Here is a 57,671-nt window from a genome sequence, read left to right on the forward strand (position 1 = left end):
CGCGCACTGGCGCGCTTTATGGCCAAGGAGCAACTGTTCCAGCAGATCCTGCCGATCACCGGCGTCATCGTCGAATGCGGCGTCTACAACGGCGCCGGACTCTTCACCTGGGCACAGTTGTCGAATATCCACGAACCGGTCAACTACACGCGCAAGATCGTCGGCTTCGATACCTTCGAAGGCTTCCCGAGTGTCAACGCCGTGGACAACCAGGGCAGCCTGCACAGCCGGCCCGGCGACATCTGCGGCAGCCCACTGGAAGAGCTCGAACGCTCAGTCGAGAAGTACAACAGCGAGCGCCACCTGGCACACATCCCGAATGTCGAACTGGTCAAAGGCGACTTCACCCAGACCGCCGCGCAATACCTAGAAGCCAATCCGCACACCATCATCTCCCTGCTCTACCTCGACTTCGACCTGTACGAACCGACAAAGAAGGCACTGGAGCTGTTCCTGCCCCGGATGCCGAAAGGCGCCATCGTCGCCTTTGACGAGATCAACTGCGAGTCGTTTCCGGGCGAGACGCGGGCCCTGCAGGAGATCGTGGGGATCGGCACGCATGAGATCCGACGGTTTCCGTTCGAGCCGTGGGTGTCGTATATGGTGCTTTGAGGAAAGCAGCAGGCGAGGACAACAATAGCGGAAGCACGGCATAGCCCCCTACTGCACAGCCTCGGTGCTGTGCAGTAGGGGGCTGCCTTTTATTGGCATTTTTTCTTACGGCATCATCCAGAGGTTACAGACCACGGTTGTCTGGCATGGCCGGCACGTAAAGGCTGCTACTCGGCCGAAGCGGTCTTCCACCTTATCTGGCTTGAGCGTCCGTTCAGGGCCACATTCCAGCCATTTCCCTTGCGCCGTAGCCGAAGGGCAGCTTCCTGACTTGGGGAATGCTCACTTTCGACCCAAAGCAGAAGTTAGAGGCACGTCCGCCAACAGTCTCAAGTTCGGCCAATGCTGACGTTAACGTTCAGTTGAAGGAGTGGCAGCTATGAAGCAGTCAGCTGCCGTCCAGCCTACTTCAAGCCTGAACGGCAGCTTTCCCGGCCGATAACCGGCAGGAACCGACCCATTGTGGTCGTTGGCTCTGCCAAGGCCAGTAGTCAGAAAGCAGACGTTCGAAATTCAAAGCCGAACCGTATGGTAGCGCCATCGCCTTGCGTTTGGGAGGCCGAAGACCGACCCATCTGGAAAGATGCTGCACGACTCTTGCGGTGCGCTTAACTGTGCCGGTAGGTCGGCGAGCTGCTCGGCAAGAGCCAGCCCGGATGTTTTTATGGCGGATGCAATCGCCTTCAGCACCGCCAAGTCGATTCCCACAGCAGGGCGATCATAGAAATGAAATGGATACCAGTTGTACGGTTCAGCAACGACAGCGAATTCTCGGCCCCCATGTTCGTACACCAGAAATTCTGTTTTGACAGGTTGTGCATCAAACTCTTCTTCAACCGCTGTTCCGTACTGTCGCGTCAATCGCTCCGCAGCTTGGGATAGCCCCATTGCGCGTAACCACGCGCCATAGTTCTCACGTATCACTTGTTCACTGCGAAACGGCACATCGGCAGCCTTACCGTCGTCGCCATTGGGATCGACAATAGATAGTGCGGATGGGGCCCATGAGCCTTCGCGAAGACAGGAATAGACCACATACCCATTGTGGGGTGTCGGTTGTAGATAGCCCATCCACGGGTCAACTTGCTTAGTCAGCGCGTCTTTGAGAACAGATTTGATTTTAGTTGGACAGTTCTTCTCCAGAGTGAAACTGCCTTTCGACTCAATCAAAACCGTCTTGCTGCAATTTGAAAATAGAAAGTCGGCCATTTTTTCACCCTTATGCATGGCACCAGGACTTCCGGCTGAAAGCGATTGGACATGGGAACTCAAATGTGCATTGAAATTCAGACCGAGATGATGCCCATACAAGATGGCCAGACCTTGGCCAACTCGGCCTGCAAGGCTCGTCAAGGAGAAATCGTTTAGTGCTTTTGATGCACCGACCTTGAGTTGAATCGGCGACGTGCGGAAGTCAATCAGATTGTCAGCTTGAAGCAAGAAACCCAGGCCAGGCATCGTCAGATTGCGTCTGTTGAGATAATCAGCTTTGACAATCGCATGAGCCAACCCCCAGCCATTGAACGCCAAATCAGGCTGCTGTTTCGTTAGCTTGCCGAAATCCGGTGAATTGGGCAAGCGTTGTCTCCGAATGTCAGCCTCTTTCCACTCGTAGACTTCGATCGACGTTTTCCCTAGCGACCGGACAAAATTCAGAATGTCCCTCATCAACATTTGCGACTCCTTGACTATTGTTGTTTTGTATTACGGCTGTGTTGGTGCTACCTGAATGAGGCACTGTGCTAGTCACGTCGATCGAAGCCGCCGCGAAGTTGACCTTGGTGATCGTCAGCTACTGGCCGAAAACAGCCTGTCGTCGATGGCGGCAGTCGACTCAAGGCGGTTAGTCAGCGGCGAGCAAAGCAGTCACCAACGTTGGAACTAACGGGTGCGCTTCCGCGCGCCCCGTTGAATGAATTGTTAGCTGCGGCGGCTGCTCTAACCCACTGGCGTATATCTTCGAAGTCCTTTAGATCCATAGACCACTCCGTTGTGTTCTTCGCGGTCGCGAAGCTACGTGCATCTGGGGTAAAGCGAGACGTCGTGGCCAATACAGCCTGGTTTGCGCCCTCTTGCATTTGAACACCATAAAGTGCACGAACCAGCTCAACACTTACAGGATTATTAAGTGCGTAGCGTTTGCACTCAATTATGTATTTTGATTGAATTCCAAGGTCTGACCTGATTGCAATAATGTCTCTGCCACCGTCCCTTGTTTGTTTAGTCAATTGAACGCTAAACCCATGTAAGGAAAAGATATGCGCAATGAGCTCTTCGAATTTTCTTGGGTCAATGTCGTAAAGAATTTTCGGATTTTCTTTGGCGGCAAGGATTAAATCGGAAACTCTGGAGCATAAATTAGTGATGATCCTCTTTTCGCCAGGAAGATAGAGTCTGGACTCTTCCTCAAACGAATAAATCTCGCCCTGGAAGTGGACGTCAATATCTGCAAAGCCCCGGATTGTTTGAGCGCCATGGGCGTGTGTTTCACTGTGGTTGGGAACGCCAACTGGATACTCTGAGGCTTCGCAACTGACCTCTATTGTATTTCGACACTTTGGTCATTGCAGCTCAATTTCGCCTACATAAAATATTTCTGCCCCCATCTGTCGCTCATCCGCGCCAACCTGATCGATATCTAGGTCGGCGGCGTCGATGGAAAATGATTTTCCACATTTGTCACATCTACTCTCTGCGATTCTAGAGAGAGTTGTCATGGGAATCCTGATTCAGATAAACAGCTAATTTGGTATAGGGCGCAGATTTTCCAGATAACATTCCTGCGTACGCCCTAACATCCCGCAGAAACAAGGCGAGGATTGGCTTGCAAACTGGCTTTTCACGACTGTGCTGAATTTTTCTACATCATTAACAGAGTCCTGAAAAACCTCACCTTGCAGATTTCAGCTCCAGAGCATCGAATGACTGGTTTGAAGCGGCAAGCCTGACGGTTCTCTCCTGGCCGATAGTACCCCTTCAGCATCTCTTCCGGTAGCGGTCCTTCGCTGTGAGTTCAAGAATCTGACTCCGATCAACAGCAAGGAGCCAATCATGGAAACCCGCGAACATCCGCATCGGGAAGCCTGGAACAAAGGGAAGTTGGTTGGGCAGAAGGCCCCGCTCAAACCCAAAGACATCTGGGCGATTCGCATCCATCTCCAGAATGAGCACGCAGTACGAGGCCTCGCCATGTTTAACCTGGCGATCGATAGCAAGCTTCGGGGGTGCGACCTCGTCGGCCTGCGGGTGCGCGACGTGACGCACGGAAGCCAGTTGCTCTCACGCGTGATGGTCGTGCAGCGGAAAACGCAGCGACCTGTGCAGTTCAAACTGACTGAGCCTACACGCACGACCGTGGCAGCCTGGATCGCGAAAGAGGGATTGAAGTCGGAAGACTTCATCTTTCCGAGCAGGTTGCGCAACTCCCCGCACGTCTCCACGAGACAGTACGCGAGGATCGTCGAACACTGGATCGTGTCGGCCGGACTGGACCCGTCCGCCTACGGTACGCACTCGATGCGGCGGACGAAAGCGACCTTGATCTACAAGCGTACAAAGAACCTGCGGGCTGTCCAGCTCCTTCTGGGGCACTCGAAGCTTGAAAGCACTGTTCGATACCTTGGCATCGAGGTGGATGACGCACTGGAGATCTCAGAGCAGACGGAGATCTAGATCGTCATGTACGGCCACACGAGGATGCCCCGTGTGGCCGCTTTCTGGCATCATGTCGAATGCGTACTTTCGGCCAAGAGCAGTCGTAACAGATAGGCCGCACATGTGGCTTGAGTTCGGCCAGAGCTGCCATTCAAGAGGGCTGAGGTCAGCGGCAGCTTTGCAACATGACCGGACGAGCCAGCTCTTTGTGAAGTCATCCGCTGACAGTGCGAAACCAGCTAACGCTTCCGATTATTCACCGCGTCCGATCTTGGAAATCACCCCGCAATCATTAGGCTGATCAAACCCGGACGTCCCCTCAACATATGCCTTAACAAGCCGCCCGATGGACGAGACGACATCTTTTTCAGCACTGATGAATCCTAGGGGGAAGCTGACGGGATAGGAGTCACGCAGCGAGACATGATAGACGATAACCACGAACTCATCTTCAAAGTGCAGTACCTCCACACTTCCACCAAGGAAGCCCTCAATCAGCCCGCGAGCCTTATCAGTATTAGGTTCGAACTCCCTTTTCCATTGGCGTGCTGTCCTCTGATCTTCAGGGCCGGAGACGGGCAAAAAGATGGTCGGCGAATAGAGCCTTTTATCCTTCGTACTTGCCTTTTCGAGAAGCTCACTGACTCTTACTTGGAGACTGCTGCTCTTTCCCCAATACGGATCGCTAGGCGCAACCCAAAGGAAGGGAGTCTGCCCCACGTCCGCTCTGCTTTCGCGTCTCGCCTTGATGATCGGAGCCAGGTATTTTTGGACCAATTCCCAATTTGCGGACGAGTAGATTGGTCCAATAAAGGTGGATCTCTTCTTCTGACTGTTGGATTCCAGCTTCGCCAAGTCTTCAAAGAATTGCAGGCTAACCGAACTGCCCTTCGAGTCGAAGAGTTTCAACGTCTCGCCATCCCCAATCTCGATCATGGTTTTCGCAATCTCACCAAAATTGCTGGGTCTCGCCAAGCGGTCCAGTTCTAGAGAGATTTGCTCATGCACGTAGTCTGAACTTTTCAGCTTCTCGAAATCCTCTCGCTCGACGTTTCTTCCATCCTCGTCAATCTTGAACTGAACAGGCAGTCTGATGAGCGTCCGCTTAATCTTGTTCACCAAATTCACGGTGTAAACATTCGGCGAGTCTTTTTCGTCTTGGGTCAGCGATCTGGCAAGAAAACCCTTTTGCAAGATTTCATGGAACTGACGCTGGAAATGCTTTTCCACATGCGTCTGGCTACAAGATGCGTTCTCGTCGTCGACCTTGATTGAAAGACCAGATTTCCACTTTTCCGAAAAGTTGTCCTTCCCAAGGCATGAGAAAGTTGCGAGGTCAAAAGACAAGCAAGCTGTACTGTCGCGAAGCAGTGACAAACGCGGAACCTCGCCAAGTTCCGTGAAGTAACCGCTAGATTTCTCCGTAAGGGTCAGACGACCGTTTTCGGACAATGTCAGTTCGCCGCGTTCGACTAGGTCATCAATTGCCTCTTGAACTTCCTTGCGTGAAAAGCCGAAGAAGGTCGCGACCTGCGACATAGACATTGGTGCAAGGTGGATCAACCGAAGAACGAATTCCCGAACGAACGGCATCCCTTTTTGGGTGATGTACGAGAAACTGATGTTGAAGCGTTGCGCTGGCAACAGGAAGTCAATTTCGTGATAAATCGTAGTGTTTTCCAATGTCGTCACCTTAGCGGCTCTTCTTTGCGGACATGAACTTGTAGCCGGCGTCCTCGCCCATATCGCTCATGTAGGAAACAACCTGTCCGAGAGGCTTATCCTTGTTGTGGACCTTCCACATCTCCGCATTGCCAATGATCAACAGTCGATCCATGGCTCGGGACATCGCTACGTTAATTCGATTGGGAGTACGCAGGAAGCCAGGACTCTTTTGTTTGTCGGAACGCGTCAGGCTCAAGATGATAATTTGGTTTTCCTTGCCCTGGTAGCTATCGACAGTGTCGATTTTTACCAATGCCTTGAATCCATCGCTCCAAATCCCCTGGTTGAACTTCTGCCGAATCAACCGTTTTTGTTCGGCATACATGCAGATAACACCGATCAGCGCGTCATCCTTGTCCTTGAGGTTGGAAAGGTCAGCCAGGAATTGACCACTCTCTGAAATCTGCTTGAGCAGATCGATGACCTGTTCCGCCTCGCAACGGTTGTAAATACTGACGCCACGGTCACTCTGGTGATTGGCATGTTCGCCAAGCGATGATGTATCTAGCCATGTCACGGCAGAGCGAAGCGGACTCGGAGCACCCGCATAGATGTCGGGAATTGCCCGATCTCCATTGTTCAGTTTGCCGTCGTAGAAGGTATGGGAAACGAGATTACCGATGGGAGGAGCCATCCGATACTGAGTTAGCAGCGTAGCGCTCGCCTGCTTTCCATATTTCGAATTGAAAGCACGCGCAAAATCGCTTCGCAGCACTTCATCAAGCTCAGTGTGTTTGTCATTGATGCCGAGTCGGCGAGCCAGGGCAGACTTGTGAGCATCGGAGTACAAGGGGGGTAGTTGCAAATGGTCGCCAACCAGAAGAACGCGTTTTGCAGACTGCATTGCAATCGCCAGTTCGCTCGCGATTGAACGAGCCGCCTCATCGATGATTACGAAATCGTAGATGGTGTCGTGAACACCGATGTGTCCTTGCCCGATACCGACGCAGGTACCGGTTACCAGTTGTCTTGAGCGAGCGTAAAACTCGTCGATATTGACCCTCTCAGCCGACAGCGCATCCTGGATGTCACGGGATATACGAGCCAATGCCCGAACCCTTTTGGCTTCATTTGGACGGACGCCATACTCGGAACAGATATTTGAGAGTAGGATGGATTTCGCTTCTGAAACGGTGCTTTCCTTTGAGAGCGTAATTCCGTAGTCCGTGTGAAGTTTGGTTCGGATGCCTTCATCCAGTTCAACCGCGATCGATTTCAGGGCTTTGATATCACCCTCATCGTCAACGTTTTCGAAGCTCTTGAGGAGAAATTCGAGATGGTCAATTTGCTTGAACAACTTCAACTCAGCCTCGACGACCTTGGAGATGAATTCGGCGTCGAGACCTAGAGCATCCGATAGTGCTGCAACGCGGTAGCGGTATTCAGCATTGAACAACTCGCGCTTTTCTGCAGTGATGGCATGGGAGTAAACGTCCTTCAGGCCATGCGAAACCGCCCCTTCACGGTTGCTGAACCTGACGACTTCAAGCGAAGTCCCCAACCTCCGGCAGTGCTTTCGTATCCGCTCTGCAGCCGTGTTGACCGCTTCGTGAGACTGGCTGACTAGCAGGATTCTTCGCACACTCAGTTTTTCAACGAGAAAGTGGACAAATGCGGCGATGAATTCCGTCTTTCCTGTTCCAGGTGGTCCCTGCAAAAGCGACAGAGGACCGTAGTTCAGCAGCTTGGTGAAAGCCTCCCGCTGCTGCTCGTTGAGGCTAATCTTGTTCCCGTGCTGGTCTTCGCGGTCGTATCTGGCGAAGTCCTCGTCAGTAACGGAAATGTCGTACGGGGTCGCATCCTTATTGCAGGCTGGGTCGAACAAATCGAGGAGTTCAGGCAAGACCCCTTCCCGATCAAGCAGCCTTTCAAGAGCAGCTTTCCGCTTGCGGTATGAAGCCCTGTCTTGTTTGGTCCTGAAGAAGACGGTGTCGCCATCTTTAAGCCCATACGCTGAACTGCGTACCTTGTTCAGGCGGACTTCGTTCAACGCTGACTTCTTGAGGAAGACTTCCCCTATGAATTTTTCTGCACCATCCTGATCAATGAGGAGAGCCTCGACTTCGTCCGTGCTTGCGAAAGTTCCCAAGGGGTCGACATCCGCTTCATAAGGAAGCACCAGTTCGGATTCTGAGTCGGAAGGCTTGAATGAAGCACCATTCAGTTCGATATTCGGGCTTGACTCAATCTCCGTGGCGAGGATAGCCCGCCAAAGAGCCTGCGTCGAAATATCGACTGTAATTTCCGAATGTGCCTCCCCGATGGAGGCTTCCGCCCTCTGGAAAATATCTTTCAGTTGTTGGCTCAGTTCTGATTCATCGATTTTGGGCGGAACGATCTGGAGTATTTCGATAGAACGATGGAATGCATCATCATTGCGAAGATGCTCCGACAAGCTTGATAATTGAGTCGGTCGTCCAAGTTTGATGCGTATTGCCGTACTGATCTCGAATTGGCTTTCTTCCGTTACCCTGGAATGAACATCAGATCTGATTCGGGGGGGTAACGCTCCGACAAAACATCGCTGCTCCTTGTCGTAGAAAGCGACAAACGAGCCCCCAATGCCAGAAAAAGTCACCGAATAATCAGTCTTGCCTGTCTTCGGCGCCTCCACTTTGACATAAAGATGCCCGTTGTCCGGCAATATCGTCACCGGCTCATTAACATTGGTGAGTGTTATTTCGACGAATTGCTGTTGCTGCGCTTCGTCTGCGGTCGTCAGTGCCTTTTTAAACCGCCCCAAATCCTTGAAGCCAAATTCCAGGTCATTCAGTTCCGACTGAACTACTTCCGAAATTCTTGGATAGGATTTTGACTCCTCGCTCCACTCCAATCCAAGCAACTCGCAAGACATACGGAGTACCGCAAAGATGTCACGCTGTTCGGATGAGCTTCCGTCGATATTCTCGGGGCTATACCGATGATTTTTGGATTCTGCGGTGTTGTGGGAAAAGTCAGGAATATCTATCAGATACACATTCCCGCTTTCCCTCGCCAGCATCACATTGTCAGGGTGAAGGTCGCCATGCGAAATGCCGAGACCATGAAGATGCTCGACGGCATCTGTCAGCTTCTCGACTACCCCTAGTTTGTCCGCATCATCAAGTGCAGCGTCCGCCCACGTTGTTCCATCAACAACGTCGGTCACCAAATACATGCTGCCCGACCTTGCCGCGAGTCCGTAATCAAGAATTCGTGGCAGGTATGTGGGATTCACCGCTGCTAACTTTTCCAGCCGCCTCAAGAAGGTGAGAACGCGGAAATTACGTACTGAATCATCCCCTTTGCTACCTACATTGAACCAAGCTTTAACTAGCCTTCCTTCTGAGACATAGACTTCTTTGTCATCGGTCGAAACCAGAAATTCGCCTGGATCAGGAAACTGCCTCGTGTGGGAGATTTGGCGCCGATAAGCGTCCAGTTCTGAATCGTCGAATGTCGGTATGGGCTCTCCCTGCGGCTCTGCTCGCTTCAAGGCATCGAAGAATGCTGACGCATCCTTGAATTGCCCTATCACTGCGTCAAGAAGAACCCCTGCGTACCATTCACTGCTTGAAAGTATTTCGTTCTGAATATTCTCCAGACTCTTCGGAGACATTCTTTGCGCAGTCAGGAGATGCCATGAGACAAGTCCAAGCGCATGGACGTCTTTCTGGAACGGAGTCGTTGACGGGTCGTCCAACATCTCCTTGACCTCAATAGCTCCCACCGAAAGGTGGCCTCGATAGTCGCCAACCGTGCCTATTGGTTGGTGGTAAGCGGAGATAAAGTTTGAGAGCGCAATTTCTTTAGAAGGCGACAACCAAAGACAATGGTCTGCAATATCACGGTGAGCGATCTTGATCCCATGTAGGTCTGCGAACTTCGCAATAAGCAGCTTCGTGAGGTTCAGTCGGTCGTTATGGTTAAACGATTGGCCGTACTTGCCCACGAACTCGTTGAACCTCACATGTCCAGGTGGAAGCTCGTAGAGTTCGCTGTACTGCGAGGTAACCTCATCCTTTTCGAAACTCGTTAGCGAGCGGAGGCAGTGGTTGTACAGGTCACGATTCTGATGGTTGATGAACTGCAACACCTCCCTCTCGCGAGAGACGATTTCAGCCCTGCCCTGTGAAGTAATGGCCTTGTTCCCATCGAGCTTCTTGAAATTCCAGACCCGCAGCAGCGCCTCAGTACCCTTCGATATCTCCGAACTTGCCAGATACTCCTTGTAGACTGCGTTCGGATGTACAAAAATCTCCTCGACCGCTGTGTAACCACCAATCTTCAACGCCTTCGGCGCCGTATTGCCGCTCAGGAACAATTCGTCGAATAACGGAAAGTCCTGATTTAGCACCTTGGCAGCGGGATGGGGACGGAAGCGCCTCTCGAACACCCCTTTGTCTGAAAAAATGAGAAAGTCTTTCAGGGAAATCGTATGACTGAGTTCAACCTCTGGCAGCTGACTGAAATCAGCATTCCCGGTCATCACCACGAAATATTCAACAAAAGGAGTGTATCCCTTGTTTTTAAACCTCTGACTAAGCCTTTTTAGCTTGTTTGAGAGGGTGTATTGCTTGCTTCTCGTGACGCTAACAGGAGACCGCCCCATGTTCTTGTCGCCCTTGAACCAAACGTCACCGCTTGCCGTGATGGGCGCATGATTCCAATCTTTCAACTCTACAACGATGACATTGCAATGGGTCACGATCACCAGGTCGAATTCGCCCTCCTTACCCTTCGAGTCGATGAATCTAAAGCCGGCATAACCCTTCCAAGGGAACATGCTGTTGCGCCCTAGCTTGTTTTGAAGCTGATCTCGAAGTGAACCGCCTCTTGCCTGGGGCTTGCTATCAGGCTGATCATCAGAGAACGCCGCCCGGATTTTTTTGATTGCCTCAATCTCTTGTTCTTGAAGGCCGCCATCCCAAATTTCGATATCCAAAACTCTTCCTTTTGCTGCCTTAGCTCTACATCTGCCCAAAAATGACATTTTGCATAAAACAAAAGCAAGTTTACCTCAGGAGCATCTTCAGGGCTTCAAAGAAAGCCCCTGTTCGCTATCGGCAACATTGAAGACCTTGTGCAAACCACCTCCCCATGTCCGCTTCGGCCGAACAGCGGCCACAAGATGCCCCCCCCCCCCGTCGCACCACAGTGCCCAGCAGAACTCAGTTCACATGGTGCCAACATCGCCGGTGCGCAATCAGCCACTGCCCTCTCGAGAAACGGAAGCAAAGCTTTGTGAGAAGGAGGCCTTATCCAGCTATTTGTGCCAACACAGAGAAGGCTTCCAGACCGGCCCACTTCATCTAGTATCAGCTGCACAAGCCTTGGGCCAACGCCCACACCATTGATCGTTCCTGCTTACATAGTGCTTACACGAACCAGAAAAGCAAAAGGGGTTACAGCAACTTATTGCTATAACCCCTTGATTTTACTGGTGCCGACTACCGGAATCGAACTGGTGACCTACTGATTACAAGGCAGTTGCTCTACCAACTGAGCTAAGTCGGCGCGGGGCGGATTATGCCTGCGGAGTGCGTTGCGGGCAAGCTCTGGCGCTGGCGGACGGGTAGAATGTCCACAATGCTGCCCAATCGCGGCCTACAACAAATAATGACCGAAAACGCCCTGCCCTCATGATTGCTCTCTCTCGCGCGGTCAAGCCCGCCGCCATCACCGTTGCCGTCCTGGCTGCCCTCGGGGCCGTGACTTATGTGTCCGGTCCGCTGTTCGTCAAGGATCTGGTCGAGGAAAAGCTCGGCGAAGCCCTGCTCGGGCGCAAGGTCAATATCGGTGAACTGACGCTGAACCTGTATACGCTGACGGTTCAGGCCGACAATGTGCGCATCAGTGAAGCGGACGGCAGTACGCCGTTCGCCAAGTTCGATCATCTGCTGGTCAATCTCGGCGTTGCTTCGCTCGGAGGCGGTGTTCGCATTCAGGCGCTGGATCTGGCCGGGCCGGACGTTCATCTGATCCGGGTCGCGGACAACCGCTACAACATCAGCGATCTGGTAGAGAAGTACAGCAAACCCAGCGACTCCCCCACCCTGTTCGCACTGGCCAATCTTCGCGTCACTTCCGGTCGCATCGTGTTCGAAGACCGGCCGCTGACCAAGACGCAGACGGTCGACCGGCTGACGCTGTCGCTGCCGTATCTGTCCAATTTCCCTGCCGACCTCGATGTCGACACCAAGCCGGATTTCTCCGCCCGTCTGAACGGCAAGCCGGTCTCGCTGCTTGGCGACAGCAAGGTGTTCAAGTCGTCACACGACAGCAGCCTGACGGTCAAGCTCGACGGCGTCGATCTGATGCCGCTGCTGCCGTATCTGCCGGTCGCGTTGCCGGTGCATGTCAATTCGCTGAAGCTGGATACCGACCTCAAGGTCGATTTCAAGGATGCAAACAACGCGCCGCAACTGACGCTGAGCGGCGTGGTCGGCCTGCGCGATCTGGCGCTCAGCGACCGCCAGGGCGTCGCACTCGGAGAACTGGAACGGGCATCGATCCATATCAGTCATCTGAAGCCGTTCGCGCACGACATCGCCATCAAGGAGGTCTCGGTCACGGCGCCGAAGCTGGCGGTCACCCGCGCCCGGGATGGCCAGTTTAACTGGCTGCGGGCGCTGGTGCCGTCCCGGCCGGCCCCGGTTGTACCGGCAGCGGACAGCAAGGTCACCCCGTGGCGCTGGTCGCTGGACAATGCGCGCATCCGCCGCGGCGAGGTGCTGTATCGCGATGACATGCCGGCCGGCGGCTACCGCACCCGGGTCAATGACCTGTCATTCGACCTGGCCCGGCTGAACAGTGCTTCGACCACGCCGGCACCGGTCCGGCTGCATGTCAGCACCGACCGTAACGAGAAGCTGGCGATCGATGGCCGCCTGACGCTGCAGCAGATGAGCAGCGACGGGACCTTCACTCTGGAAAACCTCGATGCCGGTGCATTGCGCGACTATGTCGCCCCGGTGCTGAAGCCCTATTCCCGGCTGCGGCTGGACAGCCTGCACGCCAATGCCGACGGCGCCTTCACCTTTGCGCTGGAAAACGGCGCACCACGTTACTCGCTGCGCAATGGCAATGTCGGCCTTGCCGACCTGAAGCTGAGCGAAAGCGCGCGTGACCCGGCGATCGAGTTCAAGCAGCTCGCGGTCAGCGATATTGCGCTGGACAGCAGCAGCAAGCGGGTTGAAATCGGCCAGGCCGTACTCAAGTCGCCGGTTGTTCATCTGCTGCGCGATCGCCGTGGCGACAATGTCGAGCGCTGGTTCATCGCGCAGAAACCCGCGCCGGCGGTACGCGGTTCGCAATCATGGCGGGTGCTGACCAGTCAGGCGTCGGTCGAAGACGGGTCGCTGCTGCTGAAAAGCACCCAGCAGCGCCGCAATGTGGTCGTCAACCTGACCCGGCTGAATGTGCGCACCCGCAATGTCGACAGCGGCCGGCTGGCGCAGTTGCCTATCGAGGCCGATGCCGTCGTCAACCAGCGCGGCAAGCTGGCGCTGAAGGGCAGCGTCGACGTGGCACGCCAGAGCGGCACGCTGAATGTCGATGCGCGCTCGATCGACCTGTCGCCGCTGACCGTGCTGCCGACCCGTGACATCCGGGTCAACGTCAAGCGCGTCGATCTGAATGCACGCGGCCAGTTGCGCTTTGCCAATGCGCCGGCCGGCATGGAGGCCGGCTACCGTGGCACGCTGGCGCTGAACAATGTTCTGGCACTGGATGAAATCAATCGCGGGCTGGAACTGGCGCGCTGGCGCACGCTGGCGCTGGACGGCATCGATTTTGCCTACGGGCCGAAAGTGCAGCGCCTGCATGTCGGCACGATCAATGCGAACGACTTCTTCGTTCGCGCCGTGCTCAGCCAGGACGGCCGGCTGAACTTCCGCGAGATCCAGGGCGACTTTGCCGGCCCGACGCAACCGGCCGGCATCGCCCTGGTCAAGGCACCGGAGAAAGCCGATACCCGCACCACCCTGTCCGGCACCTCGACCACCACGGTCGAAGGCCAGCGTCCGGTCCCGCCGGTCCCCAGCGGTCCGCCGATGGACATCAGCGTCAACCGCATCGTGCTGAACCGCGGCTGGATCAACTGGACCGACAACCTGATCCAGCCGAACATGCGCGCCGATCTGACCCAGCTGAGCGGCAGCATCGGCCGCATCGCCACCCGCGACAATGCCGCCGGCGCCATCGACATCAAGGGCCGGGTCAACCGCGATGCGCCGCTGACGCTGTCCGGCAAGGTCAATCCGTTCGCCAAGCCGCTGCTGCTGGACCTGAGCGCCAGCGTCAAGAGCATGGATCTGCCGGCGCTGACGCCGTATTCGCGCAAATATGCCGGCTACCCGATCGAGAAGGGCAAGCTGTCGCTGGACCTGCACTACCGTATCGCCGACAACCAGCTCAAGGCCGACAACCGCCTGTTCCTCGATCAGCTGACCTTCGGTGACAAGGTGGACAGCCCGGACGCGACCTCGCTGCCGGTATTGCTGGCGGTCAAGCTGCTGAAAAACCGCAAGGGCGAGATCGATGTGAACCTGCCGGTCAGCGGCACGCTGGACGATCCTGATTTCAGTATTGGCGGCGTGATTTTCCGGGTGATCGTGAATCTGCTGGAGAAAGCGGTCACCGCACCGTTCGATCTGCTGGCTCATGCCTTTGGCGGCGATGTCGCCCAGTTGTCGCATCTGGACATGGTCGGGACCGGGCTGACGGCGGACAACCGCAAGCAGCTCGACACGCTGGCCGGCATGCTGGCCGACAAGCCGGACCTGAACCTGGAAATCCGTGGCGTCGCCGATGTCGACGGCGCCCGCCGTGCCCATCTCGAACAGGAGATCAAGCGCCGCTGGCGGAATGACGACGCAGCGGATGACGATGCCGAGCCGGGTACGGCCCAGCGCAACAAGCTGCTGAAGGCGGTCTACGACGATGGCAGCTTCAAGAAGCCGCGCAACCTGATCGGCTTTGCCAAGTCGCTGCCGCCGGCGGAAATGGAACAGCTGATCATCGCCAATACCAAAGTCAGCGAACGCGATGTACAGCAGGTGGCCAGCCGTCGTGCGCAGGAAGTCAAACGCTACCTGGAAGAGCAGGCAAAGGTCGACCCGTCGCGCCTGTTCCTGCTGGCCGGCCAACAGGGCGACAAGAACGGGGTGGATTTCAGCCTGAAATGAGCAGGCTCAGGACAGCGAGCGGAATGCCCGGTACACCAGCGCGTTGTAGGTCTCTTTCCACAGGAAGCGGGCCTGCATCTCCAGCCCCTGGTAGCGCGATGACGGGGTCGGGGACGGATAGGCCTCCAGGCCAAGGTCCCTGGCCATCATCATTGCCCGGTGCATGTGCAGCGGGTCGCTGACGATCAGGAACGAGGTCAGCCCGGCATGTTCGGCCAGCGCAGCGGCGTTGACCAGGTTGCCATAGGTAGTGCGGGAATCGTTTTCGGTCAGAATGGCTTCGGCCGGCACGCCATGCTGGATCGCATAGCGCCGGCCCACGGCCGCCTCGGTCGGGTAGCCGTCCACTGGCGTGCCGCCGGTAAAGATCAGTGCCCTGACCCGCCCGTCCCGGTACAGCTTGACCGCATGGTTGATCCGCTCGCGGAACACCGGCGAGGGTCGCTCGCCCCAGGCTGCGGCGCCCAGCACCAGCGCGGCATCGGCCGGACGGGTACTGCTTTGTCGCCCATAATCATAAATCTGCCAGGCGGTATATCCGCCGTAAGCAAGCAGCAACAGCACTGCCGTCAGCAATCCGTAGAAAAACCGCCGCACCGTACCCAGACAACCGACTGCCATTTCCGCCCTTACCAGAGTTTGACCGGTGTCGATCATACCCAACTTCCGCTCCTGTATAGTCGCTGGCAGCAGCACATAATCACAGGCGCGGTCCCGATACCGCCCGCCCTTCCGGCTTTTTACGCAGACAAGGAGAACACATGGACTTCCTCACCACCGACCTTTGCGACGAATTTGGCAACCGGGTACAGATTCTGTCACCGGGGTTTCGCGCCTATGGCGGCCTGCCGCGCTTTGCCGGCCCGATCGCCACGCTGAAACTGTTCGAGGACAACTCGAAGGTGCGCGAGATACTCGGCGAGCCGGGACGTGGTCGGGTGCTGGTGGTCGATGGCGGCGGTTCCCTGCGCTGTGCGCTGGTCGGCGATCAGCTGGGCGACCTTGCCGTCCGCAATGGCTGGAACGGCATCATCGTCTATGGCTGCATCCGCGATTCGGTCGCACTCGGCAAGCTGCCGCTCGGCATCCGCGCCCTCGACACCCATCCGCTGAAATCGGTCAAGAAAGACATCGGCGAGCGCGAACTGCCGGTCGTCTTCGGTGGTGTCGCCTTCCGCCCCGGCGAATGGCTGTACGCGGATGAGGACGGCGTGATCGTCAGTCCCGAGCCGCTGGTCTGAACCCCCTTACGCCAGATTGCCGACCCAGAAAAATGCGCTTTACCCTCAAACAGATGGAAGTCTTCGCCGCGATCGCCCGTTATGAAAATGTGTCGCGAGCGGCGGACGAGCTGGCATTGTCGCAATCGGCGGCAAGTGGTGCGCTGGCCGAGCTGGAGCGCCACTACGACATGCAGTTGTTCGATCGTGCCGGCAAGCGGCTGCGGCTCAATGACCTTGGGCATGCCCTGCTGCCGCGCGCGACCGAGCTGCTCGACCGCGCCCACGAACTCGATGCGCTGCTGCGTCACAACGACATTGCCGGCAATCTGGCCATTGGCGCCACCCTGACCATCGGCAACTATCTGGCACCGATCATCGTCAGCGACTATCTGCGCGCGCACGAGTCGGCCCGCGTGCGGCTGGAGGTCGCCAATACCCGCGACATCGTCGAGCAGGTCGCCCATCTTGCGCTGGATCTCGGCCTGGTCGAAGGCGACTTCAACCACCCGGATCTCGATGCCCTGCCATGGGGCACCGACGATCTGGTCTGCTTCGCCCCGCCCAACCACCCGCTGTTGGAAGGCACGCCGGCACTGGACACGCTGGCGTCATCGACCTGGATCGTGCGTGAACAGGGCTCCGGCACCCGCGCGGCATTCGACCGCGCCTTCAGCAAGCACGGCCTGCGGCCGAATGTGCGTCTGGAGCTGGAACACACCGAGGCGATCAAGCGGGCGGTCGAGTCCGGTCTCGGCATCGGCTGCGTGTCCGGGCTGGCGCTGCGCGAGGCCTTCCGGCGCGGCAGTCTGGTCCCGCTGTCGACCCCGCAGCTGAACCTGCACCGCCACTTCCATATCGCCCTGCACCGCAACAAGTTCCGCACCGCCGGCATCGCCCATTTCCTGGAGCTGTGCCGCGCCCATCTGGATGCCGGCCTGCCGACGCGCGAAACCAATATCCTGTAAACCGCCAAAAAAACAAAAACACCGGCAACGAAAGTTGCCGGTGTTTTTTTCAGTCTGCGCTTACAGGATTTCGATAATGCCTGCCGCACCCATGCCGGTGCCGATGCACATCGTGACCATGCCATAGCCCTTCTGGCCGCTTTCACGCATCCCGTGCACCAGTGTCGCGGTGCGGATGGCGCCGGTTGCACCCAGCGGGTGACCGAGGGCGATGGCGCCGCCATTCGGGTTGATCTTGCTGGTATCCAGTTCCAGATCGCGAATCACTGCCAGCGCCTGCGCGGCAAAGGCTTCGTTCAGCTCGATCCACTTCAGGTCGTCCTGCTTCAGGCCGGCGTTTTCCAGCGCGGCCGGAATGGCCACCTTCGGGCCGATGCCCATGATCGACGGCGGCACGCCCTTGACGGCGAAGGACACATAGCGGCCCAGCGGCGTCAGGTTGAACTGCTTGAGCACCTTTTCGCTGACCAGAATCACGGCGCCAGCGCCATCAGACATCTGCGAGCTGTTGCCGGCCGTAACCGAGCCCCTGGCATCGAACACGGTCTTCAGCTTGCCGAGGCCTTCCAGCGTGGTGTCCGGACGCGGGCCTTCATCGGTGTCCAGCGTCTTCTTCACGTATTCGACTTCGCCGGTCTTCAGGTTCGGCACGCGGTAGGTCACGTCCAGCGGGCTGATTTCCGCCTTGAACTTGCCGCCCTGGATCGCGGCGATGGCGCGGCGATGCGATTCCAGTGCAAACGCATCCTGGTCTTCACGCGACACCTTCCACTGCTGGGCCACCTTTTCCGCCGTCAGACCCATGCCGTAGGCAATCGCATAGTTCTCGTCACGGGCGAAGATTTCCGGATTCAGCGACACCTTGTTGCCCATCATCGGCACCATCGACATCGATTCGCTGCCGGCGGCGATGACCACGTCGGCCTCACCGGTACGGATGCGGTCGGCGGCGATCTGCACCGCGTTGATGCCCGACGAGCAGTAGCGGTTGATGGTCAGGCCGCCGACGGTTTCCGGCAGGCCGGCCAGCAGCACGCCGATGCGCGCCATGTTCAGACCCTGTTCGGCTTCCGGGAACGCGCAGCCGACCACGACGTCATTGATCAGGTTCGGGTCCAGTTCCGGCACCTGGGCCAGCGCGCTCTTCAGCACGTGGGCCAGCATGTCATCCGGACGCACATTGCGCATCATGCCGCGCGGCGCCTTGCCGACCGGCGTGCGGGTCGTCGCGACGATATAGGCTTCTTGAATCTGTTTGCTCATTTCAACACTCTCCGAATTCTGTTCGGGCCGGCGGCGCATCGCCTGCCGGCCGCAAAGCGGCTTGCCGGGCTCAGTTGCGCAGCGGCTTGCCGGTGGTCAGCATGTTGGCGATGCGGGCCTGGGTCAGCGGGTTCTTCAGCAGCGACAGGAAAGCCTTGCGCTCCAGGTCGAGGATCCACTGTTCGTCGACCAGGGTGCCGGCATCGACATCGCCGCCGGTCATCACGTCGGCAATCAGGCCGGCGATGGTGAAGTCGTGCTGGCTGATGAAGCGCCCTTCCAGCATGTTCACCAGCTGGCCCTTGATCGAGGCGGCGCCACTGCGACCGGCAACCGGGAAGGCCTTGACCTTCAGCGGCGGACGGTAGCCGGCTTCGGCCAGCGCCAGTGCCTCGGACTTGGCGACATGCAGCAGTTCATAGGCGTTGAACACCACGGTATCGGTCTTGCGGAGGTAGCCGATTTCCTGGCCTTCCAGCGCGCTGGTGCCGACCCTGGCGGTAGCGATGGCCATGAAGTAATCCTTCAGCGCGGCCAGCACGTCGCCCTTTGCCTGCTGCGCGGCGCGCAGCGCAAATTCCTTGCAACCGCCGCCGCCCGGCAGCAGGCCGACGCCCACTTCGACCAGACCGATATAGGTTTCCAGCCCTGCCACCACCTTGTCGGCGTGCATGACGAACTCGCAGCCGCCGCCGAATGCGTAGCCCTGGGTTGCCGCGACCACCGGGATCTGGCTATAGCGCAGGCGCATCGACGTGGCCTGGAACTGGTTGACGGTCGCGTCGATCGCGTCCCAGTCGCCCATCATGAAGGCCGGCATCATCGACTGCAGGTCGGCGCCGACCGAGAACGGGGCGTCCTCGTGCCAGATCACCAGTGCCTGGTACTGGTCTTCCGCCAGATCGATGGCCTTGTTCAGACCTTCGAGCACGGCCGGGCCAATAGCGTGGGCCTTGCTCAGGAACGACACCACCAGCACGCCGTCGCCGCTGGTGAAGGCGCGCACGCCGTCGTTCTCGAATACGGTCTCGCCGAGCTTCGGCGCGTTTTCGCCGAGCACGCGGGCCGGCGCCAGCTGACGCGCGTACACGTCCAGCGACGAACGCGGTACCAGGGTGTTCTTGGTCGCGCTGTATGAGCCTTCCGGGAAGTGCACGCCGGCACGGTTGCCGTCGAGTGCCCAGGCCGGCAGACCGGCGCTGCTCAGGGCGTTGCCGGCGGCACGGTCTTCGTCGATCCATTTGGCCACTTGCTGCCAGCCGGCGGATTGCCAGGTCTCGAACGGGCCGACCGACCAGCCGAAGCCCCAGCGGATGGCCAGATCCAGATCGCGGGCGTTATCGGCGATATCGGCCAGGTGATAGCCGATGTAGTGGAACACGTCACGGAAGCATGCCCACAGGAACTGCGCCTGCGGATTCTGGCTTTCGCGCAGTTTCTTGAAACGGACGGCCGGGTCGGCTTCCTTCAGGATGGCCTTGACCGCGTCGTCGCCCTTCTGGCCGGCTTCGACATACTCGCCCTTTGCCGGGTCGAGCACGAACATCTGCTTGCCGTCCTTCTTGTAGATGCCCTGGCGGGTCTTCTGGCCCAGCGCGCCCTTTTCGATCAGCGCGGCCAGCCAGGCCGGGGTCTTGAACAGCGAGTGCCACGGGTCTTCCGGCAGGGTGTCCTGCATGGTCTTGACCACATGGGCGAAGGTATCCAGGCCGACCACGTCGGCGGTACGGAAGGTCGCCGACTTCGGGCGGCCGAGGCGCGGGCCGGTCAGGTCGTCGACGACATCGAAACGGATGCCGTATTTTTCGGCGTTGTGAATGGTCGCCAGCATCGAGAACACGCCGACGCGGTTGGCGACAAAGTTCGGCGTGTCCTTGGCGCGCACGACGCCCTTGCCGAGCGTGGTGACCAGGAAACGTTCGAGGTTGTCGAGAATGTGCGCATCGGACTGCGATGCGGCAATGATCTCGACCAGGTGCATGTAGCGCGGCGGATTGAAGAAGTGCACGCCGCAGAAGCGCGAGCGCACGTCAGCCGGGCAGGCATCGGCCAGCTTGTTGATCGACAGGCCGGAGGTATTGGTGGCGAAAATCGTGTGTTCGCCAAGGTGCGGCGCCACCTTGTGGTACAGGTCGGACTTCCAGTCGATGCGTTCGGCGATCGCCTCGATAACCAGATCGCAATCCTTCAGCAGAGCCAGGTGTTCATCGTAGTTGGCCGGCGTGATGTAGTCGGCGCGGTCCTTGCCGGCCAGCGGCGCGGGCTTGAGCTTTTTCAGCCCGTCGATGGCCTTGCGGGCGATGGCGCTCTTGTCGCCTTCTTTCGCCGGCAGATCGAAAAGCAGGGTCGGGACCTTGGCGTTGACCAGATGTGCGGCGATCTGCGCCCCCATCACTCCGGCGCCGAGCACGGCCACCTTGCGTACGATGAACTTGGATTGAGACATGGTTTCCTCGGTTGCAGTGTTGCTCTCAAACAGTGACGAAAGCCGTCATGCGCTTTCGTCGCGGAAAATCGGACCGGGCCGGCCCCTCCGGCCCGGTCCTGCCACGCCTGAACCTGATACGGGATCAGAAGGCGCGGTTGTACTGGATACCCACCATGTGGATGCTGGTCTTGTACTGACCCTTGGTGGTTTCGCCGTTGCCGGTGCAGCTGGTCGAAACCGGCGTGCAACTGTCGGTGTAGTTCACGTTGGCGTTGGCGAAGTTCACGTAGGTGTACGCAAAGTCCAGCGAGTCGAGCTTGGTGACCTGATAGTTGCCGCCGAGCGAGAACAGCCAGCGGTTGCTGTCCGGCAGGGCCGAGTGACGCAGGTTGTCATTGCTGACCGGCGACTGGTCATAGGCGATACCGCTGCGGAACAGCAGTGCGTCGTTGTAACGATAGTTCGCGCCGACCGACACCTTGTAGGTATTGCGCCAGTTCTGACGCACGACGAAGTCACCCTCGCCAGCGGTGTTGAAGTTGACGTCGATGCTCTTCATCTGCGAGTGGCGGGTCCAGGTCACATCGCTCATGACCGCCCACTTGTCGTTGATCTGATGGAAGCCGTTGATCGACACCGCTTCCGGCGTCTTCACGTCCACCGTGGCGTCGCTGTCCGGATGCTTGCTGTTCAGCCTGCTGTTGATTGCACCCTGAAGCGCCCCCGGGACGGCACTCGTCATGTTCACGCCGCTGAAGTCCCAGTTTGCCGAGCCGCGCAGCTTCTGGCTGATGGCCGAGCGGTAGGCAATGCCGAAGCGGGTGTTCTCGTCCAGCGTGTACATGTAGCCGAGGTTGAAGCCGTAGCCCCAGTCGTTGCCCTTGATCTTGATGGTACCGGCGCCGGAGATCGCCCCGGCATTGATCAGGTTGGTGATCGCCGACGAAGCCGGGCCAAACGCACCGGCTGCCGCGCCCATGCGCAGACCGGTCACCGCATCGGAGGCCTTGTCGAGTTCCGCGTTCATGTACTGCGCCGACACGCCGAAGCCGAAGCTGTGGTGGTCGTTGAGCTTGAACGAGATCGACGGGTTGATGTTGATGGTCATCAGGTCGATCTTGGTCAGACCGTAGCGGCCGACCCAGTCGCCGCCGTAGTCGAGCGAGGCGCCATACGGCACGAACATGCCAATGCCGGCCGTGATCTGGTCATTGATCTGGTGCGTCAGGTACATCGACGGCGCCACCACGATGTCCGGCGCGAACGAACCGCCATCACCGCCGCCGGTCGGGCGCTTCAGGTAGTTGGTCGAGCCCTTGTCACTGTAGTCCGAATTCGGCAGCACGAAGGTCAGGCCGCCGGAGAACTGGGTGCCCTGCAGCCGCGACATGCCGGCCGGGTTGTAGAAAATGGTGGACGCGTCAGCGGCTTCCGCGCCGCTGGCGAACGCCGTGCCCTGTGCCGACACGCTTTGCGAGCCAAAGTGGTAACCCGAGGCCAGCGCGATCGCCGGTGCCCCGCCCATCATTGCCACCAGCAGGCTAAGATTTTTGATCTTCATGCATCGTTCCTCATCTAGAGCGGATCTAACGAATCTTGGTTTTATATTCAGGCGTACTATCAAACAATCGTTTGATATCGTCCTGTCGTCGATACTATCACTGTCGTTCAGTAATGACAGCGGTTTTTCGAGCAATTATTCCAAACGTTCGTTTCATCCTTTATGCATGAGCATTTGCTGCCAGACATCCCGTTCACACGTTCACAAGCGAACCGGATTGTCTGACAGCCTTGCGTAATCCATCATCATGGAGGCCAGTGGGCGTATCACTTTTACAACACCCGGTTTTTCCTACTCCGGCATCGGCGCCGTCAGCCCCGCAATCACGTATGGCAGCAGGTGACGGGCGACAATGTCCGGGTCGCGTGCCGACACGATCTGTTGCTTCTTGATAAACACTTTCAGCACGTCATTGCCGGCAAAGGCATTGAACATCAGACTGAAACTGAAATGCAGCCGCCAGGCCAGCTCCTCGATGCCGAGTTCCGGCAGCACTTTGGAAAACGCCCGGCTGTAACGTTTGACGAACTCGCTGTGGTCGGCCGGAATCGCCTCGCGCAACATCTTGTGGTTCTCGATGAAGGTGCGCGACAGCAGACGCACAAACAGCGCGCCGCCCCGGGTCGGGTCCCTGGACATCGCCAGCGACGGACGGATGAAGCCGTATACCAGCGCTTCGACCGTCAGTGGCTTGCCCTGTGCCTCGAGCCGGTCCAGCTCTTCGATGCACTGCCGGTTCCACGGTGCCAGCCGGCGAATGACGGCCTGTTGCAGCAGTGCATCCTTGGAACCAAAGTGATAGTTGACGGCGGCCAGATTGACCTCCGCCTGCTGCGTGATCAGACGCAGCGAGGTCGCATCGAATCCATGCTCGATAAACAGCTTTTCAGCCACATCGAGGATGCGTGTCGCGGTATCGGGCCTGTTGACTTCCACACTGTCCTGCTCTTCCCTGCCCAGCGATTCGGTATCCACTAGGGATTCATTCATTATCAATCCAAACGGTTGTTTGAAACTTACGTTTTAATTTTGCGAGTGTCAAGCCACATGCCAAAAAAATCGGGCCACCCGAAGGGGGCGGCCCGATTATCGCAATGAAACACTTGTTTGTCAGACAAAAGACCGCATGGACACTAGCGAAGCTTGGCAGCCAGCCACGAGTAATCATAGCTGGTGATCTCGAACGGGTTGCCGTCCGGGTCGACAAAATAGAACGACCAGGCCAGCTTGTGATCGACGATGCAGTCACGCGCCAGATAGCGCCCGTCGGTCGCCAGCACCCGCTCCCCGGCCAGCTTGTCGATCCAGGCCAGGAAATCCGCCCCACCGACCGAAAACGCAATCACCGAGTGCGACGGGGCGGCATCCACCTTCTCGAACAGGGCCAGATGCACGGTATTGCCGGAGTTGAACAGCGTCAGCGGCCCGCTTGGCGCCTGTGCCCAGGCGGCAAAGCGCGGGTCCGGCGACAGGCCGAGGGTACGCTGGTACCAGACGGCCGAAGCCGCCCGGTCTTTCACCCAGACGTGGATATGGTCAATGACGGAAAGCTTGGGCATTGTCGTTATCGTTGTGGAGTCAGGACTTTTTTCAGGTAATGACCGGTAAAGCTGTCCGGATGTTCGGCCACCGTTTCCGGTGTGCCGGCAACCAGGATGCGCCCGCCGCCATCGCCGCCTTCAGGACCGAGGTCGACCACCCAGTCGGCAGTCTTGATCACGTCCAGGTTATGTTCGATCACCACCACCGTGTTGCCGTTCTCGCGCAGGCGACGCAGCACTTTCAACAGTAGATCAATGTCATGGAAATGCAGCCCGGTCGTCGGCTCGTCGAGAATATACAGGGTCCGGCCGGTGTCGCGCTTGCTCAGTTCCAGCGCCAGCTTCACCCGCTGCGCCTCGCCACCGGACAGCGTGGTCGCGCTCTGTCCCAGCCGGATATAGCCGAGGCCGACATCCATCAGCGTCGACAGCTTGCGCGCCACTGACGGCACGGCGGCAAAGAACGCAAGCGCCTGCTCGACGGTCATGTCCAGCACCTCGTGGATGCTCTTGCCCTTGTAGTGCACTTCCAGCGTTTCGCGGTTGTAGCGCTTGCCGTGGCAGACATCGCACGGCACGTACACATCCGGCAGGAAATGCATCTCGACTTTCAGCACCCCGTCGCCCTGGCAGGCCTCGCACCGGCCGCCCTTGACGTTGAAACTGAAGCGGCCCGGGCCGTAACCGCGCTCGCGCGAGGTCGGTACGCCGGCATACAGCTCGCGGATCGGCGTGAACATGCCGGTATAGGTCGCCGGGTTGGAACGCGGCGTACGGCCGATCGGGCTCTGGTCGACATTGATGACCTTGTCGAAGAACTCCATGCCGGTGATGTCGTCATGCGCAGCCGGTTCGGAACTGGCACCGTTCAGCTCGCGCGCCGCGGCCGCGTACAGCGTATCGTTGATCAGCGTCGACTTGCCCGAGCCGGACACGCCGGTCACGCAGGTCAGCAGGCCGACCGGCACTTCCAGGTCGACATGCTTCAGGTTGTTGCCGGTCGCGCCGAGCACGCGCAGCAGCCGCTCCGGATCGGGCGGACGGCGCGCGTCCGGCATCTCGATGGTGCGGCGGCCGGACAGGAACTGGCCGGTCACCGAGTCGGGGCAGGCCGCGACTTCGGACGGCAGGCCGGCCATCAGCACGTGGCCGCCATGCTCGCCGGCACCCGGCCCCATGTCGACCAGATAGTCGGCAGCACGAATGGCATCTTCGTCGTGCTCGACCACGATCACGCTGTTGCCAAGGTCGCGCAAGCGCATCAGCGTGGCCAGCAGCCGGTCGTTGTCGCGCTGGTGCAGGCCGATGGACGGCTCGTCGAGCACATACATCACCCCGGTCAGCCCGGAACCGATCTGGCTGGCCAGCCGGATACGCTGCGCCTCGCCGCCGGACAGGGTGTCGGCCGAGCGGTCCAGCGACAGGTAGTCGAGGCCGACATTGTTCAGGAAGCCGAGACGATCGCGGATTTCCTTGACGATTTTTTCCGCCACCGCCTGTTTCTGGCCGGTAAAGGCCAGCGAGTCGAACCACGACAGCGTGACTTTCAGCGGCAACTGGTTCAGCTCATGCAGCGTGCGATCGGCCACGCGGACATTGCGCGCCTCCTTGCGCAGGCGGGTGCCATGGCAGTGCGGGCACGGCTGGTTGGCCTGGTACTTGGCCAGTTCCTCGCGCACCGCCTGCGAATCGGTCTCGCGGTAGCGGCGTTCGAGGTTCGGGATGATGCCCTCGAACGGATGCTCGCGCGTGACCTTGGCCCCGCGCTCGTTCACGTAGATGAACGGGATCGCTTCACGGCCGGAACCGTGCAGCACCACGTGGCGCACCTTCTCCGGCAGCATCTCGAACGGCAGGTCGATCTCGAAGCCATAGTGCATGGCCAGCGACTGCAGCATCTGGTAGTAGAACTGGTTGCGCTTGTCCCAGCCCTTGATCGCGCCGGCCGCCAGCGACAGTGTCGGGTGCGCGGCCACACGGCGCGGATCGAAGAAGGTGATGTGGCCCAGCCCGTCGCAATGCGGGCACGCCCCCATCGGATTGTTGAAGCTGAACAGGCGCGGTTCCAGCTCCGGCAGGCTGTAGCTGCAAACCGGACAGGCGAACTTGGACGAGAACCAGTACTCCTTGCCGCTGTCCATCTCCATCGCGATCGCCCGGCCTTCGGCATGGCGCAGCGCGGTTTCAAACGACTCGGCCAGACGCTGCTTCATGTCCTCGCGGACCTTCAGCCGGTCGACCACGACCTCGACGGTATGCTTCTTGTTCTTGTCCAGTTTGGGCACGGCGTCGATCTCGCAGACCTCGCCATCGACCCGCACCCGGACAAAGCCCTGCGCGCGCAGTTCGTCGAACAGGTCGAGCTGCTCACCCTTGCGCTCGACCACCAGCGGCGCCAGGATCATCAGCCGGGTCTCGGCCGGCAGCGCCAGCGCGTGGTCGACCATCTGGCTGACGGTTTGCGACTCCAGCGGCCGGTCGTGATCGGGACAGTACGGCGTGCCGACGCGGGCGAACAGCAGGCGCAGGTAGTCGTGGATCTCGGTGACGGTGCCGACGGTGGAGCGCGGGTTGTGACTGGTGGCCTTCTGCTCGATCGAAATCGCCGGGCTCAGGCCCTCGATCAGATCGACGTCCGGTTTCTCCATCAGTTGCAGGAACTGCCGTGCGTAGGCGGAAAGCGACTCGACATAGCGCCGCTGACCCTCCGCGTACAGCGTGTCGAAGGCGAGCGAAGATTTGCCGGAACCGGACAGGCCGGTAATCACGATCAGCTTGTGGCGGGGCAGGTCGAGATTGACGTTCTTCAGATTGTGCGTACGGGCGCCGCGAATGCGAATGCTATCCATGAAGCTCTCAAGCTGGCAAAGCAACCTGTTAATATACCGGAAATCACTGCCGCAGCCATGCAAGCCGCTCAATCGGTCGCTGGCGGCGGTGTCCGATCCCCTTCCGATACGTCGCTGGCCGACGCCTGTGCAACTCGTCTGAACATCAATATGAATTCATTGGAACTGCGTGCGAGCGTGGGGCTCGCCGGTCTTTACGGCCTGCGAATGCTGGGCATGTTTCTGGTGCTGCCCGTGTTCGCACTGTACGCGACCGCCCTGCCGGGCGGTGACAACCACGCACTGATCGGCATCGCGCTGGGCAGTTACGGTCTGACCCAGGCCCTGCTGCAACTGCCGTTCGGCATGCTGTCCGACCGCATCGGCCGCAAGAAGGTCATCTATGCCGGCCTGCTGCTGTTTGCCGCCGGCAGCTTCGTCGCCGCCGGCGCCACCGACATCTGGTGGCTGATGATCGGCCGCACCATCCAGGGCGCCGGCGCCATTTCCGCCGCCGTCACCGCGCTGCTGGCCGACCTGACCCGCGAGGAAAACCGCACCAAGGCCATGGCCATGATCGGCATGACCATCGGCACCACCTTTGCCGCCAGCCTGGTGCTCGCCCCGCTGCTGACCAAGTGGATCGGCGTCAACGGCATCTTCGCCCTGACCGGCGTGCTGACGCTGCTGGCGATGATCGGGGTCAAGTTCATCATCCCGGACCCGTCAGTGTCGCGTTTCCACTCCGATACCGAGGCCAATACCGCCCGCCTGCCGGTGGTGCTGCGCGACCCGCAGCTGCTGCGGCTGAACTTCGGCATCCTGGCGCTGCACGCCTCGCAGATGGCCATGTTCGTGGTCATGCCGTTCGCGCTGATCCAGACCGCCGGTCTCGACAAGACGCATCACTGGGAGGTCTACCTGCCGGTGACGCTGATCGGCTTCCTGCTGATGGTGCCGGCCATCATTTACGGCGAGAAGCGCCAGCAGCTGAAACCGGTGTTCGTCGGCGCAGTCGCGCTGATGTTCATCGCCCAGCTCGGCATGGCATTCGCGCTGGACTCGTTCTGGGAAATCGTGGTCCTGCTCGGCCTGTACTTCATCGCCTTCAACATCCTTGAAGCCTGCCTGCCGTCACTGATTTCCAAGATCGCGCCGACCGATGCCAAAGGCACTGCCATCGGCGTGTACAATACCGCGCAATCCATCGGCCTGTTCCTCGGCGCGGCGATCGGCGGCTGGCTGTACAGCTATGCCGGCAGCGGCGCCGTGTTCGGCTTCACCAGCATCCTGATTGGCGTTTGGCTTACACTCGCCATCAGCATGGCAGCCCCCATGGCAGTCAGGACCGAGATGTTCCATATCGGTGAAGACTGGCAGGGCGACGCCGCCGCGCTGTCCTCCCGCCTGTCCAGCCAGAAGGGCGTCAAGGAGGCGGTAGTGATCGCCAGCGAGCGCGTGGCCTACCTTAAAGTGATGCAGAACGACTGGGACCGTGCCAGCGTCAACAAACTCATCGAGGAGACTTACTAGATGGCGTCCGTCAACAAAGTGATCCTGGTCGGCAACCTCGGCCGTGATCCGGAAGTCCGCTATATGCCGAATGGCGAAGCGGTAGCCAATTTCAGCATCGCAACCACCGACCAGTGGAAAGACAAGAACGGCATGCGCCAGGAGCGCACCGAATGGCACAACATCGTCATGTATCGCCGTTTGGCTGAAATTGCCGGCGAATACCTGAAGAAGGGCCGCCCGGTCTATATCGAAGGCCGCATCCAGTCGCGCAAATACAACGGCAAGGACGGCGTCGAACGCACCGCATTCGAGATCGTCGCCGACCAGATGCAGATGCTGGGCGGCCGTGACGGCGGCGAAGGCGGCAGCAGCAACTACGGCAGCGGCAGTGGTGGCGCCAGCAGTGGCGGCGGCAACTACGGTGGTGGCAGCCGGGCCAGCGCCGGCGGCAACGCCGCCCCGCAGGACAATTTCCGCGACGACACCCCGCCGGCAGCCCCGCGCCGCCCGGAGCCGAAGCCGGCGCAGAACTTCGACGATCTGGACGACGATATTCCGTTCTGACCGTCACCAGACCCGATAGCGAAAGCCGAATCATTGATTTGATTCGGCTTTTTCCTTATTCGGCCCTTCCCCGGGGCGGTCAGACAGGCAGGAAGGTCGACGCTTGCGCTGACTCCCCATCACTCTCCAGCTTCCTGGCAAGCGCTGCCATCACCCGAAGGGTCGTTTCCATGTCGGCAACCGACAGGCCATCCGCAAGGTCGTTGGCCCATGGCGTCTGAAGGCGCATCGCTTGCTCAAAAGTGCGCGCGCCGGCGTCAGTCAGCACCACCAGTGGCGCTCTCCGGTGATGGGGGTTCGGCTGAAGTGCTACCAGGCCCTCATGCGCAAGGTCATTGACGATCCGCTGGACGTTCTGGCGGTTTGCGCCCATGTCGCGCGCAAGCCAGGCGACAGGTTGCGGACGCTCACTCGCGCTGATCGTGCCGAGTACTTTCCAGCGGGCGCTCGTCAGGCCAATGCCGGCGACCAGGCGGTCTCCTGCGACCAGCAGCCGATTGTTCAGACGAAACAGTTCAAGGGCGAGATCGGTCAGGGCTTTGCCTGACGGGGTGAGTGTGTCTTTGTCCATGCGGGTAAACGTTGCCATGTTGACACCATAATGTCAATTACGCACAATAAAGCTCCATGGTTTCAGATTGACACCATGCATCGCAATGAAATGCGACTCCCGCCCCGGAACCCGGCCAGACCCGACACCTGAAAGACCCCTTCATCATGCCCAAGATCATTCATCGCATCGGTGGCTTTGTTGCGCCGCTCTGCATCGTGCTTTTCTGGACTTCCACCGCCCTCACCGAGCTGTTTGGCTCGCATGCGGCCGTGGCGCAATTGAAATCGCTTATCGTCACGCCGGGGCTGTGGATTCTGGTACCGGCCATCGCCATGGCCGGAGGCAGTGGCATGTTCATGGGCAAGTCGCGGCGTGGCGGGCTGGTTGATGCCAAGAAGAAACGCATGCCCTTTATCGCCGCCAATGGGCTGCTCGTCCTGGTGCCCTGTGCCGTCATGCTCGATCGCTGGGCAGCCGCTGGCAGCTTCGACTCCACTTTCTATCTGGTACAGGCCATCGAGTTGATCGCAGGGCCGATCAACCTGGCGTTGATGGGACTGAATGTACGGGATGGTCTGCGCATGGCCGGCCGGCTTCGCCCATCGCCTGCCCGGGCCTGATCCTGATGGCGTGAACACGGGCTCAGTTGGTCGCTGCACTGGCCCTGAGCCCCCTTTCCCATGCCGAAGTACACGCCCGACTGGCAGAAACTGTCGTGAATACGGCAGTCTGCCTGACTGAATCCGGCCTCTTCCGCCCCCGCCGCCGCGGGGAAACCCCGCCTCCGCCGGGCCATTAACTCCGAAAAAACTGTCAGACAATAAACACCTTGCGTCAGTAGGGTTTTATCACTACAAATGATCTATGCATATGACAGATGCAATTTAATGCCATAGGTGCGGCAGATCAGGCCGGGAGCCGCCAGCAGGTGCCCCACGCCGGATCCTCCCGGAGCGCAGCGACCAGTTCAGGAGAGTGCGGGATGTGGGAAAGCAACGGATTGCCGGAAGCGCCTGATGACTCCCCGGCCCTGCACGCCGGCGAGTCCTGTTCCGGCGGCATCGACATGGTGTTCGTGTGCATGCCGTACGCCGCCGTGGAACGTCCGTCGCTGGCCCTCGGCACGCTGACTGCGGTGCTTGAGCGCGAAGGTCTGTCCAGCCGGGCGATCTACGCCAATCTCGAATTTGCCGCCCGCGTCGGCCGGCAGGCCTATGAAGTCGTCAACAACTCCGAAATCACGCTCCAGCTCGGCGAATGGACGTTCTCCGAAGCGGTATTCGGACAGCAGGGCGACATCGACGCCTTTATCAAGGGCCTGGTCAGCTGTGGCTACACCGAGACCGGCCTGCGGGAGCTGCTGCAGGGCCTGCGCCTCGAGGCCGCCCGCTATCTCGACGAGCTGGCGCAGCGTGTCCTGGCCCTGCAGCCGCGCATTGTCGGCTGCACGTCCATGTTCCAGCAGCACTGCGCGTCCCTGGGGCTGCTTCAGCGCATCCGGGCGCAGTCCCCGGGTACGGTGACCATGCTGGGCGGCGCAAACTGCGAAGGGGAAATGGGCGCGGCCACCCACAGGCAATATCCATGGGTCGACTTTGTCGTGTCCGGAGAAGCCGACAAATTGCTGCCCGAACTCTGCAGACGCATTCTGGCCCGGGGCGCGGGCATTCCGGTCCATCACCTGCCCGAGGGCGTGCTCGGCCCGGCCTCGCGCCGCGTCCTTGTCGTTGCGGGCGCCGCGGCAGCACCGGCGGTCGGTCGGGCTTCGATTACCGATCTCGACGAATTGCCGATTCCGAACTTCGACGACTATTTCGAGCAGCTGCAAGCCTCGCCGCTGCACGGCTACGTGATTCCCGGCCTGCTGATCGAAACCTCCCGCGGTTGCTGGTGGGGCGCCAAGCACCACTGCACGTTCTGCGGCCTGAACGGTTCGGGCATGGCGTTTCGCGCCAAGTCGCAAGCGCGAGTCCAGCAAGAAGTCAGCCAGCTGGCGGCGCGCTACCGGCTCAAGCGGTTCATGGCGGTCGACAATATTCTCGACAACAAATACTTCTCCCAGGTTCTGCCCTTTCTGGCCGAAGCCGGCGACATGCTGTGGTTCTACGAAACCAAGGCCAACCTCACCCGCACCCAGGTCAGCTTGCTGTCGCAGGCCGGGGTGCGCTGGATTCAGCCGGGTATCGAGGCGATGGACGACGGCCTGCTGAAGCTGCTGCGCAAGGGCTGCTCGACCGTTATCAATGTGCAGCTGCTGAAGTGGGCCTACGACTACGGCGTGTGGGTGATGTGGAACCACCTGCACGGCGCGCCGGGCGAAGATCCCGAGTGGTATGAGCACATTGCCGACTGGCTGCCGCTGATTGCGCACCTGCAGCCGCCATCGGGCGGCTCCATGACCCGCATCCGCTTCGACCGTTTCAGCCCCTACTTCAATGAACAGGCCGACTTCGCCCTGGATCTCAAGCCCTGCTGGGGCTATGGCCAGGTCTATCCCGTGCCGGAAAAGCAGCTCGAACAGCAGGCCTACTTCTTCCGCAATGACGGCCACTCCGCCCCGACGCCGACCCGGCTGGCGGCAATGCTGAGCGAGTGGGCCACCCGCTTCTACGCGCCGACTACCAGGGCAACCACGCTGCCCCGGCGGAGTGATGACGCCCCGGTGCTGGCCTGGGTCGCCAGCGGCTACCGGCAGACGGTCCGCGATACCCGGCCCTGTGCCGTCGGGTCGCTGCACGAACTCAGCGAGCTGGAAGGACAGGTCTGTCATGCCCTCGACAGTGCGCAGCATCTGCAGGGTCTGGTGCAGGCCCTGCGCCATGCCGGCAGCACGGTCCCGGAAAGGGAAATCGGCTCCGCGCTGCAACGGCTGGTCGATCTGAAAATCATTGCCGAATTCAACGGCAAGTTCCTTTGCCTGGTCACCAGCGAGAACCCGGTGCCCTACAAGTCGTTCTCCGAGTTTGCCGGCGGCATGTTCAGCCTTACCCCCACACACCGGACACCGCCGAAGCCCGAAACCCCATGGGATGTTTCCTTGAGGGAGTTGTTTGTCTCTTCCACGTAACCGTTCGATTCACCGACGAAGGAAAGCACCGTATGACTACGACTACACCGGCCAGCACCCAGGTTCCGCAAACCCGGCGCGATCTGGAAACCCACATCATCACCAAGGCCTGGAAGGATCCCGAGTACAAGGCCCAGCTGCTCAAGGACCCGAAGGCGGCGCTGCAGGATGCGCTCAAGAGCATTGACCCGTCCCTCTCCCTGCCCGACTCGCTGCAGGTCCAGGTGCACGAGGAGAACGCCAACCTGTTCCACCTTGTGCTGCCGCGCAATCCGAGCGAGATCTCGCTCGCCGAGGTGGTAGGCGACAACCTTGAAGCCGTGGCACCGCAAACCATCGCCGTCGTGCTGGTTGCAGTGGTCGGTGCGGCTGCGGCAGCCGTGGTCACCTACCTGGGGGCGGCGAACGTTGTTGGCGCCGCCAATGGCACGGTCACGGCCAACGCCGTGGCCAACACCAACGCCGTTGCCTGACGACAGCACCCTGTAGTGCCCGGAGGGGTGCGGCCAGGATGTCGGCTGCGCCCCTCTCCGCCCCGATTACCGCCCGCACGATCCGGAAAGGAACGACATGCCCACGCCACAAGGGACAAGCTACGCCGAACCGCAACACCCTGCCGCCGACGCCACGCCGGACTGGCCGCCCATCACGATCGGGCAGGCCAAGCGCGTTCTGGAATGGTGGTCTTCGTCTGCGGTGTTCCGTGAACTGGTGGCGACCGATCCGGAACGCGCCGGCCGCGACTACAAACTGGGCTTCAGTCCCGAACTGATCCGTCCGCTGTGGGACGACCGCTATCACCTCGACGCCGCCAACAAGGATCGCCCGCAACACCCGATCGTTGCCGAGTACCGGGCTTATTACCACACCAAGACGCAGTGGCGCGACGAGGTCAAAAGGGAGTGCGCCCCGGACGAGCCCCGCCTGAAAACCTGGCGTACCCGCCAGATCGCCCGCAATGCGATGGAAAACGGTCTTTACGACAACAGCATCATTCACTCGCCGCTGGCCATCGAGCTCAGCGATGGCTGTTCGGTCGGTTGCTGGTTCTGCGGCGTCGGCGCGACCAGGTTTGTTGAGACCTGGGACTACACCGAGGAAAACGCCACGCTGTGGCGCGGCGTGCTGAGCGTATTGCACGACAAGATCGGCGATGCCAGCAAATGGGGGTTCTGCTACTGGGCCACCGACCCGCTGGACAATCCGGACTACGAGCACTTCGCCAGCGATTTTGCCGATATCACCGGCATGTTCCCGCAGACCACCACCGCCCAGGGCCACAAGGACCCGGAACGGGTGCTCAAGCTGCTCAGGCTGTCCGAATCGCGCGGCTGCAAGGTCAACCGCTTCTCGGTCCTGACCGAATCGCTGCTGCGCCGGATTCACGATGCATACACGGCAGATGAGCTGACCCAGGTCGAGATTGTCGCCCAGATGCGTGACGCTACCGTGCCGAAGGCCGACGCCGGCTCATTCCGGGTAAAGGCCAGGAAGACTGCCAATGTCGTGGAGCGGGAAAAGAAAAAACTGATTCCGATCGCCGTGTCCGAGAACGGGACGGAAGACAGCGACAAGCCCGCGCTGACCATGCAGCAGCCGGGCACCATCGCCTGCGTTACCGGCTTCCTGCTCAATATGGTCCGGCGCTCGGTCAAGCTGATCAGTCCCTGCCGTGCTTCCGAGCAATGGCCGCTCGGTTACATCGTGTTCGAGGAATGCACGTTCACCGACGCCGCCGACCTGGAACGCAAGATCGAAGCCATGATCGAGACCCACATGCCGCAGGAGCTCACGCCGGACGACCCGATCCAGCTCAATCCGAGCTTCCGCCTGGAGCCGGTAGCCAACGGTTTCCGCGTGCTTTCCGACCTGAGCTGCATCGAGTTCTCCCGCCCCACCCCTGACCTGGTCGAGTACCTCGGCGCGCTGGGCGAGCACGTGACATCAGGCAAGCGTACGGCCGGTGAAATCGCCGTGTCCTCGCTGTTCTGCTATGGCGTGCCGGAGACAAACACCCTGAGCACCCTCGGCGCGATGCTGAACCTCGGGATCCTGGTCGATGCCAGGGGCCGCATTACCGGCCAATCAGCAGTGGAAGCCCAATGACCCCGCCACTCGCCACCACCATTGACCGGCTCCGCGACTACCTTGACCGGGTCGGCTTCCAGCAGATCTACAAATACATTGTCGCGGTCAACCATTACGCCGTGACGCCGGCGCTGATCACGCGCAACACTGCCGCCAGTGTCCACCACTTCTTCGATAGCCGGCTGGGCGGCAGGGCGGAATTCGCCCTGTTGCAGTGCCTGATGACCGGGCGTCCGGCCGAGCATGCAGCGCTGCCGGACAAGGACCGGGCGCTGGCCGATGCGCTGGTGACGGCCGGCCTGCTGCGGGCCAGTCCGGATGGGCGGGAAGTGTCCGGCGCGGACCGGCAGCTGATTTCGGCCTTCGGCGTGGATCTGCTGATCGACCGCCGCATTCATTTCGGCGGCGAAGTCCACGAGGTGTATATCGGTCCCGACAGCTACTGGATGCTGTATTACATCAATGCTTCCGGTATTGCCCGCACGCATCGCGCCGTCGACCTGTGCACCGGCAGCGGCATTGCCGCGCTGTATCTGTCGCTGTTTACCGATCATGTTCTGGCGACCGATATCGGCGATGTGCCGCTGGCGCTGGTCGAGATAAACCGCCGCCTGAACCGGCGCGACGCCGGCACGATGGAGATCCGGCGCGAGAACCTGAACGACACGCTGGATGGCCGTGAACGCTTCGACCTGCTCACCTGCAACCCGCCTTTCGTGGCCTTCCCTCCCGGCTACAGCGGCACGCTCTATTCGCAGGGCACCGGCGTCGACGGACTCGGCTACATGCGCGACATCGTCGGCCGCCTGCCGGAAGTGCTCAATCCCGGCGGTTCTGCCTACCTCGTGGCGGATCTCTGCGGCGATGCGCACGGCCCGCACTTCCTGGGTGAGCTGGAGAGCATGGTCACCGGGCACGGCATGCGCATCGAGGCGTTCATCGACCATGTCCTGCCGGCCTCGGCCCAGGTCGGCCCGATCTCGGACTTCCTGAGACACGCAGCCGGGCTGCCTGCGGACACCGACATCGCGGCAGACGTGCAGGCGTTCCAGCGCGAGACGCTGCGCGCCGACTACTACTACCTGACGACGATCCGCCTGCAAACGGCCGCGCAGAACCCCGGACTGCGCATGCTGCGACGCGACCCGCTCCCCGGGGCCGGGACGTGACCATGGCCGGTGCGCGGGCGCCCTTGCTGCACGAACTGTTGCACGCCGCACCGGCGGAAACCGGCGCGCGGATGAGCGATACGCTGTATCGCCGCTGGCCGGCGCTGCTGGGCACCGACACGCTGTCCAGGCGGCTGGACTGGGGCTATGAAGGCCCCGATCCAGCCGATGCCCCACCGTGGGAAGACATGCTGGCGGCGGCGCTGTCCGCACCGGACGACGCCGCCCTGCCCGGCAGTCTCGACCCCATCGGGCCGATTCCGTTCGAGGAAGCGCTGCTGCCCTTCGTCGCCGCCGCACGCACCGGGCTGGAGCGCGAAGCGGGTACGGCACTCGGCATCTGCTCCCCGGCGGCGCGAGCGGCGCTGGAACGCCATCTGTTCGCGCTGCTCTCCGTCGTTGCCACTCCGGTGCTCGGTTCCGCGTTTTCCTTGCAGCGCGCGCTGGCCGGCTCATTGCCCTGGCTGCCCCCCCGGGGTCGCCAGAACTACGAAGCCTTTGTCGCTTCGCTGCAGGCCGGTGGTCTGCGCCTGCTGCTGGCAGACTATCCCGCACTGGCGCGCCTGCTGGCGACTGTGGCCCGGGGATGGGTGCTGGCCCACGGCCGGCTTCTGCAGCGGCTGGAAAGGGACTGGCACCGGATCGTCGCCACGTTCGGCTTCCCCGCCGCCGACTGTCAGCTGGACGGGATCACGGCCGGCTGCTCCGACCCCCATGACGGGGGGCAGAGCGTAACCGTTCTGCACCTGTCGAATGGCCGGCGCCTGGTCTACAAGCCCAGGTCGCTGGAGATGGAGAACGGGCTGGCGCAACTGCTCGACTGGGCCGGTCGCACCGGCTTTCCGTGGCCATTTCGCACCGTGGCGTTGCTGCCCGGCGAGGGCTATGGCTGGATGGAGTTCGTCGAGGCGGCGCCCTGCGACGACGAGGCGGCCGTCGGGCGTTTCCATGCCCGCTCAGGCGGACTGTTCTGCCTGTGGTGGCTGCTGCAGGGAACCGACGTCCACCACGAAAACCTGATCGCCAGCGGGGAGTATCCCGTGATCGTCGATGCCGAGACCCTGCTGCATCCCCGCCCCTTTCCCGGCGTGATTCACCAGTTGGGCCCGGGCGCCGGTTACGGTGCAAGCCCGGAGGATGACTTTGCCCGGGCACTGCTGGAGAGCGGTTTCCTGGCTACCGGCAAGGCGCTCGATCTGTCGGCCTGGGGACAGGCCGGGGACGGGGCCACGCCGTTTCAGGTCGCCAGCTGCCAGGCCATCAATTCCGATGCCATGACCATGGCGCACGAGACCTTTCATGTCGCACCGCGTCCCAACCTGCCGGTGCTGCACGGCCAGCCCCGGCAGGCGGCGGCGCATGCCGGGGCGATCGTCGACGGGTTCACGGCGATGTACCGGCTGGTCGTGCAGCACCGCCATGACTTTCTGACCCTGCTTGATGGCTTCGCCGGTTGCAGCGGGCGCTTTGTCGCGCGCGCGACCAATACCTACGGGCTGCTGCTGCATGCCGGCCTGCAACCGGAATGGCTGCGCGAAGGCCCTGCCCGCGGCGTGCTTTTCGAGCGCCTGCGCCAGGCGGCGCTGGCGGCCCCGGCACGCCCTGCGTGCTGGCCCCTGCTCGACGCCGAACTGGCGGCGCTGGAACGGCTCGACATCCCCCGCCTGTCCTGCCGCTGCGACCTGCCCGCGCCCTGCTGGCCGGCGCCACTGGATCAGGCCCGTGCCAGAGTTGCGAGTGCCTCGCTGCCTGATCTCGACCGGCATGCGGCAGCACTCCGGCAAGCACTGACACCCCAGACCGCCTCTCCCCGCCACCCTCACCCAGCCTGAAAGAGAGTCTCCATGACGACCGAACAGAATGTCCGCAATGTGCTGCACATGATTACCGGGCACTACGACCACTCGACCAGCCTGCAGGCCGCACGGGCCGCGCGGGCCCCGTCGCCCGGCCGCCGCCTGCAGGCCGCAGCGCCCGCCAGCCCTGGTGCCATGCCGGACTGGGCGATCGGCCATGGCGTTCAGGCGCTGGGGCTGGGCGAGAAGGAAACCTGCGGCATCGTCGGTACCGACATCGTGCTGAAAATCTATGTCGACAAGAAACTGCCCAGCGCAAAACTGGACAAGCCGGTACCGAAAACCGTGTCCGTGGGCGGCATGACGGTGTACACCGACGTGGTGGAAGTCGGCAAAGTGCATTTGCACGGAAATACCCAGCGCATCCGCCCGGCCCTGCCGGGGTTTTCGGTCAGCCGCGCCAACGACGGGCCGAATACCGGCACCTTCGGCCTGGTAGTGAACAAGCAGGGCCAGCCATCACCGCAGTATCTGCTGAGCAACTGGCACGCGATTGCCGCCGCCGGTCAGGCCAGCAAGGGCGACATCATCATCCAGCCCGGCACGGCGGACAATGGCTCGGCGGAAACGGACCGGATCGGCATTCTGTCGGACTGGGTGCCGATGGATTTCACCCCGAACAGCACCCAGAATCTGGTCGATGCAGCCATTGCCCAGCTGGACCCCGGCGCGGCCAGCGCGGCCATTGCGCTGCTCGGCATCCCGACCGGCGTGAACAACCAGCTGAGTCGCGGCATGTACGTGCAGAAGGTCGGCCGGACCACCAGCCTGAGCGTGGCCCGCATCACCGACGTGGACCTGGTGCTCAATCCGAGCTATCCGACGCCGACCGGCCCGAAACAGGTCACCTTGCGCGACCAGGTGCTGGTCACTTTCTACTCGGCCCCCGGCGACAGCGGCTCCGGCGTGCTCGACATGAACAATAATGTAGTTGGACTGCATGTCGGCGGCTCGGACGTCGTCGGCTTCTTCTGCAAGATCCAGAATGTTCTGGATATCCTTGGGCTGGAAGTCGTCACCCAGGGCAAAACCGGAACCCCATCGGCCAGCCAGTGAACGGGAGGCGACATGGCCAGCGAGAATGAAGCACGACAGCTCCTGCCCGGGGTTGAGGCCAGCCTGACCGCATTGCCGAACGTGGTCGGCATCGGGGTCGTGCTGGCCGACGAGTCGACTCACGAGGCGGCGATTGCCGTTTATGTGCGACGCAAACTCCCGCTCGAGGTGCTGCAGGCTGGCCAGGTCGTGCCGGAAACGGTCGAAAGCACGGTCAACGGTGTCGTCGTGCGGGTCCCGACCCGGGTCATCGAAGTCGGTGACTTCAAGCTTTGAGCCCGGCACGGCTGGCCAGCCACGCGCGCAGCCGTGCCAGGAACACCGGGTCCACCGGCCTTGGCAGCTGATACTCCTCAAGGCTGGATTGCCCGGCACTGCGCTTGAACAGGTGATCCAGATCGGGAAAGAACAGATAGCGGCAATCGCGCCCGGCATCGCGTGCGGCCGCCAGCAGCGGCCCGGCATCGCGCGTCGGGGAGATCTGGAAATCGGCGCCGCCCTGGCACAGCAGTATCGGACAATTCACCCGGCGAATCAGCCCGGTGGCTGGATAGTCGAGGAAGGCCTTGTACCAGGTCGGGGTCCGGAAGGCGGCCAGCAGATGATGCGGCACCTGCTCCCCGTCCCAGGCCTGGCCGGAGCGGACCAGTTGCGCCAGCGTGTGCGCATCCGCCTGCTGGGCTTCGATCTGTTGCGGGCTCAGGCCGAGTTTGCGGCCCTGGACCAGAATCTGGTCGGCCAGTATCTGGTCCAGATCACGCCCCATTGCTGCCATCAGCACCACGCCCTGCACTCCCGGTCCGGCAGCGGGTTCGCCTGCCAGTGCCAGAGCGATTGTCGCCCCCTGGCTGTGCCCGATCAGGAACAGCGGCTGACCGGCCGCTTCCGGACGGGCGACCAGCCAGGCCAGGCAGGCCCGGGCATCGGCAATGTCGGAGGCCAGGCCCCGGTCCAGCGCATCGGCTCCGAGCCGGGTGCTGCCGGCGCCGCGGGTGTCGAACCGCAGGCCGAGAAAGCCATGTTCGGCCAGATCGTCCATGATTTCATGGCTGCCGATGTCGATATCGCCGGCGATGCCATGCCGGTCATGGGTGCCGGAGCCGCCGATAAACAGCACGGCAGGGAACGGACCGGGTCCGGCCGGAATGGACAGGCTGCCGCCAATCGGCGTCACCGGCCCGTCGATTTCCACGTCCTCCAGCCGAAAGCCGGCACCGGAGGGCATCCGGTAGACCGGGGGCGGCCGGTCCGACCGGGGGAAATCCTGCCAGTCCGGCATCGGCGGGGCATCGCGGCACAGCGTGGCCTCGACCCCGGCATCCGGAACGCGCGCGACCTGCATCACGCCCGCGGCATCCAGCAGCACCTCGCTGCGGTGTGACGTGCAATGCCAGCGACCGGCAGCGGTTTCCGCATCGCCGGAGGGCCAGGTTTCGTAGGGAACCGTCACCAGCGACGGCACAAGAAACACTTTCAGTTTCAGATTCAGGTCAGCCGCAGCGGCGTTTTCGCCGGCCAGCGACGCATAGATCAGCGCCATTGTCGCCGGGAAGGTACTGTCGACCAGGAAGCGGGCCCCGGCCCGGTCCACCTGCTGGGTCGATCCGTCCGGCAGCAGGATCGCCACCTGTTCGGCCCCGAAATCCAGCTGCTGGACAAGATTGCCCTGGTTGCGCTGGCAGTAACGAACCGGATCGAGCGCAGCCGTGCACAGCAATTCGCCATCCGAGCAGATCCTGCCGCTTCCCCATCCCGCCACCCGCTGGTCAATCACGGCCCGGAATGTCAGCCGGTGCAGACCGCCGTCCTCGTCGTCATGGCAAGTCCATTGCTGGATGAACACCTGCCCGGCCAGCGTCACCTGATAAAACAGCGTGGACTGCTGGCCAAACAGGCGGTCAACCCAGGGCGGGGTCATGCCGCCCCGCTCCTCAGGGTGCCCAGACAGCCATCGGGGTCATTCGGCGCGATCAGCAGGGCGTACCCGGCGGTGGTCGGAATGTACAGCGCCTGATGACTCCGGCCGAGAAACACCAGTGCTTTTTCCTTGTTTCCCAGCCGGAACCAGCCGGCCCGGTAGCCGGGCAGCCCGACGCCGAACAGACGCCATGCCGGCTGCAGGGCCGGGGTGGTGCGCAGGTCGACAATGCGGGCTTCGCTCAGGCGAAGCGCCGCGGCGGGAATCGTGCGCCCGAACAGGGTGCCGCGAATGCGCAGCCCGCCGCCCGACGCTTCAAATGCCGGGGCCTGGACGACGCACACCAGCAGGACGGCCAACACCAGCAGCAGGGAAACCAGAACCCACACGATTCCCCGAAACTCGTACTGTGCCATTTCGTAGATCTGCATCCGGTCTCTCCCCTGGAACGCTCACCTTGTCAGGCCCGGGCCGGACGCCAGTGCAGGCTCCTCGTTTACCTTAGTGCCCGGGCGCGTGATACGCAACGTCATTGTCATAAAACACTGCCTGCCGGGAACCTGCCCCGGGTTCCCGGCGCAGGACCAGGCGTCAGATCCCGCGCATCCGCGTGCGCAGGAAGGTCAGGTACTTCGGGTCCTCGGTGTCGAAAATTTCCGGCCCGTCTCCCATATAGGCCCGCGCCAGTTCGTCGGCGGCCTTGTCCAGATTGCCGCGTTCGAACTGGATCTCCCCGAGCCGGAGATGGATGAACGGCGTGCCCAGCGCATCGGGACAGCGCATCGCCCGGGCCAGAAAGTCGTAGGACTGGTCATACTGCCCAAGCAGGAAATGGCTGTCACCGAGGGCAATCAGCAGCCACAGGGTGGCATCCCAGCGCTCGATCGGCGGCGGCAGCAGCGCCAGCGCCTCGCCATAGGCGTCGAGGGCGGCCGGCAGATTGTCGTCCTCCTCGATCAGACGATTGCCTTCTTCGCTGAGCGCAAGCACTTTTGCATACAGCGCGTCGTCGAGCTCTTCATTCGGTTTGCCCATGCGGTCCGGCCCCTGTCCTGATCAAAAAATTGCGTTCTGTCGAGTCTATCATCGCCCTAAGGCCATTTGCCGACATGCCCCCTCGGCTTTCGGTACTGGATGCCGAGCCTGGCGCCATTGGAACTGTTCAGCGGTCCCCATTCCAGCTCGTAGTTGCTCGAATCGAGCATGAAGGTACGCACGGTCTTCGACTTGGCACCGGTCTTGTAGCCGACCCGGTTCCACCAGGCGACGGCATCGGTGATATGACCCATGTGGATCTGCCGGTCCATCTTCTTCCAGACCCGGGGCCCACCAAGCGTGACGGCCACCGCCACTTCGCGGACACCGTTTTTCATGCGGACCAGGCCCTGACGTTCCATGCGCGCGATGACTTCCCTGCCGGTGCGGCTCCCCTTGCCCGGCGTGCTGCCCACGGCCCGGCTGCGCGCCGAGCAGCTCTTGCTGTTGTGCACCAGCGCCTGGGCTTCGCCGTCCCCGGCAAAGTAGTTGTGGGCCGAGGCCACTTCGAAATTGTAGACCCGGGCGGAAAGCGGGCTGGCCCGGACCGCCTCGACTTCAAGCTCGCTGCCATCCGGCTGGAGCAGGTGATCTTCCGGCTGGAGCTGATGGGCCTTGACCCAGCCGCGATCGCGGGTCCAGTACGGGTGTTCGCGGGTGGTGGCCAGCGTCGCGCCGCCGCGAATCAGCAGGTCCAGCATGTCGCTGGCATCGCGCTGGTGCGTGGCCAGTACCGGCCGGCTGACGACCTTGTCGCCGGCTTCCAGCGCCAGCACCCGTTCGCCCACGCGCAGGGTCTCGATATTGCGCAGACCGTCCGGCGTCGAGATCCGGGTGCCGGCCGGGAAGCTGAAGCAGCCCGACTCCAGCGCACCCAGCATGTCCTGCCCATCCGAGGCACTGAGCAGGCGGGGGTTCTCGCTGCTGCTGGTCGCGCTGCGCAGGCTGCGGCTTTCCAGCGAGCCCACCCGGCCAGCGACATCGTCACCCTGGCGCGTGACCCGGCCCAGACTGCTGCCGGCCTCGCCGGCCACGCTGTCCAGCACGCCGGCTTCACCGCGCGCAATCATGCGGCTGCCGCTGCGCGCCAGGCTGCCGATCGCCGCACCGGCACCGGCGCTGATGCCACTGAACAGGCCACCGGTCAGCGTGGACTCGGCGATCTCCAGCGGGCTGCCGCCGCCCATGGCGGAGAAGGCCGCGCCTTCCACCGCCCCCACCGCGATTTCACCGACGATACCGACCGCCACGCCGGCCTCGGCCGCCACGCCGCCGATGGCCCCGCCGGCAGCACCGATGGCGCCACCGGCGAACAGGCCGGCATAGGTCTTGCCCTTGCGCCAGTCCCAGTACGCCGGATTCATCTCGTGATTGACCGCCGCCGCACCCGAGTAGGCGCCGGCGGTGGCGCTGATGGCGACCACCGAGGCAAAGACCAGGGCGGAGACGATTTCCTCGCCATCCGGATCGACCAGCGACAGCGGATCGTTGCCCACATAGCTGTACGGATTGGAGAACTGGCTCAGCGGATCCGGCTGCAGGAAGCGGCCCAGGGTCGGGTGCTGGTAACGGGCGCCGAAATAATTCAGCCCGACCGGCTGGTCCAGTTCCATGCCGCTGAACTTGGGCCGGAAATCGTCCTTCCCTTCACTGCGCGCCGTGTCGATGGCGCCGAACGGCTGGTAGGCCAGCGTGGCGCTCTCCTGCGCCTGCTCGTCGGTCACGACGGCCGAACTGCCGAGGGTGTCGGTGTGGAAATACCGCTCACCGGGCTGCGGCAGGCCGTCGCCGGACAGGGGCTGGCCGGCTGCCGGCCGGACCGGCCGGCTGTCACCGTCGTCGCTGCGGGTAAAGGCGGCGATGCGTCCCTGCGGGCCGGCGATATAGCGGGTGTAGCGGGTCTGGCCATTATGGATGGCGACATCGAAGTCGCCGGACACGTACAGCGATACCGCGCCGGACGCGTCGCTGCGCTTGAGCCGGTTGCCGGCAAAGTCGTACAGGTACGCGGTCTGCACCTGACCGTTCAGGTCGGCCGCACGCAGATTGCCATCGCCGCTGTAGTGATAGCGCCAGTCCTCGCCGGGCCAGTGCAGCCGGGTGACGTTGCCGGCGCCATCATGGGCGACCTGCAGGCCGTTATTGGCCCCCCGCAGCCGGTTGCTGCCCTCGACATAGTCGTAGGTCACCCCGTCCTTGTGCAGGATGTTGCCGGCCGGGTCGTAGTCGAAATCCTGCAGCCCGTAGGGGCCGTTGGCCTGGGCGAGCCAGCCCATGCCGTCGTAGCGGAAGCGGTACTGTTCCGGCTTGCGGGCACCGCGCTGGACGGTGGTGCCGACCAGCTGGCCCATGCGGCTCCAGTCATAACTGGCGTCGTAACGGGCGCCGCTGCCGGCAGACGCTGTCAGGCCGCGCGGGCGGCCCATGGCCTCCTGGTACGAGTAGTAGTCGAAACGGGTGCGGACCCCGTTGCCGTAGACCACATCGCTGACCTGGTTCTGCGCGGTATAGGACCGGTAGTCGGCGACAGTGCGCGGTGTGGCGTCGGCGCGGTCGCGGAAGGTCAGCGTCGTCGGGTTGCCCACCGCATCGTAGGCGGTGTCCAGGATTGCGTTGTCCGGATAGATCAGTCGGGTACGGGCACCGTCGGGCGCGTACTCCGAGGTCTGGGTATAGACCCGGCCATCGATGGCCAGCGTTTCCGTGCGCACCCGGCCATAGCGGTCATATCCCATCGACTGGGTCGCGTCGGCACCGGTGACCCGGGTCAGTACCCCCAGGCCGTTGGCGGCTGCATCGTCATAGCCATAGTCGTAACGCTGCCCGGGCTCGCCGTCCCGGCTGGTCGACTGCCGGCGCACGCGGCCCAGCGCATCGTATTCATAGCGAATGACGGTCTGGTCCGGCGCCTCGACACGCGCCAGCAGGCCCTTTGCATCGTAGCGGAAGTACTTTTCGCCGGTATCCGCGCTCTGCGACCAGACAATGCGGCCCAGCGAGTCGTAGCGGAAACGGATCAGGTCCCCGCGCGGGCCCAGTGTTTCACGGGTCTGCACCAGCGGATCGTACTGGTAGCTGACCACGGCACCATTGCTGGCCGTGGTGCGCAGAAGCGCATCGCGCACCGAACTCTCGCGCAGCGTGCTGCGCTCGTCAGCCGTGCCGGCCGCCAGCGTGGTACGGACCTTCAGTTCTCCCTGCAGGTAGTCGACGGTCTGCACCGTGCCGTCCGGCTGGGTCATCCGGGTCGGCCGGTCGCGGTTGTCGTACAGGTAGCTCACCCACGCTGCCGGCTCCTGCACGAAGCGCGGGAAGCTGCTGCGGCCGAGGCGGCCGGCCGCGTCGTAAACCTGCTCGGTCAGAACGTCCGCACCGCCTGCCGGGCCGCTGCGCACCGTGCGCAGCGGTCGGGACAACCCGTCCACGTACAGTCGGGAGTATGGCCAGCGGGCGGTGTCCTCCTGCGCCCAGTCGCTGCGCTCGCGCGTTTCGACAAAGTACCCGGCGGCATCCTGCCCGTAGTGATAGGTTTTCAGCAGCGTCGTGGCGGCGCCGCTGTCCGCGCCGGGGCGCGGGCCGAACTCGCGCACCCTGTGCCCCAGGCCGTCAAATTCGCTGCGCTGCTCATTGCCGTTGGCATCCACCTCAAGGGTGCGGTTGCCAAACCCGTTCTGGTAGGCACTGCGGGTCTTGAGCCGCACGCCGTTGTCCAGCGCCGGAGAGGTGACGCTGACCACATAGGTCTTGCCCGGATCGACCTCAAGCCTGGTGGTCTGGCCGGCCCAGTCGGTCATGGACACCATATTGCCGAAGCCGTCGAAACCCTTGGTCTGGGTCAGCCAGGTCTTGTTCTGGTCATCCCAGGCACCAAGCGTCAGCGGATTCATCGCCGCGTCGTAGCCGGTCCGCTCCCAGCGCAGATCGACCGACTCATCCCAGCGGCGCTGCGGGTCCTGCAGGAAGGCGTTGCACGCGGCTTCGCTCCGGGTGGAACGATGGCTGTCGATATAGCCCAGCCGCCATTGCACCGGGTCGTTGCGATAGTGCCAGCAGTCGAACAGATCGTCGGCCGGCGAGGCGGCATCCCCGAGATCCTGGGTCAGAAGCGGATTGCCGTATTCGTCATAGCGGTAGCGCTTTTCGGATACGTAGTCGGCCTTGCCCGCGGTAAAGGTGGACGAACGCTCGCTGGCGCGAAGCGTTGCATAGACCCCGGGATACGGGTTGAGCACCTGCGGCACGAAATTGCCGCGCGACAGCAGGGCACCGTCCGCCGCATATTCCCCGACCTCTTCCATGAACCCCGTCAGCGGGTATTGCTGGAGATAGCGGGTCAGCGAATAGCGGCCGTCAAACAGCCGGGTACGGCGTACTTCCTGGAAGCCCAGCCAGCGACGCAGCTCGACCTGGGTCCGTGCGCCCTTGTATTGCAAGGCGTTCGGATAGTCGTTCCCGCGGCCGTCGAACGGGGTGTAACGGTCCACCAGGTACAGCGGCGTGCGGATATCCAGCGTCGGATAGGCCACCTTGTCGCCATCGCGGTAGACCGCATCATCGGTCATCGGCCGATAGCTGAAACGGGCCCCGCCCCCCAGTCCGTTGGTGACCGTGGACAGCAGGTCCGGTGCGCCGGCGCTGTGGACCAGCACCGACTGCCCACCCTTGCTGTCGGCACAGATCAGATCGGCCAGCGCATCACCGTTGAAATCGCTGTTGCCGGCGCGGACCGTGCCGCCCTGGCACCAGTTGGCGCGAATCAGGCCATCGGCGCTGTTGTTGCCGGGCACCAGTTGCGTGCCGGTGGACACCATCAGCGACTGGCGGCCGTTCTTTTCGTGGCAGAACGCATCGGCCAGACCGTCACCGTTGAAATCGCCCCAGCTGAGCCGGCTGTCACTGCCGGTGCACCAGCCGGCCCGGACCAGGCCATTGGCATCGTCGTTCGGGCCGGCCAGTCCCTTTCCGGTCGACAGCAGCACCTGTATCGAGCCATTGGCCTGACGGCAGCTCAGATCGGCCAGGCCATCACCGTTGAAATCCGCGCTGCCGATCTGGTCGTCGGGCCCGGCGCACCAGTTGTTGCGCAGCACGCCGCGCGCATCCTGATTCGGCGACACCAGTTGCGTGCCGGTGGACACCAGCACCGACTGCCGGCCATGGTCGTGGCAGAACAGATCGCTCTGACCATCGCCATTGAAGTCGCCCCACGACGTCGTCGCGCCCTTGGCCGAACAGAACTGGCTGGCTACCTGGCCGAGCGGCGAGTTGTTCGGCGAGCGAACATCGCTGCCGGTCGAAACCAGTACCCGATGGTCGCCATCCTCGCAGTCGCAGGCCAGATCGCCCCGCCCGTCGCCGTCGAAATTGACAAAGCGCGGGCGGCACTGGCGGCTCGCCTCGCACCATTGCGGCGGCGTGCTCAGCAGGCCGCCGGAACGGCCATTGACGCTGATCACGTCGCTGCCGGTCGATGCCATGACCTTGAATGTCGAGTCGCCGCTGGCGCACACCACATCGGTCTTGCGATCGCCATTGAAGTCGGTCCAGCCCAGTGTCCGGTCTTTGCCGGCACACCAGTCCTTCGTCAGGTTCAGTTGTCCTCTGGCGCGGTTGTTGGCCGGGCGGGCCTGGGTACCGGTCGACACCAGCACCCAGGCCTCGCCTTCGCGGGTACACAGCAGATCGGGCCGGCCGTCGCCATTGAAGTCGGCGTCGTCCACCACGGCCGATTCCCCGCTGCACCAGTCGCTGGCCAGCAGCCCGCCGGCGCTGCCGTTCGGCGAACGCACGTCCGGCGTGGCGGCTTGCCAGGTGAAGCGCGTCGGCGCGAGGCAGTCGCCGCTCCCGCCGCCCGGACACACGGTCACGCTGTCGAGCAGGCTGCGACGGGTCGTCGCACTGACCGCATAGCCGAGCCGGTAATCCAGCACGGCGGCGCCGTCGGCCGAGGTACGAATGCGCGTCAGGCGCTTGTCCATCAGGAAGCGTTGCCCGCCGATATAGCGCGGCATGCGATCGGGGCGGGGCTCGTAGTCGAAGCTGACTGCCCGGCTGCCGCCGGTCATGCCCTGCGCCGGGTTTTCGGTGTAGCGGATCTGCGCCGGCAGGTTCTGCAGGCCATCGCTGGCCGTACTGTAGTGGACGGTGACGGCATTGCCGTTCAGATCGGCAGAGCGGGCGATCTGCCAGCTGACGATCTCGCTGGCACCGGGCACACCGGGGCGGGAGTCGGCGGTGGTCCCGAACGCCAGCGCCCAGCCGGCCTTGTTCCAGGCCTGGAACGAGCAGGGACCGCTGCCGCAAACGCCCCTGGCGACCACGCGCGTCCACGACTCGCTTTCCGTCCGGTATTCGGAGCCGTCCTGACCATAGCGGCCCTTGACGGCAATCAGCCGGGCGCCGTCCAGACAGAACCGGTCCCGGTCGTTGAAATTCACGCTCCCGACATAGCCGTCCAGCGGCGTCGTGGCCGGACAGCGGGTAATGATGGACAGCCCGGTCAGGCTCATGCCCAGCCCGGCTATGCCCTCCCCCTGCTGGCTGTTGTACTGCAGCGACAGCAGCGGTTCCACGCCGACGATGCCCGGCGGCACCTGGATCGGCAGCTCATAGGTACTGGCACCGAGCGCACTGACCTCGGTATTGGCACGCAGTGCCCCGGTCTGGCCGGCGTCGGGGCCAGCCTGTGCCGGCAGCCCGGCCAGCAGCAGGAGCAGCATCCCGACAGTCCGGCGCCCGGCACGGGCAAATCTCGACAACAGTGACGACGGAATCAGGCGCATGGAGCGGGCTTTCGGCAAATCTTGCGGGGAACGGGGGTGACAACGGGACAGCGGGTGCATGAACCCCGCCCGCGAGTGTCGATCCCCGTCTTCAACAGCAGTCTGCCGGGAGCAGGTATCAGCGGCTTCCGGCAGGCGAATCACGGTGTCAGTTCACCGGCTCATCGTTGACAAGCACCTGTCCTTTCAGACCATCGGTGCCATTGATGCCGATATCGGATCCCACCGAACCGATGCCGCCCGGCGCGCCTTGCGCCCCGCCGTGGCTGCCGCCTGCGCCGCCGTTGCCGCCCGCACCGCCGGCTCCCGGTGTGCCCTTGTTCCCGCCCACACCGACGCCATTGGTGACAATCAGCATGCTGCTGCTGGAATCCGGCACATACTTGATGCTGAGGAAGCCGCCGTTCCCGGCATTCTTGCCGCTGCCCGAGGCACCACCGTCACCGCCCTTGCCGCCGGGACCGCCATTGGCACCATCCGGCTGGAATGCGCCGCACGTCGTGCCATCACCGCCCTTGCCCCCGTTGCCCCCCTGCTGCCCGGCCGCACCATGCCCCCCGCTGCCGCCATTGCCGCCGCGTGCGCTGACCGTCAGCGTACCGACCAGCTTGCCGATGCTGACATAGACCGTCGGGCCGTTTCTGCCCGCCGTACCGTCGAAACCGCTGGCACCGTTCAGGCCGGGTTTCCCGTCGCCGCCAACCGCCGCATTGTGCGCCACCGATCCTCCGCAGCAGTCGCAGGCAGCCCCGCTGCTGTCCTGACCGTTGCTGGCCTGCGGCTGGGTCGGCGGTGTCGCCCCGTTGTCGCCGTCGACACCGTGCACGGTCAGGTCATGCGTCGCCGGCGAGTCACCACCGGGAATCTTGATCAGGGTGTCGCAGACAAAATGGCAGTCCACCGAGATATCGATGAAACCGCCCTCCTTGATGGTGACGGTGCGGAAGTTGGTCAGGGAGGAATTCTTAGTGATTCTCAGCGGGTTGGTTGCCGTCACCTCCCGGTCCGTGGACTGGTACACATGGAGGGGCATGAAGGGGAAGCGCTGCTCGGCGGCAGCAAGCGCGTCGGCACTCAGCGCCTTGCGGCCGAAGATATGGTTCACCACCGCCTGGCGGGCCATGCCCGGTTCGACGGCGAGCATCTTTTCCGCCGTCAGCGGGCTTTCCGCCAGCTCGGGCTGCCGGGGAATGGCGGCCAGCTCGCGCATGCGCTCGATGCCGCGAACCGGAACCAGGATGGGGGCATGGCCCGTATGGGCATGCGGGTCCAGGCCCAGTTGCAGAGACCGCTGCGTGTATCGATCCGGACTGTTCGGCATTGCTTCGCTCCTGATGTGGCCTGTCACGATGACGGGCGCATTGAAATGACCTAGTGGTTATACATCAGGCAACACAGCCGTATTTCATGGTTAATCTTAAAAGATTAACTATTAGTCATTAAAAAACGGACTAATCAACTTCTAGTTTTTACGCATTTTTTCAGTAGATTGACGATTTTTGCACCCGATAACGCCCTGAATGGCGAAATAACTTGTCATGTCAGAAATGTGTTTTGATTATACAAACAAGTATAATGAAAAGCGTATCCTGGCTGCCCAGGCCACCGGCACAGCCGGGGCGGGGCGGACGAAGCGGCAATCCGGCGCAGTTGGCATGGCCGGATATCACTCACTATGATTCCATGACCGTGGGGTGGCTGCGCCAGGCTTCAAGGACCGGGCTCACAGTGGCATCAACAGTCGTCCGGTGTGCGTAACGCAGTTCCTTTCCAGGTGCGCCACATGACCCAAGACGCAAAAGCCGGACTGATGCAATGCTATCGGCAGATCGCATGGTGCCCCGCTGCCGGACACGACAACGACTGGCTGAAAGCGGTATTCAGGCAATATGGCGCCGGCAATGGCCGGATACTGGACCCGTTCTGCGGCTCGACCGGTCTGCCCCTTTGCGCCGCCATCCACGGCCTTGAAATCATCGCCGTGGATTCCGATCCGCTGGCGCGCATTTTCATTGAAGCCATCAGGGCCAATTACCGCTATTTCAAAGCGCTGGCCGTGTATCCGGCCGCAATCCCGGACCACGAGGCCCGTCAGGCGATCGTGCAGATCCAGCAGTCCGGCCAGTTCGATCACCACCCGGCGTCGGTTCTCGCCCTGCTGCACTGCGTCAGCCATATTGACCATTGCGCCTTCCCGGCCGACACCGGCGACCTGACAGACCGGTACGCGGCGATCAGGGCCGATGCGGAGGAATTTTTCTTCCAGCTCGAACCTTACCAGCTGGTCATCAGCAAGAATCTCGGCTATCAGGCCGTGGCGGTCGGTGCCCTTGCCATCCGCAACCAGGTGGACCTGTGCCTGTTCGATCCCCCCGGTTTCAGGGCGGAAGCGCCAGGCCGGGCATGGCAGACGGTGCGGGCTTTTCTCGGCCTCGCCCAGCCGTCTGCCGATCATGGCGAGGGCACTGGCGAAGAGGCGCTGCTCCCGCTGCTGGCGGCCTGCCACGACGCGCTGAAGGCGGGCGGCCACATGCTGTTTCCCCTCCCGGCCGATCACCACGCGCAGCAGGAAACGCTGCTTGCAGCCCTCCGCCGCCTCGGACTGGATGCCCGCGGCGAAGAACTGCAGGGCAGGCCTTTTCTGGCCCTGCAGAAGCCGGACCAGGCGAATGCGGCCTGAGCCCCGGCGCGAGAGCCCCTGCCCTAGCGGCGCCCGCGCTCGTACCAGGGCCGGGATGCATTGACGATGCGAACCACCACCAGCATCACCGGTACTTCGATCAGCACGCCGACCACAGTCGCCAGCGCAGCACCGGAGTGAAAACCGAACAGGCTGATGGCGGCCGCCACGGCCAGCTCGAAGAAGTTCGACGCACCGATCAGTGCCGACGGGCAGGCGATCGTGTGCCGCTCACCCACCATCCGGTTCAGCCAGTAGGCCAGCGCCGAATTGAAGAACACCTGGATCAGGATCGGTACTGCCAGCAAGGCGATGACCAGCGGCTGGCGGAGAATGGCCTCGCCCTGAAACGCGAACAGCAACACCAGCGTCAGCAGCAGTGCGGCCATCGACCACGGGCCGATCATTGCCATTGCCCGGTCGAAAGCCGCCTGTCCGCGGGCCAGCAGCGACCGGCGCCACAGCTGGGCCAGGATGACCGGCACCACGATATACAGTACGACGGACGTGAGCAGCGTGGCCCACGGCACCGTGATCGCCGAGATACCGAGCAGGAAAGCCACCAGCGGCGCAAACGCCACGATCATGATGCCGTCGTTGAGCGCGACCTGCGACAGCGTGAACAGCGGGTCGCCACCGGTCAGCCGGCTCCAGACAAAGACCATGGCCGTGCATGGTGCGGCGGCAAGCAGGATCAGACCGGCGACATAGCTGTCGATCTGGTCGGCGGGCAGCATCGGCGCGAACAGCTGGCGGATGAACAGCCAGCCCAGAAATGCCATCGTGAACGGCTTGACCAGCCAGTTCACGAACAGGGTGACACCAATGCCGCGGACATGCTGCCGCACCTCGTGCAGTGCGGAGAAGTCGACCTTGACCAGCATAGGGATGATCATCACCCAGATCAGCAGGCCAACCGGCAGGTTGACCCTGGCGACCTCCATCCGGCCGATGGCCTGGAACACATCGGGCAGCCACTGCCCGACCGCCACTCCGGCCACGATGCACAACCCGACCCACAGCGTCAGATAGCGCTCGAACACGCTCATCGGCGTTCCCGCCTCGTGCCGGGCGATCGTTTCGCATTGAACGGACATGACTGCGATTTCCTTTCGTGAAGCAGGCACGGCGGCGGCGCGAAGCCTGCCGCCGCGTCCCGGTCAGTCACCCAGCGCGGCCAGCCGCTGCAGGCCGACCGGCTCGTCGGCCTGCAGCGGCACGACGGCATAGCGTGATGCATGCCGGGAGGCCACCGCGTCGATACAGACCCGTTCATTGTGCGCACGCTGCCGCAGCAGCGGCGAACGGGGCGAGGCGCAAGCCAGGCTGTTGTTGATGATCCAGGCCCACGGCTCGATGCCCGCGCGGCGCAGGTCCGCCTGCAGGCTGGCGGCTTCGAGCACCGGCGTGGTTTCCGCCAGCGTGGTGATGATGACCCGGGTTTGCGCGGGATCCTGCAGCTGCATCATCGGTGTCGTGAAGTGCAGCTTGCTGTCCCCCATCTGCCGCACCATGTCACGGTGATAGGCTCCAGTGGCATCGAGCAGCAACAGCGTATGGCCGGTGGGGGCCGTATCCATGACTACAAAGCGCTTGCCGGCCTCGCGGATAATGCGGGAGAACGCCTGGAACACGGCGATCTCTTCCGTGCATGGCGAACGCAGGTCCTCTTCCAGCAGGGCCCGGCCCGCGTCATCCAGCAGCCGGCCCCGGGTCTCCAGCACATGCCGGCGATAGCGTGCAGTCTCCGCCTGCGGATCGATCCGGCTGACCGTCAGGTGCGCCAGCTCGCCCGCCAGCGTATCGGTCAGATGGGCGGCAGGGTCCGAAGTGGACAGGTGCACATCCCGTCCCCGCCTTGCCAGTGCCACGGCAATGGCGGCAGCCATCGTGGTCTTGCCGACCCCACCCTTGCCCATCAGCATGATCAGGCCATGACCGGCGCCGGCCAGCGCATCGATCAGTGATGACAGCGGCGGCGCCCGCAGCGCGTCCAGCGCCGGCGGCTCGCTCCCGGCCGGCAGCAACGAAGGCGCCAGCAGCTGGCGCAATGCATCCAGCCCGACCAGATTGAACGCCTTCAGCGCCAGCCGGTCCACCGGCAGGGACTGCAGCGCCGCAGGCATCGCCTGCAGCGCGGCCTGCTCGCGACGGACAATGGCCATGGCCAGCGGGTCCGCTACCGCTTCGTCAGGGTCGAGGATGCCATTGATGACCAGGAACTGGCGGCTCAGGCCCAGTGCATCCAGTTCGTCGTGGGTGCGTGCCACTTCCTTCAGCGCCGCGGCCTGGGCGCGCGTCACCAGCACCAGCCGGGTCCGCTGCCGGTCGGCCAGCGCCGCTACGGCGTCCCGGTACCGGGCCCGCTGTTTTTCCAGCCCGGCCAGCGGCCCGAGACAGGATGCCCCGTCCGGGTTGTGCTCCAGGAAGCCGCTCCAGGCGCCAGGCAGTTGCAGCAGGCGGAGGGTGTGCCCGGTCGGCGCGGTATCAAACACGATATGGTCATAGCAGGATTGCAGGCGCGTGTCCGTCAGCAGCGAGGTGAACTCGTCGAATGCGGCGATTTCCGTGGTGCAGGCACCGGAAAGCTGCTCTTCAATGCCGGCGACAACCGCCTCGGGCAGGACACCCCGTACCGGGTCGACGATGCGGGCGCGATAGGCAGCCGCCGCCGCTTGCGGGTCGACATCGAGTGCCGACAGGCCGCCCACGCTGCGAATGGCCGTGACATGACTGCCGATCGCCTGACCGAACACCTGCCCGACATTGGAGGCCGGATCGGTGCTGACCAGCAGCACGCGGCGCCCGGCATCGGCCAGCCGGATCGCTGCGGCGCACGCCAGCGAGGTCTTGCCGACGCCCCCTTTGCCGGTAAAGAACAGGAACAGTGGCGGGTTGTCGAGAAAATGCATGAAATATGGCTCCCGGATCAAGGTTGGCATCCTGTTCAGCAGCAGGACCCGCAACAGCCGCTATCACTGACCGGCAGCAGGCTGACCCCGGCCCAGCGCGCCAGTTCGGCCCGACGCGGATAACGGCCGGCCAGCACTACTTCGCCATCCAGCAGGACCAGCGGCAGCGCTTCCTGGCCCGACCGCTCAAGGAATCCCTTCACCGTGGCGTTGTCAGCAAACGCCATTGGCTGCAGGGCCAGATTGAAGCGCTGAACCTCAACGCCAGACTGCTTGCCGAGCCAGTCCAGGTCGGCTGAAACCTGCACCAGGGTTTGATCGGCTTCGATCCCGCATACGCCGGTGCTGCAGCACATGGCTGGGTCATAGATGGCAATTTTCATGTTGATGCTCCAACAAATATGGAAATATCGGGAAAAACTCAGCGGCCCTGTTCGCCGATGCGTGCCAGCGCGGCGCCGAACGCTGCACGGTCATGCGCCATTGCGTCCAGCGGCAGAGCCAGCAGCGCTTCGATCCGGACCCGCAGCAGGCGATAGGCCGACTCGAACGCCGCATCGATCTCGTCATCGCTGCCGGTCGCCCCGGCCGGGTCCTCGACCCCCCAGTGCGCCCGCACGACCGGGCCCGGATAGACGGGACAGGCTTCACCCGCCGCGCCGGCACAGACGGTGATGACGACATCGGGCGCCAGCGGCAGGGCATCCTGCGACTTGCTGTACAGCCCTTCCTGCATGAGCCCCTTGCGCTGCAGCAGCGCCAGCGAACGCGGATGAACATGGCCGGCGGGCCGGCTGCCGGCGCTCATCGCCCGAAGGCCGGCCGGCGCCAGGGCATTGAACGTGGCCTCGGCCAGAATCGACCGGCATGAATTGCCGGTGCACAGAAACAGGATATTCATGATTCACTTCGCTTTGCAGGCAGGAGAAAGCGGTGGCAGCAGCGGTTCGATCTGCGGCACGGCAGCGCGCATGCCGGCGCAGGCACCGGGCTGACCGGCACAGCACTCGGCGGTCAGGTAAGCGATCAGGTCCAGCATGAGCGGAATATTGGCCCGGTAGCGCTGGAAGCGGCCTTCCTGCTCGACACTCAGCAGACCGGCCCACACCATGCCCTTCAGGTGGAACGACAGGCTGCTGGGCGGGATATCGAGCTCGCAGGCGATCTGCCCGGCGACCATGCCTTCCGTCCCCATGCGGACCAGCAGACGGTACACGTCCAGACGCACCCCGGAGGACAGGGATTCGAAGAGAGTGACAGCAGTTTGTTTTTCCATTCGTTGATATTACGACAACAGTCGAAATGATGGCAACAGAATCCGGCCTCGGCCGGACACGTCACAATCCGCCGGAAAAATAGCGACTGGGCGACGCGCCCAGCACGCGGCGGAATACCGTACTGAAAGCGCTCGGGCTGCTGTAGCCCAGCTCCATGGCGACCCGGGTTACCGGCTCGCCGTGACCGAGGCGGACGACGGCCGCCAGCAGGCAGGCCTGCTGGCGCCACTCCAGATAGCTGATGCCGGTGTAGTGGCGAAACAGCCGGGTGAAGGTGCGCCGGCTCATCCCTGCCCGTGCCGCCATGTCGTCGATGCCGACATCCAGCGAGGGCTGCGCCAGCAGGTCACGGCACACCCGCGCCAGCCGGGGTTCGGCCGGCAGCGGCGCATTCAGCGACAGGGCCGGCATGTCCGCGATCTCGTACAGCAGCAAGCCCATCAGGTGGCCATCGCGGCTGTCGTCCGCATAGCGTGCGGGAATACTGACGGCCTTGTGCAGCAGTTGCCGCAACAGCGGCGACACGTCGAACACCTGGCAGTGGACCGGCAACCCCAGCCGGCGGGCCGCACTGGCACGGACATAGGTATTGAGCAGGGTGACCGGCCCCTGCATCCGCATCGAGTGCGTCAGGCCGGAAGGGACCCAGATCGCCCGCTGCGGTGGCACCACCCAGCTGCCCGCCCCGGTATGCACGGAAATGACCCCGCGATCGGCATAGGCAAACTGACCGCGCCGATGGGCATGCGCCGGGAACAGCTCGCCATCCGGATAGTCGCGCGCCGTCACCACGACATGGCGCGGCGACAGCGGGTACGGATCGGCGGCAGGATTTTCCATGGCCCGAATCTACTCATCATTGACCCTTCATTGCAAGCGGGCCAAATCCGGGAACGGCATAGTGCCAGCCATGCCGATGCGACTCCCGCCCGGCACCATGCTTACGGAAAACCCTGCCATGCAGACAAGACACCTGTTCCTGGCCGTTCTGGTCACCGCAGTCTGGGGATTCAATTTCCCGATTACCAAACTTGGCCTGGCTGCCATCGACCCGCTGCTGCTGACCGCCATCCGCTTCACCCTCTCGGCCCTGCCGTGGGTATTTTTCATCCGGCGGCCGCAGGTCGGCCTGCACTGGCTGGCTGGCTACGGGCTGATCTTCGGCGTGGCCATGTGGGCACTGATCAATCTGGGTATCGAACTTGGCGTTCCGCCGGGCAGCGCCGCGCTGCTGATCCAGTTCAGCGCGTTCTTCACGCTGGGCTGGGGGGTCTTGCTGTTTCGCGAAAGCCTGAGTCTGCCGCAGGTCGCCGGCCTGCTGCTGGCAGTGGCCGGACTGCTCGGCATTCTCGTTTCCAGCCCGGCCGGTGACACCCGGCTCGGCCTGGCACTGGTGCTGGTCAGCGCCCTGGCCTGGAGCATCGGCAATGTGATCATCAAGCTGTCCCGGGTTCGCGAGGTGTTCGCCTTTGTGGTCTGGGCCAGCCTGTTCGCCCCGCTTCCGCTGTTTCTGCTGGGCTGGCTGACGCACGGTGCGGCACCCTATGTCCGGCTGGCCGCGCAGCTGGACCGGGCCGCGGTGTTTTCGCTGCTGTTCCAGGTCTACGCGGCCACGCATTTCTGCTACTGGGGCTGGAATCTGCTGCTGCGCGAATATCCGGTATCACGCGTCGCACCACTGTCACTGCTGATCCCGGTCTTCGGCATTGCCGGTTCCATGCTGATCGCCGGCCAGCACCCCGGCACCACGGGCTGGATCTCCATGGCGCTGGTCCTGTCCGCACTGGCGATCAGCCAGATGAAAGGGCGAATGCTGGTGGGACGCCGCGCCGTCGGCTGACTGCCTGCCAGTCATGGCGCTTGCCAGCATTCGTCATATTCGATACGCTTGTCATTATATTAATTTGTATAATGAAAGAACTGCCATGAACCGTTTCTCCCTGCTGGCCTGCTGTGCGCTGATCTGCCTGCCGGCCTGGGCAACCGATGCCCCGGCCGTCGCCACCCCGCAAGATGCCGCCAACCTGCTGCTGACCCGTCTTGGCACGGCGCTGAAACAGGAAATGAGCACGCGCGGTCCGGTGTCGGCCATCAGTGTGTGCCGCGATCTGGCACCGAAGCTGGCCGGTGAGATCTCGCGCGAAACCGGCTGGAAAGTCACCCGGGTCAGCCTCAAGCCGCGCAACCCGATGCTGGGCATGGCGGACGAATGGGAACAACGGCAACTGCTCG

Annotated in this window: 41 protein-coding genes and 1 tRNA gene (1 of these 42 running past the window's edge); 18 read left to right on the forward strand and 24 right to left on the reverse strand. The window is 62.3% G+C overall.

Annotation, left to right across the window (positions count from 1 at the left end; translation table 11 throughout):
* The coding region (locus Q352_RS0113140) for a TylF/MycF/NovP-related O-methyltransferase (RefSeq protein ID WP_028499743.1) at positions 1-612 on the forward strand (612 nt) is incomplete at its 5' end.
* A 513-nt stretch (positions 613-1,125) separates the two neighbouring features.
* Here the strand turns inward: Q352_RS0113140 and Q352_RS0113145 are convergent.
* Both Q352_RS0113145 and Q352_RS24445 read right to left on the reverse strand, forming a co-directional pair.
* Positions 1,126-2,280, reverse strand: coding sequence for a hypothetical protein (locus Q352_RS0113145; RefSeq protein ID WP_156952551.1), 1,155 nt, complete (start codon positions 2,278-2,280; stop codon positions 1,126-1,128).
* 179 nt (positions 2,281-2,459) lie between these two features.
* Complete coding sequence (locus tag Q352_RS24445) at positions 2,460-3,155, reverse strand: restriction endonuclease (protein ID WP_084300163.1); 696 nt, start codon at positions 3,153-3,155, stop codon at positions 2,460-2,462.
* Positions 3,156-3,663: 508 nt separating this feature from the next.
* On the opposite strand from Q352_RS24445, the gene Q352_RS0113150 reads away from it, so the two are divergent.
* On the forward strand, positions 3,664-4,284 hold the full coding sequence (locus Q352_RS0113150; protein WP_028499745.1) for a tyrosine-type recombinase/integrase: 621 nt from the start codon (positions 3,664-3,666) through the stop codon (positions 4,282-4,284).
* Between the two features lie 234 nt (positions 4,285-4,518).
* Here Q352_RS0113150 and Q352_RS0113155 read toward each other — a convergent pair whose 3' ends face one another.
* From Q352_RS0113155 to Q352_RS0113165, 3 genes are all read right to left on the reverse strand, one after another.
* Positions 4,519-5,949: a hypothetical protein gene (locus Q352_RS0113155; RefSeq protein WP_028499746.1), complete on the reverse strand. Its 1,431-nt coding sequence runs from the start codon at positions 5,947-5,949 to the stop codon at positions 4,519-4,521.
* 10 nt (positions 5,950-5,959) lie between these two features.
* Positions 5,960-10,915 (reverse strand): AAA domain-containing protein, encoded by a 4,956-nt coding sequence (locus tag Q352_RS0113160; protein ID WP_028499747.1) that lies wholly within the window; start codon positions 10,913-10,915, stop codon positions 5,960-5,962.
* Between the two features lie 496 nt (positions 10,916-11,411).
* A tRNA-Thr gene (locus Q352_RS0113165) sits at positions 11,412-11,487 on the reverse strand.
* A 125-nt stretch (positions 11,488-11,612) separates the two neighbouring features.
* On the opposite strand from Q352_RS0113165, the gene Q352_RS0113170 reads away from it, so the two are divergent.
* The gene (locus tag Q352_RS0113170) at positions 11,613-15,158 is read left to right on the forward strand and encodes a DUF748 domain-containing protein (protein WP_028499748.1); all 3,546 of its coding nucleotides are present in this window, start codon (positions 11,613-11,615) and stop codon (positions 15,156-15,158) included.
* A gap of 6 nt (positions 15,159-15,164) precedes the next feature.
* Here Q352_RS0113170 and Q352_RS0113175 read toward each other — a convergent pair whose 3' ends face one another.
* Entirely contained in the window at positions 15,165-15,815 is a 651-nt protein-coding gene (locus Q352_RS0113175; protein WP_244879580.1) for a YdcF family protein, read from the reverse strand.
* Positions 15,816-15,919: 104 nt separating this feature from the next.
* Here Q352_RS0113175 and rraA point away from each other — a divergent pair, with 104 nt between their 5' ends.
* Both rraA and Q352_RS0113185 read left to right on the forward strand, forming a co-directional pair.
* Complete coding sequence (rraA, locus tag Q352_RS0113180) at positions 15,920-16,399, forward strand: ribonuclease E activity regulator RraA (RefSeq protein WP_028499750.1); 480 nt, start codon at positions 15,920-15,922, stop codon at positions 16,397-16,399.
* 32 nt (positions 16,400-16,431) lie between these two features.
* Positions 16,432-17,346 (forward strand): LysR substrate-binding domain-containing protein, encoded by a 915-nt coding sequence (locus Q352_RS0113185; RefSeq protein ID WP_028499751.1) that lies wholly within the window; start codon positions 16,432-16,434, stop codon positions 17,344-17,346.
* 60 nt (positions 17,347-17,406) lie between these two features.
* On the opposite strand, the gene Q352_RS0113190 is transcribed toward Q352_RS0113185, so the two are convergent.
* The 6 genes from Q352_RS0113190 to uvrA form a co-directional block, all read right to left on the reverse strand.
* The gene (locus Q352_RS0113190; RefSeq protein ID WP_028499752.1) at positions 17,407-18,609 is read right to left on the reverse strand and encodes an acetyl-CoA C-acyltransferase; all 1,203 of its coding nucleotides are present in this window, start codon (positions 18,607-18,609) and stop codon (positions 17,407-17,409) included.
* Between the two features lie 70 nt (positions 18,610-18,679).
* Positions 18,680-21,055, reverse strand: a complete 2,376-nt coding sequence (locus Q352_RS0113195; protein WP_028499753.1) for a 3-hydroxyacyl-CoA dehydrogenase/enoyl-CoA hydratase family protein — start codon at positions 21,053-21,055, stop codon at positions 18,680-18,682.
* Between the two features lie 124 nt (positions 21,056-21,179).
* Positions 21,180-22,598, reverse strand: a complete 1,419-nt coding sequence (locus Q352_RS0113200; RefSeq protein WP_028499754.1) for an OmpP1/FadL family transporter — start codon at positions 22,596-22,598, stop codon at positions 21,180-21,182.
* Positions 22,599-22,889: 291 nt separating this feature from the next.
* Positions 22,890-23,588, reverse strand: coding sequence for a TetR/AcrR family transcriptional regulator (locus tag Q352_RS0113205; protein ID WP_084300165.1), 699 nt, complete (start codon positions 23,586-23,588; stop codon positions 22,890-22,892).
* A gap of 143 nt (positions 23,589-23,731) precedes the next feature.
* Complete coding sequence (locus tag Q352_RS0113210; RefSeq protein ID WP_028499756.1) at positions 23,732-24,157, reverse strand: VOC family protein; 426 nt, start codon at positions 24,155-24,157, stop codon at positions 23,732-23,734.
* A 5-nt stretch (positions 24,158-24,162) separates the two neighbouring features.
* Positions 24,163-26,988: an excinuclease ABC subunit UvrA gene (gene uvrA, locus Q352_RS0113215; protein ID WP_028499757.1), complete on the reverse strand. Its 2,826-nt coding sequence runs from the start codon at positions 26,986-26,988 to the stop codon at positions 24,163-24,165.
* Between the two features lie 150 nt (positions 26,989-27,138).
* On the opposite strand from uvrA, the gene Q352_RS0113220 reads away from it, so the two are divergent.
* Positions 27,139-28,500: an MFS transporter gene (locus Q352_RS0113220; protein WP_028499758.1), complete on the forward strand. Its 1,362-nt coding sequence runs from the start codon at positions 27,139-27,141 to the stop codon at positions 28,498-28,500.
* Complete coding sequence (locus Q352_RS0113225; RefSeq protein ID WP_028499759.1) at positions 28,501-29,046, forward strand: single-stranded DNA-binding protein; 546 nt, start codon at positions 28,501-28,503, stop codon at positions 29,044-29,046.
* A 79-nt stretch (positions 29,047-29,125) separates the two neighbouring features.
* Here Q352_RS0113225 and Q352_RS0113230 read toward each other — a convergent pair whose 3' ends face one another.
* Entirely contained in the window at positions 29,126-29,635 is a 510-nt protein-coding gene (locus Q352_RS0113230) for a MarR family winged helix-turn-helix transcriptional regulator (protein WP_199489800.1), read from the reverse strand.
* A gap of 128 nt (positions 29,636-29,763) precedes the next feature.
* On the opposite strand from Q352_RS0113230, the gene Q352_RS0113235 reads away from it, so the two are divergent.
* The 8 genes from Q352_RS0113235 to Q352_RS0113270 all read left to right on the forward strand — a co-directional run bounded on the left by Q352_RS0113235 (position 29,764) and on the right by Q352_RS0113270 (position 39,111).
* Positions 29,764-30,219 (forward strand): hypothetical protein, encoded by a 456-nt coding sequence (locus Q352_RS0113235; protein WP_028499761.1) that lies wholly within the window; start codon positions 29,764-29,766, stop codon positions 30,217-30,219.
* 362 nt (positions 30,220-30,581) lie between these two features.
* Positions 30,582-32,666, forward strand: a complete 2,085-nt coding sequence (locus tag Q352_RS21080; protein WP_051528944.1) for a RiPP maturation radical SAM C-methyltransferase — start codon at positions 30,582-30,584, stop codon at positions 32,664-32,666.
* 32 nt (positions 32,667-32,698) lie between these two features.
* Positions 32,699-33,139 carry an NHLP leader peptide family RiPP precursor gene (locus Q352_RS22360; RefSeq protein WP_051528945.1) on the forward strand — a complete coding sequence of 147 codons (441 nt, stop codon included), beginning with the start codon at positions 32,699-32,701 and terminating at the stop codon, positions 33,137-33,139.
* 97 nt (positions 33,140-33,236) lie between these two features.
* On the forward strand, positions 33,237-34,772 hold the full coding sequence (locus Q352_RS22365) for a radical SAM family RiPP maturation amino acid epimerase (RefSeq protein ID WP_051528946.1): 1,536 nt from the start codon (positions 33,237-33,239) through the stop codon (positions 34,770-34,772).
* Positions 34,769-35,923, forward strand: coding sequence for a methyltransferase (locus Q352_RS0113255; protein WP_028499762.1), 1,155 nt, complete (start codon positions 34,769-34,771; stop codon positions 35,921-35,923). The genes Q352_RS22365 and Q352_RS0113255 overlap by 4 nt, the downstream gene beginning before the upstream one ends.
* A gap of 2 nt (positions 35,924-35,925) precedes the next feature.
* Positions 35,926-37,755 (forward strand): type 2 lanthipeptide synthetase LanM, encoded by a 1,830-nt coding sequence (locus Q352_RS0113260; RefSeq protein WP_036386340.1) that lies wholly within the window; start codon positions 35,926-35,928, stop codon positions 37,753-37,755.
* Between the two features lie 12 nt (positions 37,756-37,767).
* Positions 37,768-38,835, forward strand: coding sequence for a chymotrypsin family serine protease (locus Q352_RS22370; protein WP_051528947.1), 1,068 nt, complete (start codon positions 37,768-37,770; stop codon positions 38,833-38,835).
* Between the two features lie 12 nt (positions 38,836-38,847).
* On the forward strand, positions 38,848-39,111 hold the full coding sequence (locus Q352_RS0113270) for a hypothetical protein (RefSeq protein WP_028499764.1): 264 nt from the start codon (positions 38,848-38,850) through the stop codon (positions 39,109-39,111).
* Here the strand turns inward: Q352_RS0113270 and Q352_RS0113275 are convergent.
* The 5 genes from Q352_RS0113275 to Q352_RS24310 all read right to left on the reverse strand — a co-directional run bounded on the left by Q352_RS0113275 (position 39,101) and on the right by Q352_RS24310 (position 49,891).
* Positions 39,101-40,753, reverse strand: a complete 1,653-nt coding sequence (locus Q352_RS0113275) for an alpha/beta hydrolase family protein (RefSeq protein ID WP_028499765.1) — start codon at positions 40,751-40,753, stop codon at positions 39,101-39,103. The genes Q352_RS0113270 and Q352_RS0113275 overlap by 11 nt on opposite strands.
* Positions 40,750-41,184: a PH domain-containing protein gene (locus Q352_RS21100; protein WP_051528948.1), complete on the reverse strand. Its 435-nt coding sequence runs from the start codon at positions 41,182-41,184 to the stop codon at positions 40,750-40,752. The genes Q352_RS0113275 and Q352_RS21100 overlap by 4 nt, the downstream gene beginning before the upstream one ends.
* A gap of 160 nt (positions 41,185-41,344) precedes the next feature.
* On the reverse strand, positions 41,345-41,788 hold the full coding sequence (locus tag Q352_RS0113285) for a tetratricopeptide repeat protein (protein ID WP_036386342.1): 444 nt from the start codon (positions 41,786-41,788) through the stop codon (positions 41,345-41,347).
* Between the two features lie 56 nt (positions 41,789-41,844).
* Positions 41,845-48,507: an FG-GAP-like repeat-containing protein gene (locus tag Q352_RS0113290; protein ID WP_028499767.1), complete on the reverse strand. Its 6,663-nt coding sequence runs from the start codon at positions 48,505-48,507 to the stop codon at positions 41,845-41,847.
* Between the two features lie 211 nt (positions 48,508-48,718).
* The gene (locus Q352_RS24310; RefSeq protein ID WP_051528949.1) at positions 48,719-49,891 is read right to left on the reverse strand and encodes a hypothetical protein; all 1,173 of its coding nucleotides are present in this window, start codon (positions 49,889-49,891) and stop codon (positions 48,719-48,721) included.
* Positions 49,892-50,353: 462 nt separating this feature from the next.
* Between Q352_RS24310 and Q352_RS0113300 the strand changes: the two genes are divergently transcribed.
* Positions 50,354-51,250, forward strand: coding sequence for a TRM11 family methyltransferase (locus tag Q352_RS0113300; RefSeq protein ID WP_112692463.1), 897 nt, complete (start codon positions 50,354-50,356; stop codon positions 51,248-51,250).
* A gap of 23 nt (positions 51,251-51,273) precedes the next feature.
* Here Q352_RS0113300 and arsB read toward each other — a convergent pair whose 3' ends face one another.
* The 6 genes from arsB to Q352_RS0113330 all read right to left on the reverse strand — a co-directional run bounded on the left by arsB (position 51,274) and on the right by Q352_RS0113330 (position 56,279).
* Positions 51,274-52,347: an ACR3 family arsenite efflux transporter gene (arsB, locus tag Q352_RS0113305; protein ID WP_028499769.1), complete on the reverse strand. Its 1,074-nt coding sequence runs from the start codon at positions 52,345-52,347 to the stop codon at positions 51,274-51,276.
* A gap of 63 nt (positions 52,348-52,410) precedes the next feature.
* A complete protein-coding gene (gene arsA / locus Q352_RS0113310; protein WP_028499770.1) occupies positions 52,411-54,162 on the reverse strand; it encodes an arsenical pump-driving ATPase in 1,752 nt (583 codons plus the stop codon).
* A gap of 35 nt (positions 54,163-54,197) precedes the next feature.
* Positions 54,198-54,545 (reverse strand): arsenite efflux transporter metallochaperone ArsD, encoded by a 348-nt coding sequence (gene arsD / locus Q352_RS0113315; RefSeq protein ID WP_028499771.1) that lies wholly within the window; start codon positions 54,543-54,545, stop codon positions 54,198-54,200.
* Positions 54,546-54,583: 38 nt separating this feature from the next.
* Entirely contained in the window at positions 54,584-55,063 is a 480-nt protein-coding gene (locus Q352_RS0113320) for an arsenate reductase ArsC (RefSeq protein WP_028499772.1), read from the reverse strand.
* 3 nt (positions 55,064-55,066) lie between these two features.
* Entirely contained in the window at positions 55,067-55,438 is a 372-nt protein-coding gene (locus Q352_RS0113325; protein WP_028499773.1) for an ArsR/SmtB family transcription factor, read from the reverse strand.
* Positions 55,439-55,499: 61 nt separating this feature from the next.
* On the reverse strand, positions 55,500-56,279 hold the full coding sequence (locus tag Q352_RS0113330) for an AraC family transcriptional regulator (protein WP_028499774.1): 780 nt from the start codon (positions 56,277-56,279) through the stop codon (positions 55,500-55,502).
* Positions 56,280-56,397: 118 nt separating this feature from the next.
* On the opposite strand from Q352_RS0113330, the gene Q352_RS0113335 reads away from it, so the two are divergent.
* On the forward strand, positions 56,398-57,279 hold the full coding sequence (locus Q352_RS0113335; protein WP_028499775.1) for an EamA family transporter: 882 nt from the start codon (positions 56,398-56,400) through the stop codon (positions 57,277-57,279).
* Positions 57,280-57,364: 85 nt separating this feature from the next.
* Positions 57,365-57,671, forward strand: partial view of a Tll0287-like domain-containing protein gene (locus Q352_RS0113340; RefSeq protein WP_028499776.1) — the 5' portion only. The gene runs 263 nt beyond the window's last position; 307 of the gene's 570 nt are visible here — the first part of the coding sequence; its start codon is at positions 57,365-57,367; its stop codon lies beyond the right edge, outside the window.

It is taken from the genome of Microvirgula aerodenitrificans DSM 15089 (genome assembly GCF_000620105.1).
Taxonomy (GTDB): domain Bacteria; phylum Pseudomonadota; class Gammaproteobacteria; order Burkholderiales; family Aquaspirillaceae; genus Microvirgula; species Microvirgula aerodenitrificans.

Bases quoted from the DNA above. Each gene is read 5' to 3' on its own strand.
- Q352_RS0113195 (WP_028499753.1), bottom strand. From the start codon at position 21,055: ATGTCTCAATCCAAGTTCATCGTACGCAAGGTGGCCGTGCTCGGCGCC.
- Q352_RS0113270 (WP_028499764.1), top strand. From the start codon at position 38,848: ATGGCCAGCGAGAATGAAGCACGACAGCTCCTGCCCGGGGTTGAGGCC.
- Q352_RS22370 (WP_051528947.1), top strand. From the start codon at position 37,768: ATGACGACCGAACAGAATGTCCGCAATGTGCTGCACATGATTACCGGG.
- Q352_RS0113150 (WP_028499745.1), top strand. From the start codon at position 3,664: ATGGAAACCCGCGAACATCCGCATCGGGAAGCCTGGAACAAAGGGAAG.
- Q352_RS0113330 (WP_028499774.1), bottom strand. From the start codon at position 56,279: ATGGAAAATCCTGCCGCCGATCCGTACCCGCTGTCGCCGCGCCATGTC.
- Q352_RS0113290 (WP_028499767.1), bottom strand. From the start codon at position 48,507: ATGCTGCTCCTGCTGCTGGCCGGGCTGCCGGCACAGGCTGGCCCCGAC.
- Q352_RS22360 (WP_051528945.1), top strand. From the start codon at position 32,699: ATGACTACGACTACACCGGCCAGCACCCAGGTTCCGCAAACCCGGCGC.
- Q352_RS0113185 (WP_028499751.1), top strand. From the start codon at position 16,432: ATGCGCTTTACCCTCAAACAGATGGAAGTCTTCGCCGCGATCGCCCGT.
- Q352_RS22365 (WP_051528946.1), top strand. From the start codon at position 33,237: ATGCCCACGCCACAAGGGACAAGCTACGCCGAACCGCAACACCCTGCC.
- Q352_RS0113300 (WP_112692463.1), top strand. From the start codon at position 50,354: ATGACCCAAGACGCAAAAGCCGGACTGATGCAATGCTATCGGCAGATC.
- Q352_RS0113190 (WP_028499752.1), bottom strand. From the start codon at position 18,609: ATGAGCAAACAGATTCAAGAAGCCTATATCGTCGCGACGACCCGCACG.
- Q352_RS0113320 (WP_028499772.1), bottom strand. From the start codon at position 55,063: ATGAATATCCTGTTTCTGTGCACCGGCAATTCATGCCGGTCGATTCTG.
- Q352_RS0113260 (WP_036386340.1), top strand. From the start codon at position 35,926: ATGGCCGGTGCGCGGGCGCCCTTGCTGCACGAACTGTTGCACGCCGCA.
- Q352_RS0113235 (WP_028499761.1), top strand. From the start codon at position 29,764: ATGCCCAAGATCATTCATCGCATCGGTGGCTTTGTTGCGCCGCTCTGC.
- arsA (WP_028499770.1), bottom strand. From the start codon at position 54,162: ATGCATTTTCTCGACAACCCGCCACTGTTCCTGTTCTTTACCGGCAAA.
- arsD (WP_028499771.1), bottom strand. From the start codon at position 54,545: ATGAAAATTGCCATCTATGACCCAGCCATGTGCTGCAGCACCGGCGTA.
- Q352_RS0113205 (WP_084300165.1), bottom strand. From the start codon at position 23,588: ATGAATGAATCCCTAGTGGATACCGAATCGCTGGGCAGGGAAGAGCAG.
- Q352_RS0113145 (WP_156952551.1), bottom strand. From the start codon at position 2,280: ATGAGGGACATTCTGAATTTTGTCCGGTCGCTAGGGAAAACGTCGATC.
- Q352_RS24310 (WP_051528949.1), bottom strand. From the start codon at position 49,891: ATGCCGAACAGTCCGGATCGATACACGCAGCGGTCTCTGCAACTGGGC.
- Q352_RS0113285 (WP_036386342.1), bottom strand. From the start codon at position 41,788: ATGGGCAAACCGAATGAAGAGCTCGACGACGCGCTGTATGCAAAAGTG.
- Q352_RS0113225 (WP_028499759.1), top strand. From the start codon at position 28,501: ATGGCGTCCGTCAACAAAGTGATCCTGGTCGGCAACCTCGGCCGTGAT.
- arsB (WP_028499769.1), bottom strand. From the start codon at position 52,347: ATGTCCGTTCAATGCGAAACGATCGCCCGGCACGAGGCGGGAACGCCG.
- Q352_RS0113325 (WP_028499773.1), bottom strand. From the start codon at position 55,438: ATGGAAAAACAAACTGCTGTCACTCTCTTCGAATCCCTGTCCTCCGGG.
- uvrA (WP_028499757.1), bottom strand. From the start codon at position 26,988: ATGGATAGCATTCGCATTCGCGGCGCCCGTACGCACAATCTGAAGAAC.
- Q352_RS0113255 (WP_028499762.1), top strand. From the start codon at position 34,769: ATGACCCCGCCACTCGCCACCACCATTGACCGGCTCCGCGACTACCTT.
- Q352_RS21100 (WP_051528948.1), bottom strand. From the start codon at position 41,184: ATGCAGATCTACGAAATGGCACAGTACGAGTTTCGGGGAATCGTGTGG.
- Q352_RS21080 (WP_051528944.1), top strand. From the start codon at position 30,582: ATGTGGGAAAGCAACGGATTGCCGGAAGCGCCTGATGACTCCCCGGCC.
- Q352_RS0113220 (WP_028499758.1), top strand. From the start codon at position 27,139: ATGAATTCATTGGAACTGCGTGCGAGCGTGGGGCTCGCCGGTCTTTAC.
- Q352_RS0113175 (WP_244879580.1), bottom strand. From the start codon at position 15,815: ATGATCGACACCGGTCAAACTCTGGTAAGGGCGGAAATGGCAGTCGGT.
- Q352_RS0113170 (WP_028499748.1), top strand. From the start codon at position 11,613: ATGATTGCTCTCTCTCGCGCGGTCAAGCCCGCCGCCATCACCGTTGCC.
- Q352_RS0113335 (WP_028499775.1), top strand. From the start codon at position 56,398: ATGCAGACAAGACACCTGTTCCTGGCCGTTCTGGTCACCGCAGTCTGG.
- Q352_RS0113230 (WP_199489800.1), bottom strand. From the start codon at position 29,635: ATGGCAACGTTTACCCGCATGGACAAAGACACACTCACCCCGTCAGGC.
- Q352_RS0113210 (WP_028499756.1), bottom strand. From the start codon at position 24,157: ATGCCCAAGCTTTCCGTCATTGACCATATCCACGTCTGGGTGAAAGAC.
- rraA (WP_028499750.1), top strand. From the start codon at position 15,920: ATGGACTTCCTCACCACCGACCTTTGCGACGAATTTGGCAACCGGGTA.
- Q352_RS0113200 (WP_028499754.1), bottom strand. From the start codon at position 22,598: ATGAAGATCAAAAATCTTAGCCTGCTGGTGGCAATGATGGGCGGGGCA.
- Q352_RS0113275 (WP_028499765.1), bottom strand. From the start codon at position 40,753: ATGACCCCGCCCTGGGTTGACCGCCTGTTTGGCCAGCAGTCCACGCTG.